Origin of the sequence: Ruficoccus amylovorans (genome assembly GCF_014230085.1) — a bacterium.
GTDB lineage: Bacteria > Verrucomicrobiota > Verrucomicrobiia > Opitutales > Cerasicoccaceae > Ruficoccus > Ruficoccus amylovorans.
The window spans coordinates 1-57,075 of record NZ_JACHVB010000042.1 but is presented as its reverse complement, the minus strand read 5'-3'; the positions used below and the strand labels follow the sequence as shown (position 1 = coordinate 57,075).

General features: G+C 60.7%; 50 protein-coding genes, 1 tRNA gene and 1 pseudogene (1 of these 52 only partly in view). 18 read left to right on the top strand and 34 right to left on the bottom strand.

The window, feature by feature from the left end; genetic code table 11:
• Both H5P28_RS14580 and H5P28_RS14575 read left to right on the top strand, forming a co-directional pair.
• Nucleotides 1-20, top strand: the final stretch of a protein-coding gene (locus H5P28_RS14580) for an IS630 family transposase (RefSeq protein ID WP_343075482.1). 547 nt of this gene lie to the left of the window's left edge; only the last 20 of its 567 coding nucleotides appear in the window; its start codon lies off the left edge, out of view; it ends in the stop codon at nt 18-20.
• 93 nt (nt 21-113) lie between these two features.
• The gene (locus H5P28_RS14575) at nt 114-3,014 is read left to right on the top strand and encodes a hypothetical protein (RefSeq protein ID WP_185676442.1); all 2,901 of its coding nucleotides are present in this window, start codon (nt 114-116) and stop codon (nt 3,012-3,014) included.
• An 80-nt stretch (nt 3,015-3,094) separates the two neighbouring features.
• Here H5P28_RS14575 and H5P28_RS20025 read toward each other — a convergent pair whose 3' ends face one another.
• The 22 genes from H5P28_RS20025 to H5P28_RS14465 all read right to left on the bottom strand — a co-directional run bounded on the left by H5P28_RS20025 (nt 3,095) and on the right by H5P28_RS14465 (nt 25,921).
• A complete protein-coding gene (locus tag H5P28_RS20025; protein ID WP_185676441.1) occupies nt 3,095-4,099 on the bottom strand; it encodes an MBL fold metallo-hydrolase RNA specificity domain-containing protein in 1,005 nt (334 codons plus the stop codon).
• Between the two features lie 41 nt (nt 4,100-4,140).
• The gene (locus H5P28_RS14565) at nt 4,141-5,400 is read right to left on the bottom strand and encodes a tyrosine-type recombinase/integrase (protein WP_185676440.1); all 1,260 of its coding nucleotides are present in this window, start codon (nt 5,398-5,400) and stop codon (nt 4,141-4,143) included.
• Between the two features lie 339 nt (nt 5,401-5,739).
• Entirely contained in the window at nt 5,740-5,979 is a 240-nt protein-coding gene (locus H5P28_RS14560) for a hypothetical protein (protein ID WP_185676439.1), read from the bottom strand.
• 252 nt (nt 5,980-6,231) lie between these two features.
• Nucleotides 6,232-6,399: a hypothetical protein gene (locus H5P28_RS14555; protein WP_185676446.1), complete on the bottom strand. Its 168-nt coding sequence runs from the start codon at nt 6,397-6,399 to the stop codon at nt 6,232-6,234.
• Nucleotides 6,374-6,523 (bottom strand): VOC family protein, encoded by a 150-nt coding sequence (locus H5P28_RS20145; protein ID WP_185676438.1) that lies wholly within the window; start codon nt 6,521-6,523, stop codon nt 6,374-6,376. The genes H5P28_RS14555 and H5P28_RS20145 overlap by 26 nt, the downstream gene beginning before the upstream one ends.
• A 7-nt stretch (nt 6,524-6,530) precedes the next feature.
• Entirely contained in the window at nt 6,531-7,580 is a 1,050-nt protein-coding gene (gene moaA, locus H5P28_RS14545) for a GTP 3',8-cyclase MoaA (protein WP_185676437.1), read from the bottom strand.
• A gap of 17 nt (nt 7,581-7,597) precedes the next feature.
• Nucleotides 7,598-8,029, bottom strand: coding sequence for a molybdenum cofactor biosynthesis protein MoaE (locus H5P28_RS14540; protein WP_185676436.1), 432 nt, complete (start codon nt 8,027-8,029; stop codon nt 7,598-7,600).
• Nucleotides 8,030-8,048: 19 nt separating this feature from the next.
• Nucleotides 8,049-8,294, bottom strand: coding sequence for a MoaD/ThiS family protein (locus H5P28_RS14535; RefSeq protein WP_221773436.1), 246 nt, complete (start codon nt 8,292-8,294; stop codon nt 8,049-8,051).
• Nucleotides 8,295-8,298: 4 nt separating this feature from the next.
• Nucleotides 8,299-8,958, bottom strand: coding sequence for a molybdenum cofactor guanylyltransferase (mobA, locus tag H5P28_RS14530; RefSeq protein WP_185676435.1), 660 nt, complete (start codon nt 8,956-8,958; stop codon nt 8,299-8,301).
• On the bottom strand, nt 8,955-9,437 hold the full coding sequence (gene moaC / locus H5P28_RS14525) for a cyclic pyranopterin monophosphate synthase MoaC (protein WP_185676434.1): 483 nt from the start codon (nt 9,435-9,437) through the stop codon (nt 8,955-8,957). Before moaC ends, mobA begins: the two co-directional genes overlap by 4 nt.
• Entirely contained in the window at nt 9,428-10,618 is a 1,191-nt protein-coding gene (locus tag H5P28_RS14520; RefSeq protein WP_185676433.1) for a molybdopterin molybdotransferase MoeA, read from the bottom strand. Before H5P28_RS14520 ends, moaC begins: the two co-directional genes overlap by 10 nt.
• Nucleotides 10,611-11,132 carry an MOSC domain-containing protein gene (locus H5P28_RS14515; protein WP_185676432.1) on the bottom strand — a complete coding sequence of 174 codons (522 nt, stop codon included), beginning with the start codon at nt 11,130-11,132 and terminating at the stop codon, nt 10,611-10,613. Before H5P28_RS14515 ends, H5P28_RS14520 begins: the two co-directional genes overlap by 8 nt.
• Nucleotides 11,133-11,143: 11 nt before the next feature.
• A complete protein-coding gene (locus H5P28_RS14510; RefSeq protein ID WP_185676431.1) occupies nt 11,144-12,475 on the bottom strand; it encodes an alginate export family protein in 1,332 nt (443 codons plus the stop codon).
• An 88-nt stretch (nt 12,476-12,563) separates the two neighbouring features.
• The gene (locus H5P28_RS14505) at nt 12,564-14,336 is read right to left on the bottom strand and encodes a sulfite reductase subunit alpha (RefSeq protein ID WP_185676430.1); all 1,773 of its coding nucleotides are present in this window, start codon (nt 14,334-14,336) and stop codon (nt 12,564-12,566) included.
• Nucleotides 14,323-16,092, bottom strand: coding sequence for a NirA family protein (locus H5P28_RS14500; RefSeq protein WP_185676429.1), 1,770 nt, complete (start codon nt 16,090-16,092; stop codon nt 14,323-14,325). The genes H5P28_RS14505 and H5P28_RS14500 overlap by 14 nt, the downstream gene beginning before the upstream one ends.
• 4 nt (nt 16,093-16,096) lie before the next feature.
• A complete protein-coding gene (locus tag H5P28_RS14495; RefSeq protein WP_185676428.1) occupies nt 16,097-18,322 on the bottom strand; it encodes a molybdopterin oxidoreductase family protein in 2,226 nt (741 codons plus the stop codon).
• On the bottom strand, nt 18,319-19,908 hold the full coding sequence (locus H5P28_RS14490) for a DmsC/YnfH family molybdoenzyme membrane anchor subunit (protein WP_185676427.1): 1,590 nt from the start codon (nt 19,906-19,908) through the stop codon (nt 18,319-18,321). The genes H5P28_RS14495 and H5P28_RS14490 overlap by 4 nt, the downstream gene beginning before the upstream one ends.
• A 25-nt stretch (nt 19,909-19,933) precedes the next feature.
• Nucleotides 19,934-20,806: an ABC transporter ATP-binding protein gene (locus H5P28_RS14485; protein WP_185676426.1), complete on the bottom strand. Its 873-nt coding sequence runs from the start codon at nt 20,804-20,806 to the stop codon at nt 19,934-19,936.
• Between the two features lie 7 nt (nt 20,807-20,813).
• Complete coding sequence (locus tag H5P28_RS14480) at nt 20,814-21,659, bottom strand: ABC transporter ATP-binding protein (RefSeq protein ID WP_185676425.1); 846 nt, start codon at nt 21,657-21,659, stop codon at nt 20,814-20,816.
• 21 nt (nt 21,660-21,680) lie between these two features.
• On the bottom strand, nt 21,681-23,243 hold the full coding sequence (locus tag H5P28_RS14475; protein WP_185676424.1) for an ABC transporter permease: 1,563 nt from the start codon (nt 23,241-23,243) through the stop codon (nt 21,681-21,683).
• A 26-nt stretch (nt 23,244-23,269) separates the two neighbouring features.
• Complete coding sequence (locus H5P28_RS14470) at nt 23,270-24,637, bottom strand: CmpA/NrtA family ABC transporter substrate-binding protein (RefSeq protein ID WP_185676423.1); 1,368 nt, start codon at nt 24,635-24,637, stop codon at nt 23,270-23,272.
• Between the two features lie 279 nt (nt 24,638-24,916).
• Nucleotides 24,917-25,921 (bottom strand): ABC transporter substrate-binding protein, encoded by a 1,005-nt coding sequence (locus H5P28_RS14465; protein ID WP_185676422.1) that lies wholly within the window; start codon nt 25,919-25,921, stop codon nt 24,917-24,919.
• Nucleotides 25,922-25,980: 59 nt separating this feature from the next.
• Here H5P28_RS14465 and H5P28_RS14460 point away from each other — a divergent pair, with 59 nt between their 5' ends.
• Nucleotides 25,981-26,904, top strand: a complete 924-nt coding sequence (locus tag H5P28_RS14460; RefSeq protein WP_185676421.1) for a LysR family transcriptional regulator — start codon at nt 25,981-25,983, stop codon at nt 26,902-26,904.
• A gap of 60 nt (nt 26,905-26,964) precedes the next feature.
• On the opposite strand, the gene H5P28_RS14455 is transcribed toward H5P28_RS14460, so the two are convergent.
• Nucleotides 26,965-27,120: a hypothetical protein gene (locus H5P28_RS14455; RefSeq protein WP_185676420.1), complete on the bottom strand. Its 156-nt coding sequence runs from the start codon at nt 27,118-27,120 to the stop codon at nt 26,965-26,967.
• A 200-nt stretch (nt 27,121-27,320) separates the two neighbouring features.
• Here H5P28_RS14455 and H5P28_RS14450 point away from each other — a divergent pair, with 200 nt between their 5' ends.
• The gene (locus H5P28_RS14450; RefSeq protein WP_185676419.1) at nt 27,321-27,659 is read left to right on the top strand and encodes a ferritin-like domain-containing protein; all 339 of its coding nucleotides are present in this window, start codon (nt 27,321-27,323) and stop codon (nt 27,657-27,659) included.
• Between the two features lie 52 nt (nt 27,660-27,711).
• Here H5P28_RS14450 and H5P28_RS14445 read toward each other — a convergent pair whose 3' ends face one another.
• The gene (locus H5P28_RS14445) at nt 27,712-28,170 is read right to left on the bottom strand and encodes an SRPBCC family protein (RefSeq protein WP_185676418.1); all 459 of its coding nucleotides are present in this window, start codon (nt 28,168-28,170) and stop codon (nt 27,712-27,714) included.
• 20 nt (nt 28,171-28,190) lie between these two features.
• Nucleotides 28,191-28,625: a VOC family protein gene (locus H5P28_RS14440; protein ID WP_185676417.1), complete on the bottom strand. Its 435-nt coding sequence runs from the start codon at nt 28,623-28,625 to the stop codon at nt 28,191-28,193.
• Nucleotides 28,626-28,879: 254 nt separating this feature from the next.
• Between H5P28_RS14440 and H5P28_RS14435 the strand changes: the two genes are divergently transcribed.
• From H5P28_RS14435 to H5P28_RS20020, 4 genes and pseudogenes are all read left to right on the top strand, one after another.
• Nucleotides 28,880-29,362: a VOC family protein gene (locus H5P28_RS14435; RefSeq protein ID WP_185676416.1), complete on the top strand. Its 483-nt coding sequence runs from the start codon at nt 28,880-28,882 to the stop codon at nt 29,360-29,362.
• A gap of 337 nt (nt 29,363-29,699) precedes the next feature.
• Entirely contained in the window at nt 29,700-31,238 is a 1,539-nt protein-coding gene (locus tag H5P28_RS14430) for a sensor histidine kinase (protein ID WP_185676415.1), read from the top strand.
• 236 nt (nt 31,239-31,474) lie between these two features.
• On the top strand, nt 31,475-31,693 hold the full coding sequence (locus H5P28_RS14425; RefSeq protein ID WP_185676414.1) for a metal-sensing transcriptional repressor: 219 nt from the start codon (nt 31,475-31,477) through the stop codon (nt 31,691-31,693).
• Nucleotides 31,621-31,800 (top strand): annotated as a pseudogene (locus tag H5P28_RS20020) (cation efflux transmembrane domain-containing protein); the annotation flags it as partial. The gene H5P28_RS14425 and the pseudogene H5P28_RS20020, both read left to right, overlap by 73 nt.
• A 108-nt stretch (nt 31,801-31,908) precedes the next feature.
• Here H5P28_RS20020 and kdpC read toward each other — a convergent pair.
• From kdpC to kdpB, 3 genes are read right to left on the bottom strand one after another with little or no spacing between them, the layout of a single operon-like run.
• Complete coding sequence (gene kdpC / locus H5P28_RS14415) at nt 31,909-32,487, bottom strand: potassium-transporting ATPase subunit KdpC (RefSeq protein ID WP_185676413.1); 579 nt, start codon at nt 32,485-32,487, stop codon at nt 31,909-31,911.
• 14 nt (nt 32,488-32,501) lie between these two features.
• Nucleotides 32,502-34,193: a potassium-transporting ATPase subunit KdpA gene (gene kdpA, locus H5P28_RS14410; RefSeq protein ID WP_185676412.1), complete on the bottom strand. Its 1,692-nt coding sequence runs from the start codon at nt 34,191-34,193 to the stop codon at nt 32,502-32,504.
• A gap of 41 nt (nt 34,194-34,234) precedes the next feature.
• On the bottom strand, nt 34,235-36,295 hold the full coding sequence (gene kdpB, locus H5P28_RS14405) for a potassium-transporting ATPase subunit KdpB (protein WP_185676411.1): 2,061 nt from the start codon (nt 36,293-36,295) through the stop codon (nt 34,235-34,237).
• Nucleotides 36,296-36,529: 234 nt separating this feature from the next.
• On the opposite strand from kdpB, the gene H5P28_RS14400 reads away from it, so the two are divergent.
• The 3 genes from H5P28_RS14400 to H5P28_RS14390 all read left to right on the top strand — a co-directional run bounded on the left by H5P28_RS14400 (nt 36,530) and on the right by H5P28_RS14390 (nt 40,348).
• On the top strand, nt 36,530-37,483 hold the full coding sequence (locus H5P28_RS14400; protein ID WP_185676410.1) for a calcium/sodium antiporter: 954 nt from the start codon (nt 36,530-36,532) through the stop codon (nt 37,481-37,483).
• Between the two features lie 715 nt (nt 37,484-38,198).
• On the top strand, nt 38,199-39,026 hold the full coding sequence (locus tag H5P28_RS14395; protein ID WP_185676409.1) for a hypothetical protein: 828 nt from the start codon (nt 38,199-38,201) through the stop codon (nt 39,024-39,026).
• A gap of 116 nt (nt 39,027-39,142) precedes the next feature.
• Complete coding sequence (locus H5P28_RS14390) at nt 39,143-40,348, top strand: alginate lyase family protein (protein WP_185676408.1); 1,206 nt, start codon at nt 39,143-39,145, stop codon at nt 40,346-40,348.
• A 67-nt stretch (nt 40,349-40,415) separates the two neighbouring features.
• Here the strand turns inward: H5P28_RS14390 and H5P28_RS14385 are convergent, their stop codons facing one another.
• From H5P28_RS14385 to H5P28_RS14370, 4 genes are all read right to left on the bottom strand, one after another.
• Nucleotides 40,416-41,564: a substrate-binding domain-containing protein gene (locus H5P28_RS14385; protein ID WP_185676407.1), complete on the bottom strand. Its 1,149-nt coding sequence runs from the start codon at nt 41,562-41,564 to the stop codon at nt 40,416-40,418.
• A 217-nt stretch (nt 41,565-41,781) separates the two neighbouring features.
• Nucleotides 41,782-43,890, bottom strand: a complete 2,109-nt coding sequence (locus H5P28_RS14380; protein WP_185676406.1) for a heparinase II/III domain-containing protein — start codon at nt 43,888-43,890, stop codon at nt 41,782-41,784.
• Between the two features lie 98 nt (nt 43,891-43,988).
• A complete protein-coding gene (locus tag H5P28_RS14375; RefSeq protein ID WP_185676405.1) occupies nt 43,989-45,839 on the bottom strand; it encodes a DUF2264 domain-containing protein in 1,851 nt (616 codons plus the stop codon).
• Nucleotides 45,823-46,836 (bottom strand): hydroxyacid dehydrogenase, encoded by a 1,014-nt coding sequence (locus H5P28_RS14370; RefSeq protein ID WP_185676404.1) that lies wholly within the window; start codon nt 46,834-46,836, stop codon nt 45,823-45,825. The genes H5P28_RS14375 and H5P28_RS14370 overlap by 17 nt, the downstream gene beginning before the upstream one ends.
• Before the next feature lie 29 nt (nt 46,837-46,865).
• Here H5P28_RS14370 and H5P28_RS14365 point away from each other — a divergent pair, with 29 nt between their 5' ends.
• Both H5P28_RS14365 and H5P28_RS14360 read left to right on the top strand, forming a co-directional pair.
• A complete protein-coding gene (locus H5P28_RS14365; RefSeq protein WP_185676403.1) occupies nt 46,866-47,546 on the top strand; it encodes a hypothetical protein in 681 nt (226 codons plus the stop codon).
• 48 nt (nt 47,547-47,594) lie between these two features.
• Nucleotides 47,595-48,455: a PEP-CTERM sorting domain-containing protein gene (locus H5P28_RS14360; RefSeq protein WP_185676402.1), complete on the top strand. Its 861-nt coding sequence runs from the start codon at nt 47,595-47,597 to the stop codon at nt 48,453-48,455.
• Nucleotides 48,456-48,839: 384 nt separating this feature from the next.
• Here H5P28_RS14360 and H5P28_RS14355 read toward each other — a convergent pair whose 3' ends face one another.
• A complete protein-coding gene (locus H5P28_RS14355; protein ID WP_185676401.1) occupies nt 48,840-50,606 on the bottom strand; it encodes a sodium:solute symporter family transporter in 1,767 nt (588 codons plus the stop codon).
• Between the two features lie 62 nt (nt 50,607-50,668).
• Here H5P28_RS14355 and H5P28_RS14350 point away from each other — a divergent pair, with 62 nt between their 5' ends.
• From H5P28_RS14350 to H5P28_RS14335, 4 genes are read left to right on the top strand one after another with little or no spacing between them, the layout of a single operon-like run.
• Nucleotides 50,669-51,796 carry a class I mannose-6-phosphate isomerase gene (locus H5P28_RS14350; RefSeq protein WP_185676400.1) on the top strand — a complete coding sequence of 376 codons (1,128 nt, stop codon included), beginning with the start codon at nt 50,669-50,671 and terminating at the stop codon, nt 51,794-51,796.
• Entirely contained in the window at nt 51,793-53,274 is a 1,482-nt protein-coding gene (locus H5P28_RS14345; RefSeq protein WP_185676399.1) for a sialate O-acetylesterase, read from the top strand. Before H5P28_RS14350 ends, H5P28_RS14345 begins: the two co-directional genes overlap by 4 nt.
• A 20-nt stretch (nt 53,275-53,294) precedes the next feature.
• Nucleotides 53,295-54,047, top strand: a complete 753-nt coding sequence (locus H5P28_RS14340; protein ID WP_185676443.1) for a type II secretion system protein — start codon at nt 53,295-53,297, stop codon at nt 54,045-54,047.
• A 5-nt stretch (nt 54,048-54,052) separates the two neighbouring features.
• Nucleotides 54,053-54,871: a sugar phosphate isomerase/epimerase family protein gene (locus tag H5P28_RS14335; RefSeq protein WP_185676398.1), complete on the top strand. Its 819-nt coding sequence runs from the start codon at nt 54,053-54,055 to the stop codon at nt 54,869-54,871.
• A gap of 482 nt (nt 54,872-55,353) precedes the next feature.
• Here the strand turns inward: H5P28_RS14335 and H5P28_RS14330 are convergent.
• Nucleotides 55,354-55,427, bottom strand: a tRNA-Arg gene (locus H5P28_RS14330).
• 73 nt (nt 55,428-55,500) lie between these two features.
• Between H5P28_RS14330 and H5P28_RS14325 the strand changes: the two genes are divergently transcribed.
• A complete protein-coding gene (locus tag H5P28_RS14325; protein WP_185676397.1) occupies nt 55,501-56,910 on the top strand; it encodes a tyrosine-type recombinase/integrase in 1,410 nt (469 codons plus the stop codon).
• The last annotated feature ends 165 nt before the right edge of the window (nt 56,911-57,075 follow it).

The window sequence follows — 57,075 nt, the reverse complement described above, 5'->3', positions numbered from 1 at the left end:
GCGGATACAGTTTTATTTGAAACGCTCTAATGAGAATTGGAGCGCATGTGCCCATGCAAGGTTCTGCCTTGATTTCTCGGAAGTACAGTCCTATTTGTTGGCCCACCATCTCCATGAAACGCTTATTATCCCTTTTGCTGTTATTGTTAGCCTATGCCCTTAGTAGCTACGCTGCTAGCGATCCGTGGTCCATTAACATCGATTTTGGCACGTCAAGACAAACCCCGCAGCCTGCCTATGCTGCTGCTGCACCACTCAGTGGTTATTGGAATAGATACTCATCACTGCGTGCGGGCGAGTCCGTCGAAAGCCTCGCAGACAATAGCGGAGCAGTTACCGCCGACACGGTTAATGTCTCTTTTTCATTCTCGAAGGCCGTCTCGGATGTCAATCCCGGCGCACAACCCTTTTCCAAGGAAGATCAGCCGCTGCTCGGAGACTACCTGTGCACGGGTACCTCAACAATGACCCTTGCTGTCGCCGGGCTCCCAGAGGGCACCTACACCTTTTATGTTTACATGGTTGGTCGGCAGGACTACCCGAAGGCAAGTGAAGTTGCTATCGCTACAAGCAATAGCGCCCCTCAACCCAAATCGATCAGCGGCGTTTGGTCGGAGCAATATGTCGAGGGCGAATCATACGCCCGTATCAAGGTGGAGGTCAGCCATGCTGACACCGTACAAATATTCCTAAATGTTCGAAACGACGATGCCTTTATCAGTGGGCTTCAGATCGTAGCGGGAGAGGCCACCCCAGCGGCCCTCAGTCATTATCTGGGCGATGATAACGCCCTCGAGTGGTCTCTGGATAATTCATTCGACTGGAGTTATCACGACGACCAGTGGCAATTCCCCGATGGACGCAGCATGGCGATCCCCACGCTTTCGCCAGAAAGCTCTACCACGCTGACTGCCACAGTATCCGAAAGCGGGCATCTGGAGTTCTGGTGGTCGCTGGAACATCCGCAGGCACTGGACGCTCCGAGTACCCCAGAGGCCCCTGCCACCACGATGGCTCTGCTTGTAAACGGGGAAGAGTACCTGAGCTTCGACCCCAATACACTTTACGAGCCAGGTCGTTTTCAGCTTTTCGTCGAGGCTGGATCGACCATCTCCTGGCAGATTGTGAATGAGCTTTCAGAGAGCATCGAGCTTGGCTTCGAACTCGGCAGTGTCAGCCTGGAGCAGACGGACATTAATGAAGCTCCGATCATTAACACTTCCCCCTTTCGAGCCCCTCCCATGAGCGCAACCGTCGGAGAGTATTTTTACACGTATGTGACGGTGAGCGACCCTGATGGGGACACCTGTGTCCTTCGTGCGGAGGGGATGCCCGCGTACTTTTCGTTTACTTGCGATGCCGATGGGCAGGGGGATCTTCGAGCCTCGTCGCCCTATTATAAGGATCGTGGCGTCCATGAGATACAGATTAGCGCGAATGATGGAGTCCTTTCCAGCAGCGAGACCGTCCCCCTGGCGATCGAGTCTCCCTACGCTCCAGGCGTTATCCGTCAGCCTGAGAAAGAGCTTGATCTCATCCCAGTCTTGGCAGGAACGGATTTCACCTCCGAGAACCACTTCTTCAGCGAGACTGGAAACTTGATTGTAATCCCCTACGCTCCGGGGGACAGTATCCGTGAGCTTAGCATCTACGAGTATCGGGTGCTTGAGGACAGTTCATTGGAACTGGTGACAAGCTTTACGGAGGACAACCTGCCTGCTGGCTGTCAGTTTGGTGGGCGTGGTTACTGCGACGGGGACCGGCTGTTTCTTGGCGTTGGGCACAATGATCGAAACAGCCCACAGGGCTTGCCCTTTATGGCTGTGTACGAGCGTCAGGAGGACGGCTCCTGGGCGCTGGTACAGACTTTAATCTCCAGCGAGGGGTACTACTACCTGGGAAGTGGCAATATCCCAATTGCGATCCACGATAACTGGCTGGCGGTCATCTATCGCCACTACGTGACGGAGATGTCGGCCTGGCGTGATGCGCTCGAACTGTACGCCTATGGGGATGGCGAGGGCTGGACACTCCAGCAGAGTATCACCTCTGTCGGTGGTTTTGACAACCTCGGCTCCACGCTGGCATTCTACGGGAACAAGCTGGCAGTGGGTGCTCCTATGCAGGAAAACGGGGATGGAACTGCAATTAATGACGGAGCTGTGTACATTTACGAGCTATCAGATGAAGGTGTATGGAATCTTGATGGTGGTTTGCTCCCTCCTGACCCTTACACGTCCTATCCGACTTCTGCCTTCGGCAAGTATGTGGCCTATTCAGACGGACAACTTATCGTTTCTAATCCGTACTGGAATGCACATGGGCGCATGTATATCTACGACATCCCGCCTGTGGGCCTTCCTGTGTTGCGCCAGCAACTGTACGGTGGTGGCCAACCTTTGATCGCCCAAGATGGCTGGATGTTCACAACGTACAGATACAGCACGTTGGCCAACCGCTATGCGGGGAGTGTCTCTGCCTATCGACATGACAGCGATGGCGATTGGACGCTGGCATCTATTTTACTCAGAGAGGATGCCGAGCCTCAATCGTATTATGGCTCAGACGGACTAGCATATTTCGGCGGCACTCTCTATGTGACGACCGATAATGACGTCTCTGTTTTCACCTTTAATGCGTTTGAGGACTGGTACATGCAAAAGTATGGCTACTTGCCGACAGACCACGATGCCGCGCTCTGGGCAGATGCAGATAACAACGGACAAGCAGACATCCTCGACTACGAGAACGGCAAAAAGGCTCGGTTGTCAGCTCCCACAGCGTCGAGCGACAAGGGCCGAGTGAGCATCGCCGGGGTCGATTACGCAACTGTCGCCGTCAACCCTGACAACAATACCCCCGGCCTGAGCTGGCAGGTTCAGCGCAGTTTCAATCTGGAGGACTGGGATGATACCGGCATGGTTTTACTCAGAAAAGAGGAGAATGAAATCTGGGGCATCCCGTGGGATGACAACCGGCAGTTTTTTTCCGCCTCAAGCTGCAACCTCCTTTAACAGAATAAGTACGCTATTTCGCTTCGTTGGATAGAACAATGCCGGGGACGGTGGGGCCGTCAGTGTTGCGAGCATTCCGACTAGCAGCCGAGAATGAGGGAGAGCTGGTCGGGCTGGCTGAGGGGGGCGGCTTGGTAGCCGTGTTGGCGGAGGCTGTCGGCGAAGTCGGCGGCGCTGCCGTGGAGGGTCCAGACTTGGCTTGGGTTGACCTGCTTGACGGCTTCCAGCAACTCTGGATAGTCGGCGTGATCGCTGAGGGCAAAGGCGGTATCGGCTTTCATGCGGAACCGGCAGGACGCGTCCATAGCCCAGCCGGTGATGGCTGCCGTGCGCAGGCGGGGCAAGCCCTTCAGGAGCTTTGAGCGCAACGCGGCCGGGGGCCAGATAAGAACCTTTCCGTCCAACTCACTGCCGTCAAAGCACGCATAGGCGGGGAAGCTCACACCGTGGGCCTCGTAGGCCTGTGTCATGAGGTGGGCCTGCTCGTGCAGGGCAAAGGTCAACCCGGTCGTTTTAAGCCCGGCGAGCACTTCCTGCGTCTTGCCCAGAGAGTAGGCCATCAGGACGGGGGTGGCCCCCGCCGCCAGCGTTTCGTGGCAAAAGTCGGCCAATGCTTGCCAGGTTTGCGTCGGGTCTGGAAGTCGGTAGTGCGGACGGCCAAAGGTCGTCTCCATGATGAGGATATCTGCCGGGCGTAGCTGGCAGGGCTCGCACGAGAGCCCGGAGCGCAGCTTGAAGTCGCCCGTATAGAGCAGGCTCTGGCCCCCGGCCTCGATATAGGCCATGCTGCTGCCGAGGATGTGCCCGGCAGGGAGCAAGGTGAGACGGAACGGTATCTCTCCGGCGTGAAACTCGGTTGCCTTCCCGAAGCTCAGACAGTGCTCTGTGCGATCGCCCCCGAGACGCAGGCGCATGAGGTGCGCGGTCGGGGCACTGAGAATGACGGAACGGTGGGCGGCGGTATGGTCGCTGTGAGCGTGGCTGACAAAGACCGCTCCCGCTTTGGGACGGGAGGGGTCGAGCCACAGACCCAGACGGGGGAGGTGTACCCCACCGTGGACGTACTCTATGCGGGAAAATGGCACCGGTTTATCCTGTCACCTGCACCTTGCCCCGTCAACCGCACTCAGGCTGAGTCGTTCATTTGCGGAGAGGGGGCGGGAGTGGCGTGGACATCGTTGATGGAGATGATGTTTCGGCGGGTGTCGTCGGCGTAGTGGGCGGCAGTGATCTGGATGCCGGCGTGGCGGAGGGCCTTGCTGGCGGCGTAGATGCCGAATTTTTCCGTCAGGAGGCGTCCGTATTCTTTGCGGAGAGTGTGAATGGGGGATTGGGCGGTGATGCCTTTGGACCGGAGCCAGGCGCTTAGCTTGCGGAAGTGCGCATTCGCCCGGTAGTGGGCGTAGTCCTTGTCCATTTTCGGGGGGACTTTGGACTCGATGACAAAGGAGCCGGTGGCCTTCTCCTTGAATGTCTCCAGAATCTTCAAGAGGCCCGGATCGACGGGGACGGCCCCGATGGAGGTCTCGGTTTTGACGGAAAAGAACGTATGCGGAGCGATGACGATTTCTCCCCGGACCGCATCCACTGACTCCCAGAGCAGTTTGTCGATTTCGTTGCGGCGGAGCCCGGCGAAGAGGCTCAGGAGGAATATCTTGTATTGCTCGGGGTATTTTGGGGGAAGCTCTGTTTCGGCGGCGGTGACCAGTTCGCCGACATCGATTTGACTACGGTAGCGCATGGACGACGACTTCAGCATCTCGACATCGGCAAAGGGCAGGGGATTGGGGAGCTCCATTTCCTTGAGCAGCCCGGTGATCTTGGGGCTGAACAGCGAGCGTGCGTTGCGGACAATCGAATTCGCGGTGTGCTCCGCTTTGCGAATCTTGACCGGGTCATGCTGGGCCTTGGCGATTTCCGATTTCTGCCACTTGCGGATGCGGTCGGCGGCCAGGTAGCCCAGCGGGGTCTTATCGACCGCTTCACGCCATTTGAGGTGGTGCTTGTGGAAGTGGTCGTACCGCTCCTTGGTTTGGGGGATGCCTTTGATATCTGCCACGAGGGTGCGCAGCTTCCGGCAATAGGTGGTAAAGGTTTTGGGGTTGAGGTTGGCACGGTTCTCGACGGCCTTTAGGTATTCCCCAAGGGAGATGACCTTAACCTTCTCGTACTTTTCTCCTTTGAACTGGCGAATGGTTTCGTCCCAGCCGTTGATCTTGAGGCTCTGGTAAATGGCAGCGGCCCGCTTAGCGGCGAAGATTTTGTTATTCGAGCCCAGGGAGAACCACTCTCGGCGACAGTTATGGCTGACTCGCACCTGCCATTCGTTGATGGTCTCGGTGCTGCCGTCCTGCCGTTCATAGGTTCTTTTTTGAATGCGGTGCATCCAGTAATCCTGATGAGTTTTAGAGAGAGCCATTTTCAGCCTTTCGTGAAGTCCTTGGGTTAATCACTGTGCCATAACTGTGCCATTTTTTGGCTTTTCAATGGATTTTAAGTGTGGTCAATGTTGGTTTTTGTAAATCCATAAAATACTTATAACCATTTAATAGTAAATGCTTAAAAGCCAAACTTGACCACAATTAAAAACATAAAAGCAGAGGACTGAAAATCCTTGTGTCACGTGTTCGATTCACGTTCTGGCCACCACTTTAGATCCCGTAAATCCAGCGACTTGCGGGATTTTTGTTTGGCGGTTTTGTTTTTGGAGATGGTCATACCGCGCTTATTCGAGCTTTCCTTTCTCGGAGACAGTGATCCGTTCGATAAAGGGCTGGTCCGAACGGGTCCGGTGTTCGTTATCACTGCCGAAGGCTTGGATGGAGGCGATTTGGCGCTTGGCCAGCGGTTCAGACAGTTCCGCCAGGTATTTGCCGTAGAGCCAGACCTCATGGGTCTCAAAGGAGAGGTGAAAATGCTCTCCGCGCTTATTGAGCGAACTATACTTGAGGCACGACCAAGGCATCTGCCAGCATTCGCCGTTTTCATCGATCAGCAGCAGGTCTTCTGCCTGCGAGTGCGGATGGGATGAGATGCAATGGGCGGGACGGGATTGATCGGCACGGACCTCTTTCAGTTTGGCTTCTACTTTTTCGTTGGGGCTGACCTAGCTAAGATCGTAAAACATTCTTGGTTTATCAGCAATGTGTGAACGAAAAAGCAGGCTCAGCTCTCACAAGCAGCAGCGATTGATTGAGTACTATAACCGCCCGAATAATTACGCGCTGCCGTTCACAGCCTGCTCCAGGGCAGGGATATCGAGCTTAATCATCGTCATCATCGCATCCATGAGACGTTTGGCTCGGTCTGGGGTGGGGTCGGTGATCAATTTGAGCAGGCGCTTGGGACAATCTGCCAGCCTAGCCCCCAGCGGTTCTTCTGCCAACTACAAGCGATTTCCCCCACTCACTGAGGGCTGCCCACAGACGATCGACTTCCTCTAGGTCATCGCAATAGATTTGAAAAGATACCGCATCATTGTTCGTAGATTTAGGAGCTTCAAAAATCATATCATGCCTATCCCCCTAGTTGCCACATCTCGCTGCGTTTGCGATTAGTGAGAGGCTGTTTTTTGCGAAGTTCGGAGTAGCGGTCGTAGCGCTGACGCCAAGCGCTGGTGATTCTCGCCGTCAGCGAACCCGCCGAGCTTTCAGCAGTGCTTAACCAAGGCTTGAGATCGACGCCTTCGGAAGCAAAGAGGCAGGCGTAGAGCCTGCCCTCGGCGGACACGCGGGCGCGGGTGCACCCGCCGCAGAAAGGTTCGCTGATGGAGTTGATCAAGCCGATTTCGCCGCTACCGTCTGCGTAGCGGTAGCGGCGGGCGACATCGCCGGGTTGGGGCGGTACTGGCACCAGCGGGGGCAGGGAAGCGAGACGCTGCCGGATTTCTGCGCCGGTGACGACATCACCTTCGCTCCAGTTATTCGTCGTACCAACGTCCATGTATTCGATAAATCGCAGAGGGATGGCGTGCTCGCGGCAACGCCGGGCCAGCGGGAGGATTTCCGACTCGTTGACCCCGCGTCGAACGACTGTGTTGACCTTGACCTGCAGTCCCGCCGAGCGCGCTTGGAGGATCGCGTGCCAGACTTGTTCAACGGGGAGCGGGCGGCCCGCCATGCGTTCGGCCACAGTGGGTGAGAGCCCGTCGAGGCTGACATTGACGCGGTTGAGTCCGGCGTCGGCCAGCTCATTACAGGCGGTGTTCAGGCGCAGGCCGTTCGTGGTCAGGGCGAGGTTCAGGTGTGGGCCGAGTGCGCGCAGCCGAGCGACTAGCTCGGGTAGACGCGGACGCAGGAGCGGCTCGCCGCCGGTGAGGCGGATTTTTTCGACGCCCAAGTCGATAAAGGCGCTGACGAGTGCCTCTATCTGTTCGAAACTCAGCAGCCGGGCGGCGGGTAGGAAGGGAAAATCGTCGCCGTGGAGCCGAGCGGGCAGGCAATACTGGCAGCGCAGGTTGCACCGGTCGATGACCGACAGACGTAGGTCGCGCAGCAGCCTTCCTCTCTGGTCGGCCAAGGCGTGATGAGCGGGCGTGGAAGGAGCTGCGAGGGTGGCTGTCGGCATAATGAGGCGGTGAGAGTTCAGGTGGCACTGGGCGTCTGCGTCGGATCAACCCAGGTCTGGGTGCCGTCGCTGTAAAACTCATGCTTCCAGATGGGGACCGTGTCCTTGATGGCATCGATAATGAAGCGGCATGCGTCAAAGGCGGCATCCCGATGCGCGGCGCTGACGCCCACCCAGACGGCGAGCTCTCCCGGGATTAGGTGCCCGATGCGATGCTCGGCGCAGGCCGACGTGATGGCAAATCGGCGCTGTGCCTCGCGAAGGATTCGCCGCCCTTCCTTGAGCGCGAGGGGCGCGTACGCCTCGTAGGCCAGGGCGTTTACGCTGCGGCCCTGATGGTGATTACGCACCCATCCCTCGAAGCTGCAAAAGCCGCCCGCTTCCGGTGCCATCATACGATGACGCAGGGCGTAGACATCTATGGGTACGGCGCTGAGGATGAAATCCATCGGTGCGATGTTTTTGATTTTAACCGCCACAGACAGGTGGCAGGAAGGCGACCGTGTCCCCATCACAGAGGGCTTCCGCGGGCGGGCAGAACTCATCATTGCGGGCCATCTTGAGATGACGCGAGGCGAGGGTGAGCCCGTGGGATGCGCTTTGTAGGGTGAAAAGCTCGGCCAGTGTTTCGGCGGGGGTGTTGACGGTTTCCTCCGCCAGGCCCCGCGCCTGCCGGAGCTGTCCAAAGTACAGGATTTTGATTTGCTTCATCATGTGGCTAACCGTGGGTTGTGAGGGGACGTGTTGAGAGCGGTAACGCGTTTTGCAGGCTTTGCTTCAGCCGGAAAAAATCCTCGGGCGTATTCGCGTTGTCTAGTGCATCGGGTTTGGGCAGCTTGATCAGCCGAACGACCTCTGCGTGCTGGATAAGAATTTTGCGTGGGCACCGGAAGCCACTGTGGAGAGCATCCCGGAGGATGGGTGCGATGTCCGGCTCGTAAATGGTGCAGAGCGGTTCGGGCAGACCATCGTGGGTGCTGTGATAGGCGATGGCCAATGCATTGGCTTGCCGGGCGGCGATCAACGTTCGCAATGTGTCGGTATCCAGTAGCGGAAGGTCGCAGGCAACGGCGAAGATCGCCTCGCCAGGAAAAGCTTCCAGCGCCGCGAGCAGCCCCGCCAGCGGACCGGCGTCGTTCGTCTGATCCGGCAGCACCGGCGGGTCGTTCGGACTCCAGCCCGGTAGCGCCTGTCCGGGGCGGACCGAGAGGCAGACGGGCAGTCCGGTTTCACTCAGCAGTTGCGAAGTGTATCGCCACTGCGGCAGGCCGGGCGCGTGGTAGCACAGGGAGGCCTTGTCGCGGCCCATACGTCTGCTGTGGCCGCCGGCCAGCACGAGGCCCCGTAGCGGACGGGTATGATGAGTAGGTATGCTCATGCGGTAAAATCGGACTTGCCGCCAGACTTCGATAGAAGGCGGATATGGAGAATCTCTGTGCCGTGGCCTAGGCTTTTCGTCATGTCGTAGAGCGTGAGGGCGGCGGTGCTCGCGCCGGTCAGCGCCTCCATCTCGACACCGGTGCGTGCGGTAGTAGATACCCGGCAGCGGATGCGCATACCGTCGGCTTCCGGTGTGAGGTCGAACTCGCACCCGTCGATCGGAAGGGGGTGGCAGAAGGGGATCCACTGGGCGGTCTGCTTGACGGCCATCGTTCCGGCCACACGGGCAACTTCACTGATCGGGCCCTTGCTCGTGGCGAATCCCGCCTGAGCCAGCGTTGTCCAGGCGTCGGGCTCGAACCGCACAAAGGCCTCGGCCTCGGCCTGGCGTACGGTGGGCTGTTTGGCGGAGACATCGACCAGTCCCGGCTGGGCGTGCTCGTCGAGATGGGTGAGAGTGGTGTTTGCTATTTCCATGCGTAAAAACGAAAGTGGGAAGTGGAGGGAAGGGGGCTCTGGTGTGACGGGATTTCGATAAATCCGTCCGTCCCGGCGAGCCGGGCGTAGTCGCCGGAGTTACGCGGGGCAACCGCTGTCGCCGGGCCGAGCACGGACAGCCGTACCGGCAGGTAGCGCGTGAAGTCCGTCGGTGCCGGTGGCTCCCGTAATGAGCAATAAGCATGCCTGAGCGGGCGGCCCTCGCGCTCACTCAGGGCCGGGAGGACAAACCGGATCATCCCGGTCAGGGCGGCGACGGGATTGCCCGGTAGAAGGAAAATGAGCTTCCCCTCGGGGCGACACCACAAGCCCAGCGGCTTCCCCGGGTGCTGCCTGATGCCGTGAAAGACCCGTGTGGCCAGCGAGTCCAGCAGCGGTGCGGCCCAGTCCCGCCGCCCTCGCGAAGCCGCACCTGCGATGATTACGACATCGTGTTTATCCACCGCCTCACGGATACGGTCTTCGGACGCGGTCTCGTCGGCCAGGCGAGCACTTTCGCTTACCGGGTAGCCGGACAATGTGAGTGCGGCCTCTAGTGCATAGGCGTTGGACTGACGTATCTGGTGGGAGGCTGGCTGGACGTACACATCAACCAGTTCGTCGCCGGTGGCGAAGACCGCCAGGCGTGGATGTTCGCTGACGAGTAGCTCCGACAGACCACAGGAGGCGGCGATGCCAATCTCCGCCGGACCCAGCAAAGTTCCGGAAGAAAGGAGCGTCGCCCCCGCCGCATAGTCCGAGCCCCGGCGGTGGATGAATGCGCCGGATACGGGCTGGCCATCGGCTGGTAAATGAATGCTGCCTGCGTGCTGCCCCGGTGCGATTGCTTCGTAGGGGACGACCGCGTCGGCATGTTCAGGCAGAGGCGCGCCGGTCATGACTTCCCAAGCGACTGGGGCGGGGGGCAGTGTCGCCTGCGGGGCACCCGCATCGCTGCGGCCCGCCACGGGTAGTATCGCACCGGGTGCGGTTCGGCCCGTGTTGATGGCGTATCCATCCATCATGACACGGTCGAACGGCGGCAAATCCCGGTCGGCTATCACCGACTGGCGCAGGACGCGGCCAACTGCGCTGGCGAGCGGGCAGCTCACTGTGGGCGCGAGCCGCTGGCATTCCGCCAGCCGCCGGTCCGCTTCACAGACTCTGATAAGTTCAGGCATGGTGTTGAAGAGCCTCGTCCTCTCCAAGGTCGAAAAAGGATTGAAGGCCTGTGTTAAGTGTAGTTGATTTGTGAATACGACAGCGCAGGCCGCCCCGGCCTTTCAGCCACTCGAAGGCGCCGGGGGCGACGGCCTCGTCCATCCAATAGCAGGGGCGGCACTCTTCGGAGCCGGAGAATTCGCCGCCCCCCAGCCGGAAGCGACGCCCGATAAGGCCGTTCAGGTCCAGCCCGCGAACGAGGATGTTGCGCCGCAGATGAGCGGGGTCGACCGAGATGTTCAACTCCTGCCCGAGCGCCTCGGCCACGGCGGCGTCGAAGAACGTGACCTGCCCTTTGAAGTTCTCGGCGTGGCCGTAGTAGCGGTCGCCCTTCAGCCCGAGGCCGGCGTGGCACTCCACTGCTGGAACGGGTTGCATGCCGTGGTCGAGCCGTCCGCGCCCGTGGCGGCCCTTGAAGTCGTGTCCGGGCGAAAGCCACAGGGCGAGAATCTCGATGGTGGGCGCGTGCGGCATCGGTGGTCCTCCTAGAGGCTGAAATCGACCTGCACCCAGACCTTGGTGACATTGCTGGCCAGCGCGCCGACATTGGCGCTGGAGCCGCTGCCCCAGTACTGGGCGAACTTGACCAGCCCGGTCAGGTTCTCGGTGAACTTGCGTTTGATACCCACGTCCACCTCGTGCCCCCAGGTGGTGGACGTGTCGGCGGCGGTGAAGTAGTGGAAGCTTCCGAAGCCCTGGATCTTCCACGGCAGCGGGGCGTTGACAAAGACGCGGTAGTCCTGGAGTCCGCCGCCTACGCTGGTGGTGGGTGTGGTCAGGAATACGTCGGCCTGCCCGTTGAACTTGTGCAGGGTGGCCAGCGGGGTCTGGAAGGCGCGCTGACTGTTGCCGCCGAGATATTCGTAGGAGATACCCAGTTCCAGACCTTTGTATTTACCGGCGACGGAGACATGTCCGTAATTGAACCAGAAGTCCTGCACTGTCGCGGTTCGTGAGCCAGAGTTGTCCGTCTGAAAGGCGTACTCCAGCCGCACGGGCAGGCTCCAGTTGTCGTCGAGCTTGATGGTGGCCTCATAGAACAGGCCCGCGGTCGAGCCTGAGACGGCAGCGGCCTGCTCGAGGTCGAGGTAGTAGAAATACGCTCCGAGCGTGCCGACCGGGAGGCCCTCGTAGTGGACGTTGAAGAAATGATTGTTGCTTTCGAAACGCTCCAGGTTCGCGTATCCAGCCGGTGGATACACCCCGAAGATGCGGTTGACGCGCCAGTTCCACGCGTAGGATACCCAAGTGTCCTGAAGCATCTCGCTCGTCCAGCGAACGGCGTCGTAGGTCTGGTCGTTCTGGCGCCAGTCCACCGCGCCGACGAAACGCTGGTTGTCGAGGTTGATGACCTGCCGCCCGCCCTTGAAGCCATTGTTGAAGCCGCTGAAGCCGAGGAAGAGCTGGTTGATCTCGTTGTTGCGCGGATCGGGGATAACCGTCTGGGTGGGTGGCCCCTGCGGGACGGGATAGGGGCGGTAATCGTCCCCGTTGATAGACCAGTTGTTTTCAAACTCGGCCAGCATATACAGGCCGTAAAACTTCGGCGTCTCGTAGCCGACGCGCGTGCGCAGGGTAAAGGCATTGCTAGCCTCCAGCCCCTGCTGCTCCGCGTATTCGTAGCGCAGGCGTTGGTTGAAGATCAGGCGCCCATGCAGCGCCTCTTCGCCCAGGACGCCCAAGACCTTGCGCCCGAGTTCGGTGTTGGGTTCGGCGTCCTCCCAGCGGGCGGGCGCCGAACCCGTGTCGATGAGGCCGTCCGCGCGTGCGCTGGCGGCGGCGGTTAGCAGTAGTGCGGAGAGTAGCAGTATTCTCATGAGCATGGTGCGGTGAGGTTGATGGTACGGACTCCTGCCGCCGCTAGTGGGGCGGAGGCAGGACTGTAGTTAAAAATCATGACAAGTCTCAGTAAACGTCGCGGACGTAGCGCTTTTCTTTCCTGAGGATATCGACGTAGTGGCGGGCGTGGTCCTCGCCGAGTCCGCTGTGCTCGCTGATGACGGCGTGCAGGGCTGCATCCACATCCTTGGCCATGCGGGAGGCGTCTCCGCAGACATAGAAATGCGCTCCTTCCTCCAGCCAGGCGAACAGCTCCCGCCCCTGCTCAACCATGCGGTGCTGGACATAAACCTTGTCCGTGCCGTCACGGGAGAAGGCGGTGTCGAGCCGGTGCAGGTAGCCGCCGCTTTGCATCTGCGTGAGCTGATCCTCATAGAGGAAATCGCACCCGCGCCGCTGGTCGCCGAAGAACAGCCAGTTTCTTCCGCGTGCGGCGCTGGCCTGGCGCTCCTGCAAAAAGGCGCGGAAGGGCGCAATGCCGGTGCCGGGGCCGACCATGATCATTGGGCGCTCGGCCTGGGCGGGCGGTTTGAAGTGGCGGTTGGGCTGGACGAAGACCGAGACCGTGTCGCCGGGCGTAAGTCCCGCCAGGAAGGTCGAGCAGACGCCCTTGCGTGCGCGTCCGTGCGCCTCGTAGCGCACCGCGCCGACCGTGAGGTGGACTTCGCCCGGGTGGGCCTTGGGGCTGGACGAGATCGAGTACAGCCGCGGGCTGAGCTTTTTGAGCGTGCCGACAAAGTCGCGGGCGGAGCCGAAGCGCGCCGGGAACTGAACCAGCGGGTCGATGATCTGGCGACCGTGTAAAAAGGCATCGAGGCGATCATTGCCGTCGGCCAGGAGTTCGTTCAGCTCCGGGTGATCGGCCAGTGGCGCGTAGTGGGCCAGGAAGAGTTTGCTCAGCCCGGTGATGTCGTAGTGCTCGCTCAGCGCCAGATGCAGAGGGATGTCGCCGCCTTCGGGGTTGGGAACACTTTCGTCGCCGTCAAAGCCCGTGATGCGCAGGATCTCCGCGACCAGCTCCGGACAGTTGCGTGGGAAAACGCCGAGGGCGTCGCCCGCCTCGTAGGTCAGCCCGGAGCCCTCCAGCGAAAAGGCCAGATGGCGGGTTTCCTTGAGTGAACCCTCACGGTTCAAGTTGAGGTTTTCCAGGATCGGTGCAGGGAAGGGATTCTTACGGCTATGGCCAGTTTCCTGCGGTTGGGGAGATTCCAACTCTGTCACGGTCGAGGTGACTTCGTTGGCGCCGCCCGCTGGGGATTTATCGGCCGCTTTCAGCACAGCGTCGAACCACTGTGCGTAGGCGTCCTCGAAATCCACGTCGCAGTAAACGCTCTCGCACAGCCGCTGCGCACCCAGCTCGCTCAAGCGCTGGTCAAACTCCTTCGCGCAGCGGTTGAAGTCCGGGTAGTTGGAGTCGCCCAGACCGAGCACGGTGTAGCGGAGCTTGTCCAGGCGCGGGGCCTGGGCGCCATGAAGGAAATCGTGGAGCGGTTTGGCGTTGTCGGGCGGCTCGCCCTCGCCGTAGGTGGAGGTGATGATGACGAGCTGGGTGGCCGTTGCCAACTGCTCGTGCGGATAGCTCTCCATGTCGATCACCTCGGGGGTGAAGCCGCCAGCCTTGGCCGCCTTGGCGGCCTGCCGGGCGAGGGACTCGGCGTTACCGGTCTGTGAGCCGTAGAGGATGGGCAGTGCGGGGCCGCTCTGCTGAGGCGCCTGCGAAGCGGGTGCCTGAGAGAAGATGCCGGCCAGCATGCCATTGAGCCATGAGCGCTGCTCGGAGGTGAAGGGCGCGTTCCCGGGAACGCAGGGAACGGTGAGGGTGGATTCAGTGGTGGACATGATCGCTGAAGAGTGTTTTGAGTTCGTCGGTGGAGTGGCGGCGTGTGAAGGCGATAAAGCTTTCCGCGGGCTGCCGCTGTTTCAGGTAAGTGCTCAGGATGCGCTCCAGAAGAGTCGGGACATCGGTGAAGGGAACGCTGGGGAAGACCTCGCGGGCGATGCCCTGCTCGTTGTCCACGCCGCCACCGAGCACGATGTGATAGCCCTCGACGGTTTCTTCGCCGACCTTGACTTTGGTGCCGAGCAGGCCGATATCGCCGATGTAGTGCTGCGCGCAGGAGTGGGGGCATCCGGTGAGGTGGATGTTGATCGGCTGGTCGAGTTGTACGCGCTCGCGGAGGTACTCGCCCAGCGCGATGGCCTGCGCCTTGGTCGCGGTGGCGGCATACTTGCAGCCCGCGTTTCCGGTGCAGGCGACCAGTCCGTTGGCTATGGGGTCGTGGGTGTAGTCAAAGCCCAACTCGCGCAGCCCCTGCTTGAGGTGTTCGAGCTGTTCGTCCGGTACGTGGGGGATGATCAGGTTCTGCCACACGGTCAGGCGGACCTCTCCGCGTCCGTGCCGGCGGGCCAGCCGGGCCAGCCCCTTCATTTGGCCGGCGGTCATGTGGCCGACGGGGACGGTGACGCCGACGTAGTTCAGGCCGTCATGCTTTTGCGGATACACGCCGATATAGCCGTGGCGTCGGACGGGGCGGCGTGGATCGCATTTTTCAAGGTCCAGACGGCGCAGGGGAAAGGCGAGCTTCCTGTCCGTTTCCTCCAGAAATTTTTCCGTCCCCCAGTCATCGACTAGGTACTTCAGGCGAGCCTTCTTGCGGTTGGTGCGATCGCCGTTCTCGATGAAAACGCGCAGCATGGCGGCGGCCACGGCGACACACTCTGCGGGCTTGAGCAGAAGCCCGCAGTCCTGTGCGAACTGCTTGTGTCCGGTGATGCCGCACAACTGTGCGCGGAAGTACACGCCCGGTTCGGCCTCGGGGTGCCTCTCACCCACGCGGACCGCGTAGAACCCGATGTCATTGGTGTCGGCGCATACGCTGACCGAGCCGCCGTTGTCGAAGGCGATGTTGAATTTGCGGGGCAGATCGTAGAGGTCGCGATTATTGAGGATGTAGTGGTGCATGGCGCGCGCCAGCGGTAGCACGTCAAAAACCTCGTCCGGGTCGAATCCGCTGGTGGGGGAGGCGGTGATGTTGCGCACATTATCCGCGCCGGAGCCTTGCGCGGTGAGGCCGAGCTCGCGCAGTTTCACCAGTACGTCCACGCTGTCCCGGGGCATGATCTCGCGGATCTGGATGTTGCCGCGGGTGGTGACGTGGGCATAGCCGCCGCCCCAGTCCTCGGCGATTTCGGCCAGGCCCTCAAGCTGGTGATCGCGCAGGATGCAGCCGGGGATGCGGCAGCGCAGCATGAGCGACTCCTGCGCGGGGCTGACATAAAACAACCCGTGAAATTTATAGCGGAAAACGTCGCCGCCCTCGGGGAATTTATCGCGCGCGGCGTTGTCGAGCATCTTTTCCCAGATGTCCAGTCCGTGCTGCTCGGACTTGATACGTTCCTCTTTGCACAGGTCCTCGATCGCGACACCGTGCACGTGCGTGGCGGCCTGATTGCCAGTGACGGCGGCGGACGGATCGCCCGTGATCAGGCCCGAAGCGGTCTGGCCGACAAAGGGTGTCAGGCGCTGGGAGACGCCGGCGAAAAAGCCCAGCAGGTATTGCTTCTGATCGGGAGAGAACTCGTTGGAAGTATTCATAGTCTCAGGCGTTACGGATGCGTGAGAGGTGGACCGCGCAGGCCTTGTACGAGGGCTGGCGCGAGTGCGGGTCGAAAGAGGAGAGCGTGAGGCGGTTGACCGCCGGATAGTGCATGGGGACGAAGACGCTACCGCCGGGAACTGTGGTGGTGACATGGACGGCTGCTGACATCTGACCGCGCCGGGACTCGACTATGACGCTCTCGCCCGCCCGCAGACCGAGCCGATCGGCGTCGCTGGGGTGGACTTCGATGTACGGATTTTCTGGATACAGCTTGCGCAAGACGGGAGACTTCGAGGTACGGGTCTGCGTGTGCCACTGTGAGGAGGTGCCGCGCCCGGTCAGGAGGATGAAGGGGTAATCCCCGTCCGGTGGTTCGGGCATGGCCTGGGGCGCATCGAAGAGAAAGCGCGCCCGCCCGTCGGGGTGGAAGAACTTCCCGTCTGCGAAAAGTCGGCGCTCCGTGGAGAAGCCTGTTTCGCTTTCGCGCAACGGCCACTGGATGCCGCCGTTGGATTCGATCATGGCGTAGCCGCTGATCCCGCTGATGTCGCAGGGTTGCCCGCGGCTGACGGCGGTGAGCATCCGGAAGACCGTTTCGGGGCTGTCCCAGTTGGAGAAGGGTTCGCCGCAGCCCCAGTAGTGGGCAACCAGTTGAAAGATGTGGAAGTCTGCCAGCGCCTGACCGGGGGCACGGCTGACCTTGCGGATGCGCCCGATGCGGCGCTCGCTGTTGATAAAGGTACCGTCTTTTTCACCCCAGCCGGCGGCGGGCAGGACGAGGTCGGCCAGGCGGGCGGTCTCGGTGTCGGCGTACATGTCCTGCACGACGAGGAAGTCGAGCCCCTCGCGCACGCGGCGCAGCCGCTGCTGGTCGCACCAGGAGTGGGCGGTGTTGGTGGCCACGATCCAGAGACCCTTGATCTCGCCCCGCTCGGCGCCCTCCAGAATACGGTCGTAGGCCCAGCTGTCCCGTGTTGGGATTGAGCTTTCGGGGATACCTAGTAGTGCGGAGATTTTTGCGCGGTCCTCCTCCCGGTCGAAGCGGTGCCCGCCGAGCAGGTTGGTCGAGTTGCTGAACAGGCGTGAGCCCATCGCATTGCACTGGCCGGTGATGGAGTTCGGCCCCGTGCCGGGTTTGCCGATGTTACCTGTCATCAGGGCGAGGTTGATCAGTGCCTGCGCGGTGCGTGTGCCCTCATAGCTCTGGTTGACGCCCATCGTCCACCACAGCGAGACGCGCTTGCCGCTGCCGATGGAGCGGGCGAGTGAAAGGATAGACGCTTCGTCCAGCCCGGAGGCGGCGTTGACTTCGGATAACGCGTAGGGGCCAGCGAGCAGGAAGGCTTTAAAATCCTCAAAACCGTTGGTGTGCTTTTCGATGAAACCGGTGTCGAGCCAGCCGTTTTCGATCAGCAGGCGGGCGACCCCGTAGAGGAGGGCGAGATCGGACTTCGGACGCAGAGGCAGGTGCCGGGTGGCGGCCATAGCGGTCTCGGTGCAGCGCGGATCGAGCACGATGATCTCGGGCTGGCGGCGGTTACGCATGATGCGCTGCCAGAGGATCGGGTGCGCGATGCAGAGGTTAGAGCCGACGAGAACGAGCACGTCGGACTCTTCGAAGTCGGCGTAGGTGTAGGGCGGCGCGTCAAAGCCGAAGGCCTGTTTGTAGGCGGTGGCGGCGGTCGCCATACACTGGCGGGTGTTGCCGTCTCCGTGAACCATGCCCATCCCGAATTTCGCCAACGCGCCCAGGAAAGCCATCTCCTCGCAGGGGATCTGGCCGGTGCTGAGCCAGGCCAACGCCTCCGCGCTGTCACGCTCGGTGATGCCGCGGAAACGCTCAACCATCGTGCGGAGCGCCTCGTCCCAACTGACGGAGTGGAGTTCGCCGTCGGGGCCGCGCAGGAGAGGAGTCGTGGCGCGGTCAGCGGCGCGGAGTGGGGCGAGAGCTTCCCAGCCTTTGGGGCAGGCCATGCCGAGGTTGACCGGGTAGTTTGTGTCCGCCGAGAGATTGACAGCCTCGCCCGCGCGCAGGTGGACCCGGAGGGAGCAGCCGGTCGCGCAGTAGCCGCAGATGCTCTCCGTCACGGCGTCCGGCTGGAGGCCGTGCGGCAGTTGCCCCAGGCCGAACTCCGCCGGACGCTGGACCAGCTCGTGCGTAAGCGGGCCGCTCCACTGTCGAAGCGGCGTGCTGGCCTGCGGGCGCGGGGAGAAGCGCGGCTTCATCGGGCGATCCCTCCCGGCATTTTGGGTGCGGCCACCGCCCGGAAAAACAGACTGCGTTCGGCGATCTCGCCGCCAATGAGCAGCGCCACTCCCATCCAGCTGATGCTCGCGGGGGCATGACTCCCGGCCAGCACGAGAAGCAGGCCAGCAAGGGACAGGCTCCAGCGGAGCATCAGGCGCGTGCGGGCGCGGAACAACTGGATGCACGCGGAATGCCGGGCGGGCGTGAAAGCCTTTGAGCGGGCGGCTCCGAGCGCGGCGGCTTCCGGCAGCGCCTTGGCCAGCCACACCAGCGTCAGGCAGAGGGCCAACCCCGCACTGGGGCGAACAACCACTCCCGCTGCTATGAAGGTCAGTAGCACAGTTCCGGCGAAACGAACCGCCGTGCGGTCAAAGCGCCAGAACGGGCGGCCCGTGTCATGGTAAATCATGACAGAGGTGAAAACACCGGCCAGGCCGAAACCGAGAGTCGTTAACGCGAGCGTCCGCGTGAGCCAGCCGGCGGAGAATAGCGGCCAGTCCGCTGCCGTGGGGATCAATGTCGGGGCCAGCGTCAGCGCCGTCAGCGTGAGCAGGGCCGGGGCGTAGAGGCCAAAGACGACAATCTCTCGACTGAGCCAGGAGTGCCCGAGCCCGACGAAGGCGCGCCAGGCTTTGAGCGGCTTTCCCAAGTGCAGGACGCTGGCTCCGAGCCCGGCCATGCCGCTCATGCTGGCGGCCAGAAGGAGGAAAAGCCGTACGCTGTCGGCAAAAAGAGACGCGGCCACGAAGCCGACCGAGACTTGCGTCAGGGCGAGCATGAAGACCAGCGGCCAGTGCGTTTCCTGCGGGCGCAGGGCCTGGGCGTCGGCGGCCTGCGCATCGGCGGGTATTGGCCGGGCGGATACATAGCGGGTGGCAGGTGCGGTCAGTCGCTGGTGAGGGGAACCCGGTAAAAAGGCCGGTCGCTCAGCCGCCGCGTTTGCGCGGATGGCGGCCTCTTCCACGGTGACGATGCGGATCGCCTCGGTCGGGCAGGCTTGCACGCAGGCAGGGGGCTCACCCTGACTGAGACGCTGGTAGCACATATCGCATTTGCGCACGATGCCGAGGCGCTCGTTGTACTTGGGCACATCGTAGGGGCACTTTAGCACGCAGTATTGGCAGCCGATACACTGGTCGTCCAGGTGCAGGACGATGCCGGTGAGGGCGTCTTTTTCGTAGGCATTGACGGGGCAGCCATTGAGGCAGCCGGGGTCGGCGCAGTGGTGGCAGGCGGTAGTGACGGTTTGCAGGTAGGGACGCTCCATGCTCTGCCCGTGCAGCAGCCCGACATCGCGCCAGGTTTCCTCCGCGTCCAGGCCGTTGAGATTATGGCAGGCGGCCACGCAGGCCTTGCAGCCGGTGCAGCGGTCGAGGTCCACCTCGAAGGCGAACTGCTCGCCCGCGCCGGGGTTGTCGAGCGGGATGAGTTGGCGAAAGGATTCCTGCTGGCCGCGCTCGTAGGCGCGGGCAAACTCGGCCACCGGGGTCTCCAGGCGCCCCTGCTCACGCAGCAGGCGCTCGACCGGTGTCAGTTCAACGGTAGCTGTGGCAGAAATCGACATGATGGATGAAACGGGCGGAAACGCTTTAGGCTTCAGAGAGGCCGGCGGCGGGCGGGAGCGGGTTTGCGACGGTTTCGGGCGGGTCGAAGCGGAGGGCGCCGCGGCCTTCTTTTTCAGCCTCGCAGTCGTCGAGGAACTGAAGCAGCCGCTGGCGGTACTGGTAGAACTGGTCGGTCTCCATCAGCGCGTCGCGGTCGCGCGGGCGCTCGAAGCCGATGGGAAGGACCTGACCGACACGGGCGTGGGGGCCATTTGTCATCATGCAGATACGGTCGCACATGTAGATGGCCTCGTCGGGATCGTGGGTGATGAGCAGGGTGGTGATTTTTTCACGGTCGAGGATGCCGAGGATCACGTCCTGAAGCTCCATGCGGGTGAGCGAGTCGAGGCGGCCGAAGGGCTCGTCCAGCAGGAGGACTTTGGGCTTGAGGGCGATGGCACGGGCAATGCCGACGCGCTGCTGCATGCCGCCGGAGAGTTCGCGCGGGTACTTGTGCATGGAGTCGGCCAGGCCCACGACGTTGAGCGCGTACTCGACGATGATGCGCCGCTGCGCGCGCGAGGCGTGCGGGTAGCACTGTTTGACGCCGAGCATGACGTTGCCGTACGCGCTCATCCACGGCAGCAAGCAGGGCGATTGAAAGACGACGGCGCGGTCCGGTCCGGGGCCGCTGATCTCGCGACCAGCCACAATGATGCCGCCGTCGGTGATGTCGTTGAGCCCGGCGAGCATGGTCAGCACGGTGGACTTGCCGCAGCCGGAGTGGCCGATGACGCCGATGATCTCGCCCTTTTTCACCGTGAGGTTAAAGCCATCCACGACGGCGACGCTCTCGCCGAACGGGTTTGGGTAAGCTTTGACCAGATTATAAATTTCTATGTAGCGGTCGTCGATCATGGCGGTGTCAGGCGGCGGTGAAGTCGATGGGCTGGATGTCGGGCATGCTCAGCGAGCGGTCCATGCGCTGCTGGCGGGCTTCCTTGTTCATCGCAGTCATGAAGTGGATGATCTCGTTGCGGAGGGCCTTGAAGCGCGGATCGGTGTTGAGAGTGGCGCGGTTGCGGGGGCGCGGCAGGGTGACGGGGAATTCCCGCCCGAGTGTGGCGCCGGGGCCAAGTGTGAGGGGGAGGATGCGGTCGGCCAGGAGGACGGCCTCGTCCACGTCGTTGGTGATGAGCACGACGGTGCGCTTGTCCTCCTCCCAGATGCGGATCAGCTCGTCCTGGAGCTTGGCGCGGGTGAGGGCGTCGAGCGCGCTCAGGGGCTCGTCCATGAGCAGCACCTGCGGCTGCATGCACAGGGTGCGGGCGAGGGAGACGCGCTGGCGCATGCCGCCGGAGAGTTCGCGGGGCTTTTTATGGGCGGCGGGGGTGAGGCTGACCATCTCAATGTAGCGCTCGACGTGGGCTCGGCGTTCGGCTGCGCTGTGATGCGGGAACGCCTGGCGGGCGGCGAGCTCGATGTTGCCGTAAACACTCATCCAGGGCAGCAGCGAGTAGTTCTGGAAGACGATGCCCAGGTGTGGACCGGGGCGGGTGACGGCCTTTCCGGCGAGCGTGATCTGCCCGCGGTCGGGTTTGAGCAGCCCCGCGAGCAGCCCGACGAGCGAGCTTTTTCCGCTGCCGGAAAAGCCGACCACGGCGATGAATTCGTTTTCCTCGACTGCGAGCGAAACGTCGCGCAGCACTTCGGTGCGGTTGCCTTCGGGGCCGAAGCCGAGGCTGACGTTGTCCATGTTCAGGTAAGCCATGAGGCGGAAATGTTTTATGAGTTAGAGGGCGGAGGGGGCCTCGTCGAAGGACACCAGCCGCTGGAAGACGATCATGATCCGGTCCAGAAGCAGGCCGACGACACCGACCACGAAGACCACGACGAACATCTGCGCGAAGGTCTGGGAGGAGCCGTTGTTGAACATGTCCCAGACGAACTTGCCGATGCCCTCGCTGGAGGAGAGCAGTTCGGCGGCGATCAGCACCATCCAGCCCACGCCGAGGGAGATGCGCAGCCCGGCGAAGATCAGCGGCAGGGCCGAGGGCAGCACGATGCGAAAGAGGCGGCTGGCGAAGCCCAGGCGCAGCACGCGGGCCACGTTGATATGGTCCTTGTCCACCGAGGCGACGCCCAGCGCGGTGTTGACGAGCGTCGGCCACAGCGAGCAGAGGGCGACGGTGATGGCCGAGGAGAGGAAGGCCGGATGGACGAACGACTTCTCCGGGTCGCTGATGAACCCGCCGACGATGATGAAGACAATCGGCAGCCAGACGATGGGGGAGACGGGCTTGAACAGCGCGATCAGCGGCGTGAGCGCGGCCATGCAGACCCGGCTCAGCCCGCAGATGACACCCAACGGGATGGCAATGATGGTGGCGATGAAAAAGCCGAGGAACACGCAGGCCAGGCTGCGGGCGATCTGTCGGGGAAAGGTCCAGGGGCGGGAGTACGCGCTCTGGCTGATACGGTCGATGGACTGTTGTTTGCGCAGCACCTGCTCGGCGGAGCGGAAGATGGCCTCGCCCCCCTGCGCGTGGTAGTACGCGCTCTGCAAGGTGGTCAGCTCCGCTTCCTCTCCGGCGACCTTGACCGACTGGTTGTCGTCCGTGAGGTAGTCGAGGCGCTTGCGCAGGAACTGGAGCTCCTGCTCCTGCTGGTTGTAGGCGCGGCGGGCGGCCTGAAGGGTCGGGAACTTGGTGGCGTAGGCTTGGTCGATTTTGTCCTTGAAGGCGCGCAGTTCCTCTTTTTCCGCTTCACTAAGAGCCTGTGCGTCAGCCAGCTTTTTCAGGAAGAGCTGGCGGGCCTCAATGTCGTCGGCAGGCAGGGCGTCGGCCTCGGCGATGAGCGCGGCCTCGCGCTGCTTTTCCGCGTCGCGGACCTGCTGACGCAGCTCCCGATAGTGGGTTTCGAGGGGAGCGGTCTGCTTTTCGATTTGTGCGCGGTTCTGCGCCTCCAGCTCGTCCACGCGCGCCCCGGCGGCCTCGGCCTGTGGCTCAAGCTCGGCCAGCCGGGCCTTGACCTGAACGAGCGCCTCCTGACGAGCTTCGCCGCTGAGCAGGAAGTCGTTGGCCTTGCGGTTTTCGCGCCGGTGAAAGCTCCAGATGTCCCCAGCGGCGTGCTCGACCACGGACGGTGTGGGCACCTGCCCGGCCTTTGTCGTGTGGCGCGGGGCGAGGTAGGACCACAGCCCGAGAAAGACGCCGAAGGTGAGCACGGGGATGCCGATGTAGAGGAGAATCTTCCGGCACTGCTCGCGCGGATTCTCCCGGTAGATCAGCCGCACGAGCGGGTCGAACACCTGGAGTCCGGCGATGTCGAGGGCTTTGAGGATTTTAAATTTCATGATGCGGAAAACGGTGGTGGCGGCGATTAATTGCGGGCGAGGCCGACGGGGTCTTTCAGTCCGATGGTGAAGGAGTTGAGGTAGCCGATGGGGTCGCGGCCGTCGTAGGTTTTGCCGTCGATGAAGTCGCTGGTGGCGGGCCGGTAGCCGTCGGTGTCCCAGGGGATGTCGGCCTCTTCGATCTCGCCCTCGTCGAGGAGCTGGCGGGCAGCGGCGAGGTACACCTCGGGCAGGTAAACTTTCTTCACGGTCTCGGTGTACCAGGAGGCGGGCTTGGCCTCACCGATCTGGCCCCAGCGGCGCATCTGCGTCAGGAACCAGACTCCGTCACTGTACCAGGGATAGCTGCTGTGGAATTTGAAGAAGACGTTGAAATCGGGCATGCTCCGACGGTCACTTTTTTGAAAGGTGAAGGTGCCCGTCATGGAGTTTTTGATCACGTTGTAATCCGCGCCGACGTAGTTGGGCTTGGAGAGGATGCGGGCGGCCTCGTCACGGTTGACGTAGTTGCCAGCGCTGTCGGTCTCGTCGAGCCATTTGCCCGCGCGGATGAGCGCTTTGACCACGGCTATGTGGGTATTGGGGTTTGTGCTGGCCCACTCGCGGGTGACGCCGAAGACCTTTTCGGGATTATTCTTCCAAATCTCGTAGTTGGTGACGACGGGCACGCCGATGCCCTTGGCGACGGCCTGCTGGTTCCAGGGCTCGCCCACGCAGTAGCCCTGAATGTTTCCGGCCTCGAGGACGGTCGGCATCATGGGGGGAGGGATGACGGAGAGCTCGACCTCGGCGTCGGTGCGGCCACCCTTGTCGGTGGGGGTGTAAAAGCCCGGGTTGATGTCCGCGGCGGCGAGCCAGTAACGCAGCTCGTAGTTGTGCGTGGATACAGGGAAGACCATACCCATTTGCAGCTTCTGCCCTTCGTCGAGCTTTTCCCTGACGATGGGGCGCAGGGCGTCGGCGCTGATGGGGTGCTCAGGGCGCGGGCTGTCGAGGTCGAAGTCATTGGCCTGCATCTCCGCCCAGATCGCGTTGGAGACGGTGATGGCGTTGCCGTTGAGGTCGAGGGTGTAGGCGGTGACGATGTCGGCCTGTGTCCCGACGCCGATGGTGGCGGCGAGCGGCTGCCCGGAGAGCATATGCGCACCGTCGAGGTTGCCATTGATGACGTTGTCCAGCAGCGTTTTCCAGTTGGGCTGGGCGATGACCTCGACCTGGAGCCCTTCGTCCTCGAAGAAGCCTTTCTCCTTGGCGATGGCCAGCGGGGCGCAGTCGGTCAGCTTGATGAAGCCAAACTTGAGCTGATCCTTTTCCAGATTAAGAGTGGCGGCGGTGACGGCCAGCGGCGCGAGGGCCAGCAGCGCATGCGCGAGTATTTGACGTGTGATTTTCATGAGCCGTGTAGCAGGTGGATGTGTCGGTGTGGTGTTGCGCCAGAAGTTTTTGCAATAGGCATGCCAATCGCCGCTAATGATCATATTTGTGCGCGTCATTGTTTTAATGAAGTGTATGAATATGATTCATGCATGGGGTGTGACCCGAGAAGTAAGCGCTCTCGGTGTGGGCGCAGAAGTGCCTTATCCGCAGCATGAATGCGCCTCATGGATCAGGGCCGCGTACCGTGTATAGAAAATAGGCAGCGATGTGGCCGCCTGAGGGCGACGACTGCTCGGTTAGCCGAGTGGGGCGTAAACGCGTTCCGCCAGGCTTTTCAGTTCATGTTCGCCGAGGGCGAGCCAGCCTGCATCAGTGGCACCCCGTTGTATCCAGTCGAGGTCGCTGGCATCCGGTGTGAAACGTCCCTCGCATCCGAAATCGATGACCGGCTCCATCTGAAGGCCTTGACCGTTGCCTCGGTCGAATTCTCCCCGGAGCGTTTTTTCCACGCCCGTTGCGGCCGGACCGAGGATGCTCTTGCGGCGCAGGGTGCGGGCGATCTGGGGAATATTTTCCGGATTTGCGCAGAACATGCAGGCCTGGGTCAACACTTGGGTGAGCGCTGCGAATTGCTCGGGGCGGGCGGCGAGCTGGCTTTCACAGGCGAGCAGGACTTTTTCCGGGTGGCCGGGGACGAGGTCGTGGCTAAGCGCCGGGCACCAGCCCAGCCCCTCGCGCACGGCGAGGCTGTTCCAGGGCTCGCCTACGCAGTAGCCGTCGAGGGTCTGTGCGCGCAGGTTGCGCAGGGCCTGGCCGGGCGGGACGACGACGATTTTTACATCGTGATCGGGATCGAGGCCGGTTTGCCGCAGCCATTGGCGCAGGAGAAAGTGGTGGGACGAATCGAGCGATACGATACCGAGCGTGTAGTGGCGAGTGCGGGTGGGGGAGCGGGCGTCGCGTCGGAAGTCCTCGGCGGTGCGCACGCCGCGCTCCTGAATGCCGCGTGAGAGCGTTAGGGCGTTACCCAGTCGGCTGGTTACGGTCAGTGCCCGGCAGGGCGTGGGGGCGACTCCGAACCCGGCCGCGATGCTCAGCGGCAGGGGAGCCAGTGCTTGAGCGGCGTCGAGCTCGCCATAAGCAATCTTGTGCTTAATGGAGGCCCAGCCCAGCTCGAAGGCCAGCTCCACTCGTAGCCCGGCCTGACGGTACAGGTCAAGCTCCGCCGCCATGAGATAGGGGGCGACGTCGCAGAGCCGGATGATGCCGATGCGCAGGATGTCGGAAATTCTTTGGGCCACGGGAGCGCGGGGATTGGAACAGGACATGCTAGCGGATTGCGTGCCAGAGTCCTCGCCCCATGAATCCTTTTGACAGTCGCCAGCTTTTGACCCTCGTGACCCTAGCCCGCACGCGCAGCTTTACCGAGGCGGCCAAGGAACTGCACCTGACACAGTCCGCAGTCAGCCATTCGGTGAAAGCTCTGGAGAAGGAGACCGGGCAGACGCTGTTCGAGCGCAGCGGGCGCTACATCAAGCCCACGCCCGTGGGAGAGTACCTCATCCGCGAAGCCGCAGAGATCCTGGCGCGGATGGAGGGCATCCGTTCTCGCTTGTCGGACGTGGACGGGTGGGGGCGTGGACGCCTGCGCGTGGGGGCAAGCCCCGCCTGCTGCCACCTGCTGCTGCCGGAGGTGCTCCGGGAGTTCAAGCAGAGCTTTCCGGGCTGTTCGATCCTGGTGCGCTCGGACCGGGAGGCGCTGAACCTGGAGCGCCTCCGCGGCGGGGAAGTCGATCTGGTCCTGTCGGTGGCGCTGGAGCGCGAACCCGTCGAGGTGGCGGCCTGCGATTGGTTCACTGACCGGCTGGAAATCGTGCTGCCGGTCTTTCACCCGCTGGCGGCCCGGCGCCAACTGAAGATCATCGATCTGGAGGGAGAGACCCTCCACCTGTATGGGAACGAAAGCCGTACTGACAAGGTGGTACTTGATGCGCTACGCAGTCAGGGCGTTCGTGCGGCCGAGATACTCGAAGTCGGCAGCATAGATGCGGTCAAGGAAATGGTCAAAATCGGGCAGGGGGTCGCCTTCATGGCCCGGTGGGCGGTGCAAAAGGAACTCGACGAGGGCTCGCTGGTCATGCGCCCTGTGAACGGGCATACGATCGAGCGGCTTTGGAAAATCTACTGGGCGCGTCAGCACCAGCTCACGTTGTTCGAGGAAACTTTTGTCGGGCTCTGCCTGGAGGCTCTCGAAGGCTCCGTGCTGGCGGGTCAGCCCGGATAGTCGCGACGCCCACTGCAAGGCGCCGCCCCCACGCGCTCAAGCATGAGGACGGCGCGACGTTTATGCCAGTGTGCTGCTGGTCAGTTCGGCTTCGCGCCGGAGGGCTTTGGGGAAGAGGACGTTGTTTTCCGTGTGGACGTGCTGGTGCATATTCTGCTCCAGGTCGGCCAGCGCGTCATGAAATCGAGACCATCTGGCCCCGGGCCGCCTGAGCATCTGTGCGAATAAAACCCAGTCCTCGAAAACATCAGTCAACCGCTCACAACCGGCACATTACTTTGCATGCAGACACTTCTGACTCAGAACTTAATAACAACCCTCAATGCACATGAGTAACGAAGCGCTATTGGAAAAACTCAACGCTCAGTTGAACCGCGAAATGACGACCTTTCTTCGCTATATGACCCTAAGCGGCTTTGGTTCGCGGAGAAGCGCACGAACGCGTCCGGGAAATGTACCACGAGGAGGTCACCAATGAACTCCGGCACACCCAATACCTCGCCGATCAGATTGTAACGCTCGGTGGAAAACCGCAACTGGAGCCGGACCTGACGCCGCCCGAAGGATCGGTGCAAGAAATGTTGAAGCACGACGCCGACGAAGGGAGAATCGACGGCGGCAACTATCGCAAGCTTGCCCAGATGGCGGGTGGCGAAGGGCTCATGTCCCTCAAGCTACAGATGGAGGAACAGGCCGCAGACGAAGAACGCCACGGCCAGACCATGTACCGTTTCCTAGGCAAAAGCTGGAGTTGACAGGCGCGGGAGCTCCAGGCTCTTGCGCCAATCGGCCCCCACCGCTCGTGGATCAGGGTTCGCCAATCTCCGCTTCGACCAGTTTCGCCAGCAGGACGAGCGATTCCTGCCAGCCCAGGTAGCAGGCTTCGACCGGTATTTGAGGAGGGATGCCGTCCTGGACGGCGCGCAGTTCGGTGCCGCATGAGACGGATTTCAGGCGAATTTCGCACTCCATTACGCCCGGCAGGGCAGGATCGTCAAACTCGTCCGTATAACGGATCAGTTCATGGGGAACCAGTTCGAGATACTTGCCCCCGAAGCTGTGGCTCTCGCCGGTGGTGAAGTTCGTGAAGGACATCTTGAACGTTCCGCCGACCCGCGCGTCCGATTCGTGGACGGTGGCGGTAAAGCCATTCGGCGGCAGCCATTTGACGAGGGCGGACGGTTCGAGAAAGGCGCGGTAAACGCGCTCCGCCGGAGCGCGCAGCACGCGGTGCAGTTCGACGCGGTGGATGTCTGAAGTGCTCATCGATGATATCTGTTTTGAGGTTAAGCACCGGCATTCTGCTCGGCCTCGATATTGACCATCCAGGAAACGCCGAAGCGGTCCTCGACCATCCCGAATAACGGCGACCAGAAGGTCTTGCTCAACGGCATGTTTACCTTGCCGTCGGCGGCCAGATTATCGAATAGCTGCTTGGCCATTTCCGTGTCCTTTAGGTTGATCGAGAGCGAGATACCTTCGAATTTTCCGCTTTCGCCGCAGCCGTCAGAGAGCATGAGAACATTGCCATGCACACGCAAGGACGCGTGCATGATGCGCTCGCCGATTTCGTCCATGTTCATATCCGGTAACGGATCGGGGCATTCCTTGAATCGCATCATCATCTCCACCTCGGCGTCGAGCGCCTGCCGGTAGAAGTCGATGGCGGCCTCGCACTGGCCGTTGAAGATGAGGTAAGGCTGGATTTTGAGATCTTTCATGATTAGGGAGGGTTACGTGTGAGAGGTTCGTCCGGGGGCCTGTCGAAGGATTACGCCGGTCTCATAGAGTATGTGAATGACGCCACCCGTGCCTACCGTTTTCCAATGATTTTCCGTCTTTTTACATAGGGACCCCAGATCGGCCCGGAAATTCACCCAGAATACCCTTTGACCGGCTGTTGTTTGCCCGGAAAGGTGCCGAAAGTGCCTCTCACCTTTTGCAAATCCGGTAAACCGTCATAACAATGCAAGTCATGAAGGATAAAATCACCCCGTGCTTGTGGTTCGACGGGCAGGCTGAAGAGGCTGCCACATTCTATGTCTCGTTGCTGCCCGATTCCCGGATCGAGCGCGTTTTACGTTCGCCGGTTGATACCGAAAGCGTACCGGCCGGGGGTGTTCTGACCGTTGACTTCACCCTGGCCGGCAAGCGGTACGTCGGCCTCAACGCCGGTCCGCACCACAAGTTCAACGAGGCGGTGTCTTTTCAAATCCATTGCGATGACCAGAAGGAAGTCGATCGGCTGTGGGCGGCACTCAGTGAGGGGGGAGAGGAAATCGCGTGCAGTTGGCTGAAGGACCGCTGGGGCCTATGCTGGCAAATCGTCCCCAAGCGCCTGCTCGAATTGATCACCGATCCCGACCCGGTCCGAGCCAAACGTGCCATGGAAGCGATGATGACCATGGTCAAGATCGACATCGCCGCCCTGGAGCAAGCGGTGAACGGCAGCGCGTAATATTGGGGCGGTTATAAACTTGGTAGTAACGAAAAAAGCGCTATTGGCATTGTCATAAATGTATAAAGGCTAACCTGGCCGCATACACTCCTTGGCCTAATCGCCGTCTTGTACATCTTGGCGATACCGTTTGCTTCCTATGGCCAACAGGCAAAGCTGCGGGTGGCCCGATTTCGAAAATAAGGAGGGGCTTGGCTGAATCCTATTTGTCCCATAGAACTCGACATTTGCCCGGTAAGACGCTTACAACCCATTGGAGTCGTTGATCATAGTCGTGCCCACTCTAACTGCCCACTTGAGCGTCCTTGATGAACGGGGTATCGGTAAATATTGAGACATGAAGATTTGGAAGAGGATCATACTCGGATTTATTCTGGTCACCGCCATCATGATGGCGGTGGATTTTAATTCCTTACGGGAAAATATTCGAATCATTCGCCAGGTTGACGATCTGGAACTCTCGAAGCGTAAGGAGATGATGGAATCTTATCGCGTTTCGTATTTGCTGCAACGGATCAAATCGAATGTACGGGAGATTTTATTGGAGGCCGAAGTTGCCGAGAGACCGGACGAGATTGAGCTGGCCAGGAAAGACATTCAAAGTTTGATCCCAAAGTTGAAAGCCTCGTTGGAAGAGTTGAGAGTGGCGACTTATCTGGGCTTCGAGCGCGAGGGGGAGGATGAAGAGCAGTTGGAAGAGCTGGAGAGGCTGAATGCTTTGCTCGCACGCGTGCCGGATTTCTTTCAGTCACTGGACACATTACTCACCTTGCAAGGCGCGCAGAAGTCCAAGGAGGCAGATGAGCAGTTCGAGGAAGTTTTGGAACCGTTGGCTCGCGATATGCAAGCGATAGCGGCTGAATTGACATCCGGGTCGGAAGCAGAGATACAATGGGCAATCGAGCAGTTGAACGACCGGGTGAAGACGGCGATCCGGTTGGGGGTTTATCTATCGGTTTTGAGCATTTTTCTCTCATTGGGAATTGGACTGCTGATCTCCCGTTCGATCTCAAAACCATTGATGAAGCTGGTAGAGAGTGCGGACGAAATCGGTCGCGGAAATCTCGAAACGACGGTTGAGCTCGACACGAAAGGGGAGCTACAAATGCTGGCCGGGTCGTTCAACCAGATGGCCCGCGAACTGAAGCAGAAGATTGATTCGATCGACAATGTGAACAAAGAGCTGCTGGAATCGAACAAGACCAAGGATACTTTTTTCTCCATTATCGCCCATGACTTGAGGAACCCTTTCAACGCCATTCTGGGCTATTCTTACATCCTCTCCGAGGACTACGACAAGTTTGACGATGAGGAGCGTCTACAGTTTATTAAGGAGATCGACCGATCTTCGAGAATCACCTTCGAACTGCTGGAAAACCTGCTGCATTGGGCCCGCTCGCAAAGTGATAAGATCAAGATTCAAAAGGAATCCGTAGAGTTGATTGAAGCGGTGGAAGGTGCCATCTCCTCTCATGCCGCCGCGGCAAAAGTCAAAAACATCACCCTGATCAACCAGGTCCCGGCCGGGATGACGCTTCAGGTTGATCGTGCCACTTTTATTGTTATCTTGAATAATGTCATCAGCAACTCGCTCAAGTTCACCGAAGACGGTGGCAACGTCGTTGTTTCAGCTTGGAAAAACGACAAGACCATCACCCTCTCGATTAAAGATACCGGAGTCGGCATGAGTGAAGAGACTCGAAGCAAGCTCTTTCTCATTCGCGGGAATAGCTCCACGCTGGGAACGCGCAGTGAAAACGGCACCGGCCTCGGACTGCTTTTGGTTAAAGATTTTACCGAACGAAACGGAGGTCGGGTAGGGGTAAAGAGCGCGCTCGGCAAGGGCAGTGAGTTTGTCTTCACCTTTCCGGAGTGAGCGGCCAAGAGAGACTGGTGGTGATTGATCATTCGATTAATTCGAGGATGAGGAAGAGTCGTATGCTTTGAGCCGGTAAATTGCTTTAAAGAGGGGCATTTTATTGTCTATATACTATACTCCAGTATAGAAACAGGCATGTCACACTTACCGAACAATCCTAAGGTGATCGCGCGGATACGCCGGATCAAAGGACAAGCCGAAGCGATTGAGTGAATGCTGGGTGATGAAACTGATTGCTACACGATCCTCCGACGGTCGCGGCCTGTCGCGGCGCTCTCAATGCCCTCACTAAGGAACTGCTGACCGAGCACCTTGAACATCATCTGATCAGTCTCCCGGAGACGCCGGAAACCGCCCGTGATGCCGCCCGCGAAATTCAGACCATCATCACCATGACCATCACGATCACAACCTGCGTTCGGCCTATCTGCATGTCCTCGCGGATGCCCTGACCTCGCTCACCGCCATCGTTGCGCTACTGGCCGCCAAGTATGCCGGGTGGCTCTGGATGGACCCGTTGATGGGCATTGTCGGTTCCCTGCTGGTGGCCAAATGGTCTGGCTTTTGCGGCAATCGACAGCGGTGACGCGGCAGCCGCGCCGAACCAATTCCAACGCGAGCGCCGCACCAAAGCGGCCAAGACCAACCACACAGACACGGGGAGGCTTCATGAGGCCGGTTCCTGTTTTTCTACGCCCAGGGCATCGAGCGCGAGGTTGAGCTCAAGCACGTTCACGATGGGCGTGCCGGTCAGAACGCCGCCCGGTGTGAAGGACAGCCGCTCGATCAGCGCCTCCACCTGCTCCGGGGCAAGCTGCCGCGCCGCCGCCACGCGGGCGAGCTGGTATTTCGCGGCTTCCTCGGTGATGTGAGGGTCCAGCCCGCTCCCGGAAGCCGTCACGAGGTCGGCGGGGGCGGGATGCTCCGGAGAGGCTCCGAGTGCGACGAGAACGGGAGCCGCCCGTTCGGCGAGAGCGGAGTTGGTGGGGGCGAGGTTGCTGCCGCCCGCCCCAGCGCCGTCGTAATCAACCGCCGAGGGTCGCGGCCAGAAATAATCCGCCCGTGTGAAGGGCTGCGCGATCAGGCGGCTGCCGACGACGTGCCCGTCCGCCCCGGTGATCAGGCTGCCGTTGGCGGTTGCGGGGGTGACGGCTTGCCCGATCGCCAGGATGAGCCCGGCGTAACCGAGCACGCAGATGATGAGCGAGGCCAGTACGATGCGCAGGGAGCTGATGAGGAGTGTCATGGCTGGTGTTCCTTTCAAATCAGGGGGTAATGCATATAGGCCAGATGCTCGGCGATGGGCCCCAGCAGCGCGACCGGGAAGAAGGTCAGCGCCCCGATGAAGATGATCGTGGCGAGCATCATGATGCCGAAGGTGAGCCCGTCCGTGCGCAGGGTGCCCGCGGATTCGGCCACCGGCTTTTTCGCCGCGAGCGAACCGGCGATGGCCAGCGGAAGGATGATCGGGAGGTAGCGCCCGAGCAGCATGACCAGCCCGGTGGCGATGTTCCAGGGAGCGGTGCCGTCGCCCAGCCCTTCATAGCCCGAGCCGTTGTTGGCCGCCGCCGACGAGAACTCGTAGAGAATCTCGGTGAACCCGCGCGGCCCGGCGTTGTTGACCGTGTCGATGCCCCAGGCGGTGGCGGCGAACAGCGCCGTGCCCACGAGGATGAAGAGCGGGTGGCAAATCAGGGCGATGGCCGCCAGCTTCATTTCGCGGGGCTCGATTTTTCGTCCGAGGTACTCCGGCGTACGCCCGACCATGAGCCCGGCGACAAAGACCGCGATAACGATAAAGACAAACATGTTGATCATGCCGACGCCCACGCCGCCAAAGGTCGCATTGAGCCACATGCCGACGAGGGCGCACAGCCCGGTCAAGGGGTTGAGACTGTTCTGCATGGCTCCGACCGAGCCGTTGCTGGTCGAGGTCGTCAGCACGCCCCAGAGCGGCCCGGTGGCCGCGCCCAGGCGCAGTTCCTTGCCCTCCAGGTTGCCAACCGTCTGCTCGACCGGGAGCCCGGCTAAGGCTTGCGTCGGCGCCGTTTCGAAATAAACTGCCGAGCCCGCCTTGAGCAGCAGGAGCGCGAGCATCACCCCGAAAATGACAGCGGCGTGCCGGCGGCTTCCGACGATCCGTCCGTACATCCACACACAGGCCATGGGGATGAGGATGATCATCACCATCGACAGCACGTCGGTGAAAAGACCCGGGTTCTCCAGCGGGTGGGTGGCGTTCGGGCCGAAGAAGCCGCCGCCGTTGGTGCCGAGTTGCTTGATCGCGACAAAGGCGGCCACCGGCCCCCGGGCGATAGTCTGCTGGATGCCCTCCAGCGTGGTCGCCACCGCCGAGCCTTCCAGCGTCATGGGAACACCGCCGAGTACCAGGAGCACGGCGAAAATTACCGCCAGCGGCAGCAGAACTAAAAAGGTGGCCCGCTGCACATCCATGAGAAAATTACCCAGATGCTTGCGCCCGGACAGGCCGCGTGCCAGCGCCGCCAGGGCCGCGATGCCGGTGGCCGCCGAGACGAACTGAAGCCACATCAGCGCGAAAAGCTGAGAGAAATAGCTGAGCGAGACCTCGCCCGAGTAGTGTTGCAGGTTGGTGTTCGTGGTGAACGAGACCGCCGTGTTGAAAACCAGGCTGGCATCCAGCGCACCCTTGCCGTCCGGGTTGAGCGGCAGGGATTGCTGGCAGGCCAGAAGGGCGAACGCCAGCCCGAACATCACCGCGTTGAAGACCAGCAGGTACAGCGTGTACTGTTTCCAGCCCTGCGGCTTGCCGACCGCCTTCCCGCCGACAAGCAGAAACAGACGGTCGATCTTGCTGCGGGTGCTGACGAGCGAGGGAGTCGGGTCCATCGCCCATTTCAGGTGGCGTCCCAGCGGCCAGGCCAGCAGGGCCGTCCCGCCGATGACGAGGGTCATAAAGAGTATCGCGCTCATAGTATGAAAATGGTTCGGGTTCAGTGTCTGCGGACAGGAGTTCAGGCCAGGCCGAGTCCGGCCACGATCAGGTCGATCAGCTTGATGCCCGCGAAGGGCACGATGAGCCCGCCCAGGCCGTACACGAGCAGGTTGCGCCGCAGGGCCTCTGCCGCGCCGATGGGCTTGTAAGGCACGCCCTTGAGCGCGAGCGGGATGAGGGCGACGATGACCAGCGCGTTGAAAATAACCGCGCTCAGGATCGCCGACTGCGGCGAATGCAGGCCCATGATGTTGAGCGCCGCCAGCGGGCCTTCCGCCCCGTGGGAGGCGAACAGCCCGATAAAGATCGCCGGGAGGATGGCGAAATACTTGGCGATGTCGTTGGTCAGGCTGAAGGTGGTCAGCGAGCCGCGCGTCATCAGGAGCTGCTTGCCGATCTCGACCACCTCGATGAGCTTGGTCGGGTTGCTGTCCAGATCGACCATGTTGCCCGCCTCGCGCGCGGCCTGCGTCCCGCTGTTCATGGCCACGCCGACATCGGCCTGGGCCAGGGCGGGGGCGTCGTTGGTGCCGTCGCCCATCATGGCGACCAGATGCCCCTTGCCTTGTTCCTGCTGGATGCGCCCGAGCTTGTCTTCCGGTTTGGCCTCCGCGATAAAGTCGTCCACCCCGGCCTCAGCCGCGATGGCGGCGGCGGTGGCGGGATTGTCGCCGGTGACCATGATCGTGCGGATGCCCATGCGGCGCAAGTGCTCGAAGCGCTCCCGGATGCCGCCCTTGACCACATCCTTGAGGTGGATGACGCCATAGACTTTCGTTTCGTCGGCCACCAGCAGCGGGGTGCCGCCGTCGCGGGCGATACGCTCGGCGGCGGCCTTGACCTCCGCCGGGAGCGTGATCCCGCTGCGCTGGGCGAATCGTTCCATCGCCTCCACCGCACCCTTGCGCAGCTTGCGCACGCCGCCCCTCGAATGAATGTCCAGTCCGCTCATGCGGGTTTCGGCGGTGAACTTGACCGGGGTGGCATCGAGCGCATGCAGGTCGCGACCCCGCAGGCCGAATTTGTTCTTGGCCAGCACCATGACCGAACGGCCTTCCGGCGTCTCGTCTGCGAGGGAGGCCAGTTGGGCGGCGTCGGCCATTGCCTGCGGTTCGACACTGGGGGCCGGGACGAACTCCGTCGCCTGCCGGTTGCCCAGGGTGATCGTGCCGGTCTTGTCCAGTAGCAGGACATCGACATCGCCCGCGGCCTCGACAGCACGGCCACTCATGGCCAGCACATTATGCCGCACCAGCCGGTCCATGCCGGAGATACCGATCGCGCTCAGGAGTGCTCCGATCGTGGTCGGGATCAGGCACACCAGCAGGGCGACCAGAATCGGCAATGTGATCTGGACGCCCTCGAAGGCCGGGTATTTCAGCATCAACGGAAGGCTGAAAACGACCAATACGAAGATGACCGTCAGGCTGACCAGCAGGATGCCCAGAGCGGCCTCGTTCGGCGTGCGCTGGCGCTTGGCCGTCTCGATCAGGCCGATCATCTTGTCCAGAAAGCTCTGCCCTTGCTCCACCGTGACGCGCACCACAATCCGGTCAGAGAGTACCCGCGTGCCGCCGGTCACCGCGCTGCGGTCGCCGCCGCTTTCACGGATGACCGGCGCGGACTCCCCGGTGATGGCGCTCTCGTCCACCGTGGCGATGCCCTCGATGATTTCGCCATCAGCAGGGATCGGGTCCCCGGCTTCGCAGACGAAGCGATCGCCCTTGGCCAGGTCGGCCGCCGAAACGGCCTCCTCGCTGCCGTCCTCTTTGAGGCGGCGGGCCTGGAGCGTCGTCTTGGCTTTGCGCAGCGAGGCGGCCTGGGCCTTGCCCCGGCCCTCGGCCACGGCCTCGGCGAAGTTGGCGAACCACAGCGTGAGCCACAGCCAGAGCGCGATTTGCAGGTTGAAACCCGAGAAATGAAAAGGCAGCAGCACGGTCAGGACCACGGCTCCCAGCCAGACCACAGCCATGACCGGGTTGCGCACCTGCACCCGGGGGTCCATCTTCTTCCAGCCCTCCAGCGACGCCGCCCTCAGCAACGCACCGGACCACGGGGATTGTGACACTTTGTTTGCCATGCCCCCAGTCTATCGCACCGCCGCCCGAGCGGGTAGTTAAGACCGGGGCCATTTCCATTAAGATTTTGTTAAGATGCCCATGAAAAAATTGAATGTGGCTCCGTAGGCCTTGCCCACTTTACCAGTGGGATCGCCGCAAATAACGGACATTTCCGCAAGCCGTGGACTAAAGCCGCTTGTCACCGCCCTGCAAATGCCCGAAAAGCGTTCTGATTTTCAGCAACCGGAGTTCTCATGCTCATCCCTGTCCTATTGGTTTGCCTATCGCTCGCGCTGCTTTTTATCGGGGCCGAAGGGCTCGTGCGCGGAAGTTCGACACTCGCCGCCCGTTTCGGGGTCAGCCCCCTTGTCATCGGGCTGACTGTCGTCGCCTTCGGGACCAGCTCCCCCGAACTGGTAGTGAGCCTCCAGGCAACACTGAACGGTCAGGGCGACATCACGCTGGGCAATGTGCTGGGCTCGAATTCCTTCAACATCGGGATCATCCTGGGCTTGACCGCCCTGATTTGCCCGATTCGGGTTCACCTGCAAGTCATCCGATTCGATGCGCCCATCGCACTCGGTGTCGCTCTGGCACTTCCCTTGATCCTGTTGGGTGGAACCGTCACCCGACCGGAAAGCGCCCTGCTCGTGGCGGCTCTCATCGTTTACATCCTGCTGAATCTGCGGCAGGCCCGCAAAGAGCCGCCACAGACGGACAACGATTTGCTGCTGGATGCGCCTAAAATCTCGTGGCATCACTGGGGCATCGATCTTGCCCTGATCGTAGCCGGACTGGGCCTGCTGATTTTCGGCTCCGACCTGCTGGTTCGCAATGCGGTGCTCATCGCCCGTCAGATCGGGGTCAGTGATGCGGTCATCGGCCTGACGATCATCGCCGCCGGAACCAGTATGCCGGAGCTGGCCACCTCGGTTATCGCCGCCCTGCGCAGGCAGCCGGACATCGCCATCGGCAATGTTGTGGGCTCCAACATCTTTAATATCCTCGGGATTCTCGGTATCAGCGGTCTGGTCGCCCCCATACACGCCACCGGCATTCAGCCGCTCGATACCCTCATGGTCATCGTCTTCACGGTATTGCTGCTGCCCCTTCTCTACACTGGCAGACGACTCATCCGCCTGGAAGGTCTGCTGTTGCTGGCTGTTTACGGTCTGTACCTGTGGATGCTCTGGCCGCAACCGGCGTGAGAATGCTCTCCTGCGGCACCGAGGGGCATAGCCGATATTGGCCTTGCTACGCCCAAAGGCTTTCGCTGAATGCCACTAGGATTTTTCATTGAAGTCGCGATTTCAAACAAAGGGTTCTGGTTCGTCACACCGCCATTGGGGCGCAGTGTGGTGGCTGTCCATTTGCCTGTTGGCCGCGTTGGGCTACAAGTCTTTTCCGGATGACAGAGGCCGCTCCAATGGGAATGCCTCAGCGTTTTCCCCGCATACCCATTACCCGAAAGCAGTTTCCTCCCTGCCTGCTGGGGCTCCGCTGATCGGGCTCAATTCCCGTGAACAACGCCCCACGGCTTCCTATGTTTTAGGTCCACCTGACGGCACCCTAAAACTCTCGCTGCCCATGAAAAGTGTTTTTTATTAAAAAATATCTGACATAAAAATTACGTTTAGGTTACACTATTTCCATACCCAGGGCCTGTTCAGGTAAACGCTCAAAGCGGCCTAAAATGGGTCTTCCCGGTCTGGACTCGATGTTTTTCGACTCGATGAATCTTGATTCACCTCGTCTCAAAACCTCAATCCTGCCTCGGAAAAGTCCCGTCTCACCGACCCTGACTCAGCCCGAAATATCTGGTGGTTGACAGCTTCATGCGGTCACGGAGTTGGCGTAAATACGTAAGTTAAATACGTATTTACGTTAGTTTTTTAGGGCACGGCCATGCTATACTCTCGATCTATGAAAAAGCGAATTATCCTTTCTGCCCTGTCTTTATTCATGACGTCTTTGACTGTCTCGCTCAGCGCCCAAACCCTTACCGGCGATTGGGCGTTCGGCGCGCAGGACGGAACACCGATCACGAATGGCGATGCCACCGGGTTTACCTATCAAGTCGATGTTCAGAGCAACTCGACGGCGACGACCTATTTTGCACCTGGGGCCACGCCGCTGACGTTGGCCGAAGGTGAAACGCTTCAGATGACTTTTAACGTCACTTTCAATTATCAAAGAGAAGGCGCAGGTAAAAATGCAAACGATGCTTTCCGCTTCGGATTGATGAATACGGGAGATAGCCAAACCACCGGCAACAACTACTCGGTTTCGGGTAATTCGGGATGGACCGGGTATTCCATTTGGGCACCCAGTCTTGCGGGCGGGACAAACCCGACGCTGACGCTCCGGGATCGACAAGGGACGAACGACATTGTCATGGCGAGCAGTGCCAATCCCACGATCAGCACTTTAACCTATGACAACGTGACGAACCCGCTTAATAACGGGACTTACGCCGGAGAGCTGTCCGTCACCCGAACCGCGACGGGCGTTACGATTAGCGGGTCGATCGGAGCGTACAGCTTCACCGATGTGGTGGACGATACAAACGGTGTGTTCTCTTTTGATGCTATTCAGTTTTTTGCGGCGGGTACACCTTTGGGACAGGCGGGCGATGGAGGTAGCTTTAGTGTGAGCGATTTGTCGGTGGCTGTGATTCCCGAGCCTGAAACCAATGCGCTTATCATTGGCCTTGGCATTCTCTCAATAGCTTGCCTGCGTCGCATCCGATAGGGTGCGCGGTTGGTACCAGTTGGGCTTTTAAAGCCAGCGCTCTATCTTTCCTTCCCACCAGTGACGCTGGATGAGGGCAACGGTGGGGGGCGGATATTACCTCGGAATATCCGTTCATGGTACGTTGTGTTTTATGGTGGAGCTCCCAAGATGGCGAATTTATGTTTTTCTTACATCACCCTCTCAAGACATCCCTGATCGCTGGATGGTTGCTGTTCACGATGGCTTCGGTCTCTGGCATAGCTCAGGCATCCTACGGCGCCGTCGCTGCCGGGCAGGGCGTGTTTCTCAGCGCAGATCGTATTAGGCAGTTGCAGACCAGAGTCGCGTCGCACACGGAGCCCAATTATTCCGCCTATTTGGAAATGAAATCGCTGGCCGATGCGTCGCTGGAGCGCGAACCCCACACGCCGGTGGATGGGCACTGGCAGGTGCCGGGGTTCTATCAGGACACGGTGGGCCATCGTGCGGCAAAGAACGGGCTTCGCGACGATGCCAACATTGCATACGCCTTGGCGCTGACCTATCGCATGACAGGTGACCCTGCCTATGCGGTGGCGGCAGCCCGCTTGGTGCGAGCCTGGACGATGGTCACGCAACTGGAGGCCGGAGACGATTCCAGCTTAAGCTTCAGCTACCATTTCCCGGCAATGATTTTCGCGGCTGATTTGCTGCGTGGATCCGATGCCTGGAGTGCGGAGGATGAGATTCAATTCCAGCATTATTTGAATCTCGTGAAAACTCAACTGCGCACCTGGCCTGTATGGCACAGGGATAATAACTGGGGCAATTGGGGGCTTGTTCTGGGATTTGCCATCGCCGCCTATAATGGGGATCAGCAATTGTTTGATGAGGCCACTCACCGTTGGATGGAGTTGATCCCCATTCAGATGGATGACCGGGGGCATCTCGTCAAGGAGGTGCGGCGTAATCAGGGCCGTGGGGAGCATGGCATCTGGTATTCTCACTTCACGATCGGGGCAAGCGTGATCGCCGCTGAAATCGCCCGGATCAATGGTGTCGATCTTTTCGACTATACCTCGAAAGATGGGCGTAAGCTACAGACCGCTTTCGACACCTTGGCCGGATGGGTGCGTAATCCCGCAAGTTTCCCTTATTACACGGGCGACCTGAGTCAGCTGCATGCGATCAACTACGTTGGTTATTATGAAATCCTCAGCGGGCGCTGGAGCAACCCGGATGCCGCTGCTTCGCTCGCAACCGAGCGTCCTACCCATATGGAGCACTGTGCCCCTTACCTGAGCTTCACGCATGCTGAGATACCTGTCGAAGCACAGGCACCGCCGGATCCGCTGCCGTAGTGGGAGGCAACCCCTCGCCCCGAAGGGTCAGCACGCAAACAGGCTGAAGAGCGGGCCGTCCTCGGGGTCACGATGGCCGTTTCCCCGTTCGGATCTGACTCGGACTGCGCCCGAAGTGGCGACGGAAGGCTTCGGAGAGTCTTTGGGGTTCGGTGAAGCCGCAAAGGTCGGCGATTTGGGCCACAGAATACTCCGAATCGAGTAAAAGATCTTTTGCCCGCATAACCCGCACGCGTAGGACTTCGTTCTGTACCGTTCGGGCGGTGGCGTTCTTGAAGCGACGCTCAAGCACGCGCCGGGAAACCCCGCAGGCGCGGGCGATGGCATCTGTCGTTGCCGTCTCGTGATAGTGGTCACGAATGTGGCTCAGTGCTTTGTGAACAACCGGATCATCCTCCGCAAACATGTTGGTCGAAGCGCGTTCGATCATACGGAATTCGTCCAGTGTGGTCGTGGGCTCAACCTTGTCGCCATTGAGCATGCGGCTCATCAAATCAATGGCGCATTCCGCGATTTGTTTACCCGGCAGTTGCACGGAACTGAGGGAGGGGGTCCCCAGCCGACAGAGTATGCGATCACCGCCTACTCCGCAAACGGCGACCATGTCCGGAACGCGAATCCCGGCGTGCTGGCACATCGCTAGCAGATGCGTACCCGAGGCATCACGATCCGCCAGTATGCCGATGGGTTTGGGTAAATCCCTTAACCAACCTGAAGCCTGGTCGAGGACGTTTTTCAGACTTTGTGAATCGTGCTGCATGGAGAACACAGCCGGAGTGAATCCTTCCGCTTTGAGTCGCTGGGAAAATCCTTTCAACCGCTCGGTGCAGTAGCTGTAATTCATGCGCTCGCCGTAGAACGCGAAATGCCTGAGGCCGCGTTGGAGGAAGTGCTCGGCAGCGAGCGCTCCGATCGCCTGATTGTCAAAGCGGATTCGGGGTCGCAGGGTTCCTGTGAGGCTGCCAAGCGTGACAACCGGGCGACCGCATCGGCTGAGAAAGCTGATATTTTCATCGCTGTCCGGCCAGGCGATGATCCCGCTTACGCTCTCCGATACGGCCCATTGCCTGGCGTCAATGGCGTCGTCCAGATACTCCAATTCCCATGAACGGGTGTGAGCCACCCACTGTCCGATATTTTCCAGTATCTCGCGTTTGATGCTCAGATGGGCGCGGATGAGGAGCGCGATACGCGGAGGTGTGGGCAAACCTGGCATGGTTCTGATTAAGGACTCTTAATCATTTGATCAAACTTAAGTGCCGGAAAAACGGTAGAGAAAACCGTTTAAGCACTATAAATTTTCCAGGTATTTGGGAGAAGGGGGAGCCCAACGTGGTAAACTGGGCCGTTTACCACGTTAGGTTGAACCCATAGAAAGGGGTCGGCCGATGAAAACGCCTGCGGCTGCTCGTGCCGCATTTTGTTCACGCGGCCTAGTTCGTTTTTCCTGATGTCGGCTCCATGGCTAGTTTTTCCGGCCCGGCCTGCGTGAAGACGAGGCGGAAGCGCTCGCCGTCGGCACAGACGACGCTCAGGTGGTCATCGGCTGCGTCGAGGATGGTGGCTCCGGGGTGGCCGGGCGCGTCGAGCGGAGTCATCACCGCGTAGATGACTTGGCGGGCGGCGGGCGTTTCGGTCGTCGCGGTGAGGTGGTACTGTGGAACGTAGCCTTTGTTCAGGTACTTGGGGTCGACCGGCACGGTGAAGGTATCGCTGACGGAGAAGCTCAGAGGCGAATCCAGCGAGGCCAGCGCGACGCGCATACCCTTGTCGCCGGAGTGAAGTGTGACCGTCGAGGTGGACGCATCGGTTTCGGGCGCGTTTACACTGTGCAGGAGCCATTGGACGACGCCCGGCTCGTCGAGCTGTACTTCATCGCGCGAAATGATCAACCCGTCGGGGAGCATAATGACTTCGCGCTGGGCGAGGCGGACTTTTGAAAGCTTCGGGTTGGCCTTGTAGGCCGCTGTGGCGTCGCCCCGCGCCCAGGTGAAGTCAGGGGTCGCCTGGTAGCCGGTGATCTTCCCCTTGGCCATTTTATTCTGGGCCGGCTGGCCCTGGCCGTTGATCAGGAGATTGTTTTTGGAGAGCGTCTGGCGGGTGTGGCCCTGATGGTGGGGGCTGCGGTGGTATTCGCGATAGCCGGAGTTAATCAGAAAGGGCTCGCCGTAGGCGCTGACGATGATGCTGTTCTGGTCAGCGTGGCTGTGGCTGTAGGAGCCGTACGGGCTGGACTTGAACTGGAGGAAAATGTCCTTTTTCGGCGAGCCCAGGTTAGTGTGCATCGCCACCCAGCCGATATCCTTGAGATAGGTTGAGCCGGGAAGCTTGTCCAGGTCGAGCGCGGGCGGCAGCGGCAGATCGCTGACCAGGAAGTCGCGCAGCAGGTATTCGACCGGGATCGGGTACTTGCGCCAGAGCTTGAACTCGGTGTCGTTTTCCGGGAATGGATGCCGGTCTTCGTAAAGCGCGGCATAGGCACTCAGGTAGCCGTCCTGATAGATCTTGGCCGCGTGGACAATGATGTCGCGGATGCCGGGCTCCATGCCGATCTTGCCCGCCAGCGGGGTATCACCGTAGGCGGTGGAGGCCCACGGGGTCAGGAAATAGACCGGGAAGTAAAAGGTGCGTTTCCAGAAGGGATTGGCGTAGGCTTCTGGGGCTCCGATGAGCCAGAGCCCGTCCTGAAAGGACGCATGCTCGATGGTTCCGCGCCAGTAGGCCAGCCCTTCGGCCCAGCCGCCGTCGTCGCCGCCCCACGGGGGGAACTGTTCACGGTAGAAGCGGTAGGCAAAGGCGAACCAGTCTTGCGCCTCGGGCAGGTCGTCCCAGAGGGCGAGCCCCATCAGCCCGAGCATGGGGACGAAGCGTACCGGGTGACTGGAGGGCTCGACAAGCAGGGAGTTACGGATGACCAGGCCCGTGCGGTTGTCGAGCATGTGCTGGAAGGTCAGGTTGCCACGGGCGCGGAACATATCCAGCACGCGCGTGCGTTCCTCCGGGGTGAGTTCGTCGCGGATCTGGTCATAGGTTTCCGGCAGGAGGCGCAGGAGGCGGAAGTTCGTCTCGTCATTATAGAGGATGTTGGTGGCCCCGTCGAGGTCCCACTCGGTCACGCCGAGGAGGAACTCCCGCGCTTTGTCGAGGTAAGCCTGTTCGCCGGTGGCGCGCCAGATGATGGCGGCGGTACTGGCGACTCCGGCCGCGAGGTTGCAGGTGTCCTGGGCTTCGCGCCAGGCGTCGATTTTGTCCGAAGTGCGCGTGCTTGGGTTGGAATCGCCGAAGGACTCCGGCTCAGCCGGAAAGGCCACGTGGAGGTATTGCCGGTCAAAGTCGGCCTTCAGGTTGGCAAAGAAACGGGCATCCTCGCCCTCAAGGCAGTACTTGGCGAAGCGTTCCTGCTGGTCTTTGAGGATCCAGGTGCGGGGAGGCTCCGGCGGGACTTCGGGTAAGTCCGCGGGGCGGATCCATTGGTTCGTGGCGCTGAGCGGATGCAGGGCGCAGCAGAGCAACAGGGTGGCAATGAGGTGGGTTTTCATCATCTGCTTGGGCAAGTTCTGTTTTTGGATTAAATCGAAAGGGGTAGCCATATTTATTAGTGATTCCCGGTTAGCGGAAAACTGCGCTCTGGTACACCCGGCTACGGATTTTGGGCGGTGGAGGCGAAGGCATCCCGCCTTCTTGTTTGCCCTGCCAGGGACTCGGGGGGATCGACAGCGTGTTCGGGACCGCTGTAAATCAGGCAGGACAAGTGCAATTTCTCCCCCCTCATCTGAGCGGAAGCGAGCGGAATGGTATGCAACGGGTAAAGGGTGTGAAGCTGCCCGGCGTCCGGGGCGCAATGGTCGAGGCTGAAGGTGTCAAAACCGTCCACGTCCAGCAGGAGCGAATGACGCCCGTCGGGCGTTCGCACGGACAAGCCGCGTTCCAGCGGGAACGGCTCGGGTGCTTCGCCCGGGGCGTACCCGAGGGCAAAGCCGCCCTGAATCAAGCGGCAGGGACCGTTGGCTTCGATCTCATGCTCGACGAGCAGCCAGGCGCCTTCCCAACTGATGCGCGTGTCAACCCGGGCCACGAACCGGTGTGTTTTTTCGCCCAGCGCATAGACACAGCGGGCGCTGTTCTCTCCGAACTCCGTGGCATAGGTCAGGTGACGGCCAAAGCGCGTCCCTTCCGCCTCGGCGATGAGCGCGAGGTCGGCAGGCCAGGGATGTGCGGGGCAGGGGAGCACGGTCCCGGAGGAGGCCCGGTAGGCCAGCTTCGACCACTTAGCCGCGAAGTACCGCAGGTTCATCAGCGAAACCGCCGTGCCGGTGTTGATGATCTCGGAGTCGCCTCCGAAGCGCCGCAGGGTCAGCCCGACACCGGGCAGGGGGTGGGTGGCATCCGGGTAGGCGGTTTGGGTGTCGGCAGGCTCGGCTCTCCAGAAGCTGTGCTCCGGCGGTAGCAGGAGCAGGGAAAATCCCTTCGCCGCCCAGTAGCAACTGGCCGTGCACGAGTAGCTCTCGGCAATGGCCGGGAGCGGGGTGGTCCAGCCGATGTTCAGCCAGCCCTCGGCGGTGAAGGCGTCAGCTTCGAGGAAATAGTCCAGGTGGGTTTGCACAATGCGTCTTACGATGGAGGCGTCCAGCGGGCAGCAGTTCAAGGCGAGCGCCGGGCCAAAGGGGGCCAGCGAGGCGAAGCGGTAAATCTGCGAGCGTCCGAAGCCGGGGACTGCGCCATTGCTGGCGAAGAGGGTCGGGTAGCTGGTCAGAAAGGCTTGTCCCCAGTCCATCCAGCGCTTGCGGCGTTCATCGTCCCGGTCCGCGAAAAAATAACACCAGCTCAGCCCGTAGTAGTGGAAGGCGTAGGCGTTGTAGAAATCCGACGAGTCGTTCAGTCCGTCGCGGAACCAGCCCCTGCCGCGGTGCATGGACTCCAGTTCGCGAAAATGCTGCTCGATCAAAGCCGTGTCTTCGTGGTGGGCGCGGCCTTCGCGCCGGAGAAATTCGAGGATGAAAATCCCGAAGAATAAATGGTTGTTCCAGTGCATGGCGACGCCCCGGGCACTTTCCAGCCAGTCAAGCACGCGCTCGCGCAGCCCCGGTTCCAGGGTGGACCAGAAATGCTCGCGCGAGATTTCCAGGCTCAGGACGAGTAGTCCCATTTCGACCACCAACTGGTGGAAGTTTGTCGCCTCTCCCCAGTAGGTTGATGATTCAGGACACGTTCCGTGGTCGAGGCAGGCGGAGAAACTGGCATGCCAGGACTCCGGAAGCTGTTCCGGGGCGTGCCGTCCCAACAGTGCGTAGAGGTGAAAGGGGCGCGCGACGGACTCCAGGCGGTCGGCCCGTGCGTCGTGGTCGGAGGCGCGTCCGTGCAGGGCGATGCGCGCCCGCTCCGGCTCGATGCAGGCCATGACGGGAGTGAGCAGGCGCAGTGCCCGCTCGCTCAGCCAAAGGGAGCCGGTGCTCTCTCGGCGCGGAGCAATGGTCTCAAGTGGCGCGGGCATAGGTGCTCAGGGTGACGACGGATTCGGGCTCTTCGCCGCGCAGGTAGCGTTCGATGTTGTCCAGCCCATAGGCCCCGGCGGTCTGGCGCTGGTCCACGGTTGGGCCGCCCAGATGGGGCAGGAGGGTGACATTGTCGAGTTGCCGCAGCGGGGAGTCGGCCGGCAGTGGTTCGATGGTATAAACATCGAGCGCGGCGTGCAGGCGGCCTTCGGCGCACACGCGTGCCAGTGCGTCTTCGTCCACCACGGCACCGCGCCCGATGTTTACAAACAGACCGTCGTCGGGGATCATGCGAAGTAGCTCCTCGGTCACGATCCCGGTGTTCTTGGGCGTCAGCGGAGCCAGTTCGACGATGACATTGTTTTTGGAAAAAAGCTCTTCCAGGCTGTCGCACCGCTTGACCCTATACTCGTCCAGGACCTCCTGCGGGACACTCGGGGAATAAACGGATATTTCGAGGCCAAAGGGCTCCAGCAGTCGGACCAGCGAACGAGCGATAGCCCCAAGTCCGTGGATGCCCACCCGCCGCCCAAAGAGCGAGCAGGTGTCCAGGTCCGGCCCCTTCCAGGCATCGCTGTGGTGCATGGCGTTGTTCCAGTACCCGGCCCGACGCAGCCCGGAGGTAATTAACATTAACCCGCACTCGGCCACCACGTGGCTGATGCTGTTGCCCCAGTTGCTTACGACAAGGCCGTTTGCGATCCAGACTTCGGGGATAAGTTTGCGGACCGAACCGGGCAGGTGGCAGAGGTATTCAAGCCCGGACTCGCGGGCAAAAATGCCATCGTCGGGGAGGGGAGGAGTACGCCATCCGGTGACAAGGATTTTAGGTTTTATCGAGCTGAAGACGGATTCCCAGCCTCGCTCTTCCACTTCTTGTGGTGTCATCCAGGTGAGGTCGGGAGCAAGCCCGCAAAGACGCTCCCACAGGGGAAGGGGAAGGAAATCCTGCTTTTCGGATTCGCTTAATACGACGAGCAAATTTCGGGTTGACATGCCTGTTTAATATTTATTATAAAGCCATCATGTCAACCCCGAAATATATCGTTCGATGCTTGTTCATGATGCTGGCGGGTCTTTCCCTGTCGGCGGGAGCGGCTGAAAGCAACCTGCTTTCGGCGGCTTCCTTTGAGGCGACTGCGCCGGGTTCGGAGCCCGGTTCACCCTGGAAAGTCCGGGCCAAGGGAGAGGCTACCTCGATTACAGTGGCGACCCCGCCCGGCGTGGATTCCGGTAGCTGGGTGCGCTTGAGCGACCGTGACGCTGTTGAAAAAGTCTATATGACGACTGACATCCCGGCGGTGTCCAAGGGCTGCCTCGCGTTCAAGCTCTACTTCCCCGATGCCACCGGTACGCTTGGTATCTACCTGCGCAGTTCCGAACTGCCCAAGTCGGAGAACGCGGTTGTCGAGTTCAAGTCGGTGGAGGGCAGCGGCAGTCTCTACGTTGGGGCTCACGGGCAGCGTGAAAAGCTTCCGGTCATGGCGACTGTTCCGGGCATGATGGATTTCGAGATCGAGTTCGAGGCGACCGAAGCCGGCGAGCGCATTCAGGTCTATATCAATGAGGCCGGCACGCGAAACCTGATCTACCGCGGGAGCGTTCCCGGCGGCGGCAAGGCGGATTCGCTCATGATCACCACGGATACCAAAACCGAAGCGACCGACATCTATGTCGGCGATCTTCGCCTGACTTCCGAGTCCTGAATTTTTGTTCATTTATATCAACTCAAAACCCCATCCAGCGTAAATGCCATGAATATAACCCAACTCAGCCTTCTCACAGCGTTCAGCCTGTCCTCTCTCACTTATGGGCAGGTTGTCTTCAGCGAAAACTTCAGTTCGCAGACCGTGGGCGAGCAGCCGACGGCCACTGCGGTCCGCCCGACGAGCAACAGCCCCGACCTGTACGCCGAGGTCGTGACAGGTGCCGCTAACGGTGCCGGTGGTGGCGTCGGTAACGGGCTCAAGCTCTACGATAACGACGCCAGCAGCGCCCTTGCTTACGAGAACAACTTCGTCAGCAGCACGGCCAATCAGTTAAGCGCGGTCCACATCTCCTATGATCTGGCTTGGGAGGCTGACATGGAGTCGAGTTTTTATTACCGATTCAGCACCGGACTGTACAGCGACAGCACTGGCAGCACGCTCAACAGCAATGGGAATATCCTCTACGAGGTTCGCTGGTACGGGGATGGCTCGTTTTACGTGCGCGGGGCCAGTGGTAACAGCTCCGCTGCGGAGAAGCTCGTCGTCGGCAGCGCCTACGCGGTGGACATCTACATCAACGACAGCGACACCTCGACGCTCGACTACATGAACCCGAGCGGCAGCACGATCACCCTGGCAGCAAATTCTTTCGCCGTTTACCTGGACGGTGTGTTGATTCGCTCGGATGGGCTCTATGCATTGGGGACCGGGGATAATAACCTGGGCCGTACAGGTGTCGTTTCCTTCGGGAATTCGGTCGGTTTGGACTACACCCTTGATAATCTGGTCGTGACCAATCTCTCGGCGGTTCCCGAGCCCAGTTTCTACGCGGGTATGGCCGGCGTGCTGGCTTTCCTCTTTGTCCTGCGCAAACGCGCTCGCCGCGCGATGGAGCAAAACGCCTGAGGTCCGTTTTATCCGGTTTCGTAAATCCAAAAGGCCACCCTTCTGCGGGGTGGCCTTTTTGTGTTGAAGGAAGTCGGAAACTGAGGGGGCTTGGTTCTTTGCGCGAATGATGGATGCGATCCGGTTGTATGCTTCTCGGATGCCAGCATTTTGTACAGAGCGGAGAATGTCCCCAATCGCCGTGGGTGGAGCGAGCGCTGCGGGATGTTGCTCTTGAACATCGCTACTCACGCACAGCCGCTCACCGTGCGGGTGCGCAGCATTGAACATGCGGGGCAGGTTCCCGGCTCGGTTGGACCTGCTGTGGGTGTGGGCTGTACAGGTCCGTAATCATTCGCCCCGACGTGGCTAGTTGTCGGGGCGCACCTCTTTATCGCAACGCGTTCAATCCTGTCTTATGCGGTCGCGCATACGGCGTCCGCTGCGCTTGAGCAGGGCGGCGATGATGAGCAGGGCCGCTCCGCATCCGGCGAAGGCCAGACGTCCGCCGAGGGGGTTGGGGATCAGGATCATGATCAGCATGAAGGCGCCGTAGCCCACGGCGACCTTGCTTATGAGCCGGGTTTGCACACCGGGATCGTCCTTACCCATGTCGGCGTCGCCCTCGCTGACCGGGGTTTCTATGTCGCGGAAAAACGCGTCGACTTCCTCCTGACGGCGGGGGCGGCGGTCCAGGCGGCAGGCGAGGAAGAACCAGCCGCAGCACACCAGTAGATTGGCGAAGACCCCGACGATCAGGATGAGGTCGTCGGCTTCGCGCTGGCTGATGGCGTGGGGCAGGCCGAGCAGGGACTGGACGTTGTCAGCGGTGACGAGAGTCTTAATCAGGACGGAGCTGGTGAAGCCCGCCACGATGGACGACCACGCCGCCCAGTCGGGCGAGCGCCGCACAAACACGGCCAGCACCAGTGGGACAATCAGCGGCAGCGCCACCAGCGTGCCGAACTGGAGCATGATGTCAAAGAGCGACATGCTGCTGAGCTTGTTCAAGCCCATCGCGATAAGGATGACCAGCACGCCAAGGACGATGGTGACGAGTTTGCCTGCCAGCATGAGTTCCTTTTCGGCGGCCTGCGGGCGGCAGACGGTGAAATAAAAATTACGTACAAAGACCCCGGCATTACGGTTCAGGCCGCTGTCCATGGAGGACATGGTGGCGGCGAACATGCCCGAGGCCAGCAGTCCCATCATCCCTGCCGGGAGTACTTGCAGGCAGATGGCGACATAGGCGACTTCGGAGGGCTTGGAAAGGCTCGGGAACTGCGCGCCGAGGTCCGGCACGAGGATGGCGGCGGCCATAGGCGGAATGAACCAGATGACTGGACCGATAAAAAAGAGCACGGCGGCGAGCATGGCGGCCTTGCGGGCTTCGCGGGTGTCGCGGGCGCACAGGAAGCGCGAGGAGTCCATCAGGTTGTTGGTGTTCACGACCTGCTTGATGACGATGGCCGCGATCCACAGGTAGATGATGGCGGGGGTGGTCACGTTGTTGCCCAGCAGGGAGTCGGCGGGGAATTGTGTAATCAGCTCGCCGATGCCTCCCAGCCGGACGAGCGTGAAGACCGCCGCTACGACGGTGATGAGCATCAGCACGATCACTTGAATGAAATCGCTGGCGGAGACGGCCCAGGCTCCGCCGAAGAGACTGATAAAGAGCACAACCGTGCCAGTCACGATGATGGTGACGTTGACATCGAAACCGAAGACGGCGGAGAAAAACAGCCCGAGTGCGTTGAGCCAGATCCCGGCGTAAACCGTGCCCATCGGGATTTGCAGCCAGGTGAAGACCTGCTCGTTGGCTTTGCCAAAGCGCCGCCGGATGGCCTCGACTGCGGTGATAACCCGCGTCTGGCGAAAGCGCGCTGCCGTCAGGAAATACGAGGTGAGGAAACCCGCGCCATTGGCAAAGTACAGGACGAGCACAATGGCTCCGTCCTGGTAGGCTTTGGCTGCCGCCCCGGTAAAGGTCCACGCGCTGAACTGCGTCATAAAGGCGGAGCTGCCCGCCATCCACCAGAGCATGCTGCCGCCTCCCCTGAAATAGTCACTGGTGTTGGTGATCGCTTTCCGGAAGACCCAACCCACCAGCAGCATGAAAGCGAAGTAGGAGCCCAGGACGCAAAAGTCGTATGGAGTAAATGAGGGTGACACGATTTTTAAAACTTGACGCCATTGGTTAATAAAAATTAAATAGAGGGCAAGTCATTAATCCCATGTTGCTGAATATTCCCCATCTTTGCAATCGTCCGCTGGTCCTGTCGGCCAACCGGGTTTGGCGTTCGTACCTGGGCGGAAGCCTGCTCGACGCCATCGAGGGCAAGCCGGGTGGCGAGGATGGGCACTACCCGGAGGACTGGATCGGCTCGGCGGTGGAGGCTGTCAACCCCCGTGAGCATGCGCGGGCCGGGGAGGGGATTTCCAGCGTGGAGCTTGACGGCACGCATCACCGGCTGGATGAGCTTTACCGCGCGGAGCCGGAGTATTTCTTCGGGCGCGGGCATGTGGAGCGCTTCGGTGCGCAACCGGAGTTTCTGGTGAAATTTATCGATTCGGCCGAGCGCCTGCACTTTCAGTGCCACCCGACGAAGGCGTTTTCTCGGGAACGGCTGGATTCCCCTTACGGCAAGTTCGAGGCCTACTATGTGCTCGCGCTGCGGCCGGGGCAGGAAACCGGCGAGGTTTACGTCGGCTTCCAGTGGCCACCGGAACGGGAGGCGCTCAAGCGCATGATCGAAGAGCAGGACATCACGGGCCTGACGGCGTGCTTCGACCCGCTGAGCGTGAAGCCGGGGGATGTCGTTATCGTTCCCGGCGGTACGCCGCACGCGCTCGGGGCCGGGGTGCTCTTGGTGGAAATTCTGGAGCCTTCGGACTGGGTGGTGCGTTTCGAGTACGCCCGCGGCGGCTACGTGCTGCCAGAGAAAGACCGTTTCATGGGGCGGGGGCTGGACTTCGGACTGGATGTGTTTGATTTGGCTCCGCGCAGTCTGGACGAGGTGCGGGCGCGAAATGTCTGCCAGCCTCAGATGATGGCTGCTGATGGCCGGTGTCGCCGGGAACGCCTTATCGGGGAGGCGCAGACGGATTGCTTTCAGGTGTGGAAAATCTCCTGGCACGGTGAGTGTCGCCGCGAGGTTAAGTCGTTTTGTATCGCCATTGTGCTCAAGGGCGCATGCCGCCTGGGCGGCCCCGGTGGCTGGACAGCGACGCTCAAGCAATATGACCGCGTGCTCATTCCGCACGGGATCGGTCAGCTATCGCTCCAAACCGAAGACGAGTGCGAACTGCTCGAATGTTACCCGCCGCAGTCCGCGCCCGAAACCGAATCTTTGTTATCATGATCTTACGTACCTCTATTCTGACCGGCCTGTTTTGCCTGAATGCGATTGTCGCGTGGGCGGGCCTGAGCGTGAACTCCCTCATCAGCGACGGAGCCGTCTTGCAGCGCGAGCGGCCTGTCCACCTGTGGGGCCAGGGCGATCCGGGAGCACAGGTGGCGGTCGAGCTGGGCGAAGCGACGGGTCAGGCCACGGTCGGCGAGGACGGTGGCTGGTCGGTGGAATTACCCGCGATGGCGGCGGGGGGCCCTTACCGGTTGACGGTTCGCTCGGGCGAGCAGGTGGTGATTGTTTCCGATCTGCTGTTCGGCGATGTCTGGGTCTGTGCGGGGCAGTCTAACATGTACTTTGCGCTCTCCGGGGCCACCGATGGAAAGAAAGCCATCGCCGCCGCCAACAACCCGGACTTGCGCCTGTTCGTGGTTTCGCGGGCTGCTTCCGACGAGCCACAGGCGTCCGTGCAGGGGAGCGGTTGGCTGCCGGCCAATAAATATTCGGTGTCCAATTTCAGCGCGGTCGGTTACTATTTCGGTGACATGCTTCAGCGCCGAACGGATGTGCCGATTGGCTTGATTATGTCCACGGTAGGCGGCACGCTGGCCAACAACTGGACCAGCCGCGAAGTGCTGGAGAGCAACCCGGATTCGGAGGCTTATTTCAAGCGCTACGAGAGGGAAAAGGCCGCCTGGCCGCAAGTGCTGGCCGAGTACGAGCAGGCCCGCAAGAGCGATCCGGCTGCGGCCCGCCCCCGCGAGCCGGAGAAGCGCCAGCCCGCCGGTTATTACAACGGGATGATCGCCCCGCTGTTTCCTTTTCCCGTCAAGGGGGTCATCTGGTACCAGGGCGAGTCCGACTCGTGGAAGTATTGGCACTACGACCGCTTCCTGCGGGATTTGATTGCCGATTGGCGCAAAGGCTGGCAAGAGCCGGACATGCCTTTCCTGATTGTGCAATTGGCCGGGTTGAAGGGGAAGTCGTCCGATGACATTAAGACCGTCAATGAGAACTACCCCGCCATCCGCGAAGTCCAGCGACAGGTGGCGCGTGAGCCCAACAACGGTCTGGCTGTGGCGGCGGATGTCGGTGAAGCATTTGACATCCATCCGCGCAACAAACGTCCGGTCGGGGAGCGCCTGGCCCGTACGGCACTCGCGCAAGTTTACGGCGTCGATATCGCCTGGCATGGGCCGGAGCCGGTTGGGGTGGCGCTTGAAGACGGAGCGGCCATCGTGACCTTTGAGCCCGGTTCCGCCACCATGCTTGGCAGGAACGGCCCCGAACTGGCCGATTTTGAGCTGGCCGGGGCCGACCAGATATTCCACCCGGCGCAGGCCCGGATTGAGGGCGATCAGGTCGTCGTGACTTCCCGCGAGGTGCCTGCTCCGGTCTCCGTCCGCTACGCCTGGAAAGGATTTCCGGCCATGGAACTTGTCAATGATGCCGGACTGCCGGCTTCGCCCTTTGTCGAATCTATCCCTTAACAACTTACCCCCATCCTCTTATGAAGTTGCCCCATTATACCCGTCCCCCATCCGGATTTACCCTGATCGAACTGCTGACCGTTATCGCGGTTGTCGCTGTCCTGTGCGCGATCCTGATCCCCGTGGTCGGAACCATGCGCTACCGCGCCAATGCCTCGAAGGGCGTGCAAAACCTCCGCTCAATCGGCACAGCCATGAGCCTTTATGTCGCTGAAAACAACGGCATGTACCCGGAGGCCAGTATCACGCCCGAGACCTGGAACGAGCGTTATCCTGACCGGCCGGTCAGCGGCAGTCAGATGTGGACGAAGCTGCTGCGGGAGTATCTGCCCCAGCAGACCAGCAGCCTGACCGGACGCGAGAACAAAGCCTTTGTCTGTCCCAACGCCCACTACGTACAGAACAATCGTGTGCTGAGCATGGATGAAATTGCTCGCACCTACACTGCGACCGAGACGCTTTATGGGCAGTCTCCGGAGGGCACCTGGAACAAGGAATACCGGCGCTCGGCCATGTCGATTGTGCATCCGGGAAAGACTTTACTGGTCGTAGATGGCAAGGCCTACAATGGTAGTAACGGCAGTCTCTCGGTCTTGCTGACTTCTCGCATGCGGCTGGACCAGGCGGTTTCGGGACCAGAGGAGACGACTTATATGGACTTCCGCCAGCCAGACCAGACCGCGAACGTGCTCTATGTGGACGGGCATGTCTCGCAGCTTACTTTTCCTGAGTTTCAGGATGTGACGACCGAACAATGGAACGGGCGGGACTAATGAGCATGAACAAAACTTTGACTCCGGTTTCCTCTGGCCTGCGTTGGTGCTTCTCCAGTCTCGGCTGCCCGGACCTGTCACTCGACCAGATGGCCGCGCTCGCGCGCAAGTTTGGAATCGGTCAACTGGAATTACGCGCCGCGTGCGGGCGGATCGACCTTCCGGCTCTGGCCGCTGAGGCTGGTTGGATGGGGCAGTCTCCGGCGGCCTTGCTCGGAGGCGGGGATGATGTTCGCGTGGTGGCTTTTAATGCGTCAGCCAAGCTTTCCATGCCCTTTGAGGAGGCGTCCCGCGAATTAGTGGATTTCGCCCCGCTGATGACGTTTTTCGGCGCTGGCTCGCTCCGGGTGTTTGACGGGGAAATGGACGGCCCCGCCGCCCTGGAGCGGGCTTGGCGCTGGCTCGATCAATGGGAGGCTCTGCGTTCGCGTGAGGGGTGGGACTTTTCCCTTTCGATCGAGACCCACAGCAGCCTGCTTGAGCCCGAGAGCATCGAACGGCTTTTCAGCCGGGGCCATCCGCATGTCCACCTGCTCTGGGACTCCCATCATACCTGGAAAAAAGCGGGTCTGGACCCGGTGGCTTTATGGCCGGTTGTTCGCCCGTGGACCCGGCACATCCATGTCAAGGACAGCATCTCCGTGCCCAGCAAGAGGCACCCCTACAGCTACGTCCTGCCGGGGGAGGGGGAATTCCCGCTGGCGGAACTGCTGGCCGTTCTTGACCGTGATACTTTCGACGGGTTTGTCAGCCTGGAATGGGAAAAGCTCTGGCACCCGGATATCCCGCCGCTTTCCGACGCGCTCACGGCCTTGGGGAAGTAGGAGCCAGTGTGGTATCGCGCTAGAGAATTTTAAGATAAAATCGTAGTGATGTCCCGATGGCTCTACGCTTCGGGGCGTATTTTTCCACAGAGGTTTTTTTAAGGGACTGTAGCAGTTAATCCCAGTGCTTTTCTTCTGAGTCCAGCGTTTAAGCTGGTCGAAACGCTTGCTGCCAAGCCCCGTGCAACATTGCGGGGAGAGTGCTTGGGGTGGTCATGAGAAACTTTTGAGAAAATACTGAATTTTGCTATAAAGTGCTAGTAGAGGGCATCTCCAAATACTCCAGCCAGACCGCAGTTGGGCGGTCAAATGAGAGCCGAGTACTCCTTGTTTCCGTGGTATTCAAGTAATGCCGCAAGCTAAGGGTCGGTTCGAGAGTTCTCTGTGACGCCAGGTGACTGATGCTTAGCTTATTCTTACTCGCACGAGCAGGGCTGTTGTGAAAACAGGTAAACCGCTGACGGAAAAGCGGATTTCTCAAATGGCACACCCGAAGGGAGTCGAACCCCTAACCTCCTGATCCGTAGTCAGTTTATTTTTATTCTTATTTCATTGTTTATAAATGTTTAATGAATTTATACGTAGCTCATGGTTTGACTGTTGCCTAAAATAATGCCTAAAACTCGGGTATGGCTCGCCCCAAAAAAGATGAACGTTTCAGGGTTACGCTTATCACAGCAGCATCGGGGCGCAAGTTGTGGCGGCTTGATGGGTACTGGCCCGATGGTAGGCGTGAGCGTAAGCGGTTTAAGATCAAGGCAGACGCCTACGAATATCGGGCCAAGATTGAAAATGAGGCCAGTGGGCAGGTGGCGGACTATCAACTTCAGCGAACATCACTGAGCCGGGAGGAACTCAGTGATGCCGAAGTAGCCCGCGGCCTGACCAAGGGAAGGGCTCTGGGCGAAATCGTCTCCCATTACCTCAAACTGGAGGAAACCGTTAGTGCCCGGATGCACCTGTCGCTGGATCAGGCGGTGGAGTATCTGCTCAAGCATTACCGTCCCGAGTTGGAGGAGGTGTCTGTCACGACCGCCATTACCCGTTTTCTCGGGGGGAAGGAGCATGCCCGTCCCAAGACTCTCTCTCATTATGAGTCCTCTCTGAAGCTTCTGCAACGGCTTGACCCGAACACTCTGGTCCACCGGATCGGTCTTCGGGAACTGGAGTCGTTGCTGAGTAAGTATAAGAACCTCAACACCCAGAAGACATATCGGCGGGGTCTGAACACCTTTTTCAACTGGTGCGTACGGCGGCATCACTGTCTTGAGAACCCTTGTTCACGCCTGGACTCCCTGCCTGCGGACTCCTCGCCGGTGAGGATCCTGAGGTTTGAGGAGGTCCGGAGGCTGCTACGGGCAGCCTTGCTCTATCAGGAGGGAATCATGGCTCCGGTGGTGGCGATTGGAATCTTTGCCGGGTTGCGTCCGAGTGAGATTGAAGATCTGAAGCCGAGCAACATCAGGGACGAGTTCATCGTTGTTACCGGGGGCAAGCTTCGTCGCAAGATGAACCGTCGTGTACCCTTGCCTGATATCCTAAAAAACTGGTTATCCAAGTATCCCTTTGACGGTTTACCTGCGGGAAGCACCTACAAAATGAAGTCTCTCAAAAAGGCTACGGGTGCCGAGGTATGGGTTCAGGACATCATCCGCCACACTTCGATCAGTTACCAGTTGGAGCGTGACCGGGACGAGGCTCACACGGCCTTCAACAACGGGACCTCCCGTGCGATGATCGACAGCCATTACCGGGATGTGGTTGAAGACCCTCAGGAGGTGGAGGCTTACTGGTCCCTGACACCGGAGTCTCTGGAGGGGGTCGAGGTCGAGCTGCCCGCCGGTCAGGGCTTTGATGACTGGCCCACAGACAAGGTGTTGTCTCGGCTGGTGTGGGAGAAGCCTCTGCGGGCACTCGGGGCGGAGTTGGGGGTCTCCGACAACGCGGTGCGCAAGCGTTGTCTTGCGAGGGGGATCGAGCTTCCGAAGAATGGTTACTGGCAGCGTCAGCATGCCCGGGAGAGGTTCGGGCGAGGCTGACCCACATTCTTCGGCTCCGGCGTTCCGGGCCTGCCGCAAGTCTGTGTCACCCCGATGGGGGAGGGGGGGCACGGTTTGGTTGGAGGGCCGCATGGCTGACGCCGGGCGACACAGGAGGGCGGAGTCTTGTGTGTTAGTAGGGGAGTCCGATTGTGGAGAATGTCT

Bases quoted from the DNA above. Each gene is read 5' to 3' on its own strand.
- H5P28_RS14475 (WP_185676424.1), bottom strand. From the start codon at position 23,243: ATGAAATTTAAAATCCTCAAAGCCCTCGACATCGCCGGACTCCAGGTG.
- H5P28_RS14395 (WP_185676409.1), top strand. From the start codon at position 38,199: ATGAAAAAGCGAATTATCCTTTCTGCCCTGTCTTTATTCATGACGTCT.
- kdpC (WP_185676413.1), bottom strand. From the start codon at position 32,487: ATGACACTCCTCATCAGCTCCCTGCGCATCGTACTGGCCTCGCTCATC.
- H5P28_RS14345 (WP_185676399.1), top strand. From the start codon at position 51,793: ATGATCTTACGTACCTCTATTCTGACCGGCCTGTTTTGCCTGAATGCG.
- H5P28_RS14370 (WP_185676404.1), bottom strand. From the start codon at position 46,836: ATGTCAACCCGAAATTTGCTCGTCGTATTAAGCGAATCCGAAAAGCAG.
- H5P28_RS14495 (WP_185676428.1), bottom strand. From the start codon at position 18,322: ATGAAGCCGCGCTTCTCCCCGCGCCCGCAGGCCAGCACGCCGCTTCGA.
- kdpA (WP_185676412.1), bottom strand. From the start codon at position 34,193: ATGAGCGCGATACTCTTTATGACCCTCGTCATCGGCGGGACGGCCCTG.
- H5P28_RS14390 (WP_185676408.1), top strand. From the start codon at position 39,143: ATGGTACGTTGTGTTTTATGGTGGAGCTCCCAAGATGGCGAATTTATG.
- H5P28_RS14325 (WP_185676397.1), top strand. From the start codon at position 55,501: ATGGCTCGCCCCAAAAAAGATGAACGTTTCAGGGTTACGCTTATCACA.
- H5P28_RS14365 (WP_185676403.1), top strand. From the start codon at position 46,866: ATGTCAACCCCGAAATATATCGTTCGATGCTTGTTCATGATGCTGGCG.
- H5P28_RS14500 (WP_185676429.1), bottom strand. From the start codon at position 16,092: ATGAATACTTCCAACGAGTTCTCTCCCGATCAGAAGCAATACCTGCTG.
- H5P28_RS14485 (WP_185676426.1), bottom strand. From the start codon at position 20,806: ATGATCGACGACCGCTACATAGAAATTTATAATCTGGTCAAAGCTTAC.
- kdpB (WP_185676411.1), bottom strand. From the start codon at position 36,295: ATGGCAAACAAAGTGTCACAATCCCCGTGGTCCGGTGCGTTGCTGAGG.
- H5P28_RS14375 (WP_185676405.1), bottom strand. From the start codon at position 45,839: ATGCCCGCGCCACTTGAGACCATTGCTCCGCGCCGAGAGAGCACCGGC.
- H5P28_RS14340 (WP_185676443.1), top strand. From the start codon at position 53,295: ATGAAGTTGCCCCATTATACCCGTCCCCCATCCGGATTTACCCTGATC.
- H5P28_RS14490 (WP_185676427.1), bottom strand. From the start codon at position 19,908: ATGTCGATTTCTGCCACAGCTACCGTTGAACTGACACCGGTCGAGCGC.
- H5P28_RS14360 (WP_185676402.1), top strand. From the start codon at position 47,595: ATGAATATAACCCAACTCAGCCTTCTCACAGCGTTCAGCCTGTCCTCT.
- H5P28_RS14440 (WP_185676417.1), bottom strand. From the start codon at position 28,625: ATGAAAGATCTCAAAATCCAGCCTTACCTCATCTTCAACGGCCAGTGC.
- H5P28_RS14510 (WP_185676431.1), bottom strand. From the start codon at position 12,475: ATGAGAATACTGCTACTCTCCGCACTACTGCTAACCGCCGCCGCCAGC.
- H5P28_RS14515 (WP_185676432.1), bottom strand. From the start codon at position 11,132: ATGCCGCACGCGCCCACCATCGAGATTCTCGCCCTGTGGCTTTCGCCC.
- H5P28_RS14520 (WP_185676433.1), bottom strand. From the start codon at position 10,618: ATGCCTGAACTTATCAGAGTCTGTGAAGCGGACCGGCGGCTGGCGGAA.
- H5P28_RS14400 (WP_185676410.1), top strand. From the start codon at position 36,530: ATGCTCATCCCTGTCCTATTGGTTTGCCTATCGCTCGCGCTGCTTTTT.
- H5P28_RS14470 (WP_185676423.1), bottom strand. From the start codon at position 24,637: ATGAAAATCACACGTCAAATACTCGCGCATGCGCTGCTGGCCCTCGCG.
- H5P28_RS20145 (WP_185676438.1), bottom strand. From the start codon at position 6,523: ATGATTTTTGAAGCTCCTAAATCTACGAACAATGATGCGGTATCTTTT.
- moaA (WP_185676437.1), bottom strand. From the start codon at position 7,580: ATGCCGACAGCCACCCTCGCAGCTCCTTCCACGCCCGCTCATCACGCC.
- H5P28_RS14540 (WP_185676436.1), bottom strand. From the start codon at position 8,029: ATGGATTTCATCCTCAGCGCCGTACCCATAGATGTCTACGCCCTGCGT.
- H5P28_RS14480 (WP_185676425.1), bottom strand. From the start codon at position 21,659: ATGGCTTACCTGAACATGGACAACGTCAGCCTCGGCTTCGGCCCCGAA.
- H5P28_RS14460 (WP_185676421.1), top strand. From the start codon at position 25,981: ATGAATCCTTTTGACAGTCGCCAGCTTTTGACCCTCGTGACCCTAGCC.
- H5P28_RS14380 (WP_185676406.1), bottom strand. From the start codon at position 43,890: ATGATGAAAACCCACCTCATTGCCACCCTGTTGCTCTGCTGCGCCCTG.
- H5P28_RS14535 (WP_221773436.1), bottom strand. From the start codon at position 8,294: ATGATGAAGCAAATCAAAATCCTGTACTTTGGACAGCTCCGGCAGGCG.
- H5P28_RS14565 (WP_185676440.1), bottom strand. From the start codon at position 5,400: ATGCACCGCATTCAAAAAAGAACCTATGAACGGCAGGACGGCAGCACC.
- H5P28_RS14575 (WP_185676442.1), top strand. From the start codon at position 114: ATGAAACGCTTATTATCCCTTTTGCTGTTATTGTTAGCCTATGCCCTT.
- H5P28_RS14335 (WP_185676398.1), top strand. From the start codon at position 54,053: ATGAACAAAACTTTGACTCCGGTTTCCTCTGGCCTGCGTTGGTGCTTC.
- H5P28_RS14430 (WP_185676415.1), top strand. From the start codon at position 29,700: ATGAAGATTTGGAAGAGGATCATACTCGGATTTATTCTGGTCACCGCC.
- H5P28_RS14505 (WP_185676430.1), bottom strand. From the start codon at position 14,336: ATGTCCACCACTGAATCCACCCTCACCGTTCCCTGCGTTCCCGGGAAC.
- H5P28_RS14455 (WP_185676420.1), bottom strand. From the start codon at position 27,120: ATGCTCAGGCGGCCCGGGGCCAGATGGTCTCGATTTCATGACGCGCTG.
- moaC (WP_185676434.1), bottom strand. From the start codon at position 9,437: ATGGAAATAGCAAACACCACTCTCACCCATCTCGACGAGCACGCCCAG.
- H5P28_RS14445 (WP_185676418.1), bottom strand. From the start codon at position 28,170: ATGAGCACTTCAGACATCCACCGCGTCGAACTGCACCGCGTGCTGCGC.
- mobA (WP_185676435.1), bottom strand. From the start codon at position 8,958: ATGAGCATACCTACTCATCATACCCGTCCGCTACGGGGCCTCGTGCTG.
- H5P28_RS14385 (WP_185676407.1), bottom strand. From the start codon at position 41,564: ATGCCAGGTTTGCCCACACCTCCGCGTATCGCGCTCCTCATCCGCGCC.
- H5P28_RS14435 (WP_185676416.1), top strand. From the start codon at position 28,880: ATGAAGGATAAAATCACCCCGTGCTTGTGGTTCGACGGGCAGGCTGAA.
- H5P28_RS14350 (WP_185676400.1), top strand. From the start codon at position 50,669: ATGTTGCTGAATATTCCCCATCTTTGCAATCGTCCGCTGGTCCTGTCG.
- H5P28_RS14560 (WP_185676439.1), bottom strand. From the start codon at position 5,979: ATGCCTTGGTCGTGCCTCAAGTATAGTTCGCTCAATAAGCGCGGAGAG.